The 56,865-nt window shown below is 69.6% G+C and carries 53 protein-coding genes (2 of these 53 only partly in view); 31 read left to right on the forward strand and 22 right to left on the reverse strand.

The annotated features are described in order from the left end of the window. On the reverse strand, positions 1-278 hold the beginning of the coding sequence (locus QSV35_RS07710; RefSeq protein WP_286288078.1) for a DUF2264 domain-containing protein. It extends 1,690 nt beyond the left edge of the window; only the first 278 of its 1,968 coding nucleotides appear in the window; the start codon lies at positions 276-278; its stop codon lies off the left edge, out of view. A gap of 171 nt (positions 279-449) precedes the next feature. Between QSV35_RS07710 and QSV35_RS07715 the strand changes: the two genes are divergently transcribed. The 4 genes from QSV35_RS07715 (at position 450) to QSV35_RS07730 (ending at position 6,851) form a co-directional block, all read left to right on the forward strand. Next, positions 450-2,387 carry a heparinase II/III domain-containing protein gene (locus QSV35_RS07715; RefSeq protein ID WP_286288079.1) on the forward strand — a complete coding sequence of 646 codons (1,938 nt, stop codon included), beginning with the start codon at positions 450-452 and terminating at the stop codon, positions 2,385-2,387. Further along, complete coding sequence (locus tag QSV35_RS07720) at positions 2,380-3,489, forward strand: substrate-binding domain-containing protein (RefSeq protein ID WP_286288080.1); 1,110 nt, start codon at positions 2,380-2,382, stop codon at positions 3,487-3,489. The genes QSV35_RS07715 and QSV35_RS07720 overlap by 8 nt, the downstream gene beginning before the upstream one ends. 36 nt (positions 3,490-3,525) lie before the next feature. Further along, the gene (locus QSV35_RS07725) at positions 3,526-4,134 is read left to right on the forward strand and encodes an HD domain-containing protein (RefSeq protein ID WP_286288081.1); all 609 of its coding nucleotides are present in this window, start codon (positions 3,526-3,528) and stop codon (positions 4,132-4,134) included. A gap of 125 nt (positions 4,135-4,259) precedes the next feature. After that, positions 4,260-6,851 carry a PEP/pyruvate-binding domain-containing protein gene (locus tag QSV35_RS07730; RefSeq protein ID WP_286288082.1) on the forward strand — a complete coding sequence of 864 codons (2,592 nt, stop codon included), beginning with the start codon at positions 4,260-4,262 and terminating at the stop codon, positions 6,849-6,851. On the opposite strand, the gene QSV35_RS07735 is transcribed toward QSV35_RS07730, so the two are convergent. Further along, positions 6,828-7,892: a GNAT family N-acetyltransferase gene (locus QSV35_RS07735; protein ID WP_286288083.1), complete on the reverse strand. Its 1,065-nt coding sequence runs from the start codon at positions 7,890-7,892 to the stop codon at positions 6,828-6,830. The genes QSV35_RS07730 and QSV35_RS07735 overlap by 24 nt on opposite strands. A 50-nt stretch (positions 7,893-7,942) precedes the next feature. Here QSV35_RS07735 and QSV35_RS07740 point away from each other — a divergent pair, with 50 nt between their 5' ends. Next, positions 7,943-8,392: a MarR family winged helix-turn-helix transcriptional regulator gene (locus tag QSV35_RS07740; RefSeq protein WP_286288084.1), complete on the forward strand. Its 450-nt coding sequence runs from the start codon at positions 7,943-7,945 to the stop codon at positions 8,390-8,392. Between the two features lie 42 nt (positions 8,393-8,434). Here QSV35_RS07740 and QSV35_RS07745 read toward each other — a convergent pair whose 3' ends face one another. The 4 genes from QSV35_RS07745 to QSV35_RS07760 form a co-directional block, all read right to left on the reverse strand. Next, positions 8,435-8,602 (reverse strand): hypothetical protein, encoded by a 168-nt coding sequence (locus QSV35_RS07745; protein WP_286288085.1) that lies wholly within the window; start codon positions 8,600-8,602, stop codon positions 8,435-8,437. 86 nt (positions 8,603-8,688) lie between these two features. Then, positions 8,689-9,171, reverse strand: a complete 483-nt coding sequence (locus tag QSV35_RS07750) for a sugar O-acetyltransferase (RefSeq protein ID WP_286288086.1) — start codon at positions 9,169-9,171, stop codon at positions 8,689-8,691. A 109-nt stretch (positions 9,172-9,280) separates the two neighbouring features. After that, on the reverse strand, positions 9,281-9,823 hold the full coding sequence (locus QSV35_RS07755) for an NUDIX hydrolase (protein WP_286288087.1): 543 nt from the start codon (positions 9,821-9,823) through the stop codon (positions 9,281-9,283). Further along, positions 9,820-10,434 carry a GNAT family N-acetyltransferase gene (locus QSV35_RS07760; RefSeq protein ID WP_286288088.1) on the reverse strand — a complete coding sequence of 205 codons (615 nt, stop codon included), beginning with the start codon at positions 10,432-10,434 and terminating at the stop codon, positions 9,820-9,822. Before QSV35_RS07760 ends, QSV35_RS07755 begins: the two co-directional genes overlap by 4 nt. A 183-nt stretch (positions 10,435-10,617) precedes the next feature. On the opposite strand from QSV35_RS07760, the gene QSV35_RS07765 reads away from it, so the two are divergent. The 3 genes from QSV35_RS07765 (at position 10,618) to QSV35_RS07775 (ending at position 12,883) form a co-directional block, all read left to right on the forward strand. Further along, a complete protein-coding gene (locus QSV35_RS07765; RefSeq protein WP_286288089.1) occupies positions 10,618-11,007 on the forward strand; it encodes an SHOCT domain-containing protein in 390 nt (129 codons plus the stop codon). 120 nt (positions 11,008-11,127) lie between these two features. Further along, the gene (gene galE, locus QSV35_RS07770; protein WP_286288090.1) at positions 11,128-12,102 is read left to right on the forward strand and encodes a UDP-glucose 4-epimerase GalE; all 975 of its coding nucleotides are present in this window, start codon (positions 11,128-11,130) and stop codon (positions 12,100-12,102) included. A 10-nt stretch (positions 12,103-12,112) separates the two neighbouring features. Next, positions 12,113-12,883, forward strand: a complete 771-nt coding sequence (locus tag QSV35_RS07775; RefSeq protein ID WP_286288091.1) for an alpha/beta fold hydrolase — start codon at positions 12,113-12,115, stop codon at positions 12,881-12,883. A gap of 121 nt (positions 12,884-13,004) precedes the next feature. Here QSV35_RS07775 and QSV35_RS07780 read toward each other — a convergent pair whose 3' ends face one another. Next, complete coding sequence (locus QSV35_RS07780; protein ID WP_286288465.1) at positions 13,005-13,985, reverse strand: LacI family DNA-binding transcriptional regulator; 981 nt, start codon at positions 13,983-13,985, stop codon at positions 13,005-13,007. Positions 13,986-14,059: 74 nt separating this feature from the next. Between QSV35_RS07780 and galT the strand changes: the two genes are divergently transcribed. From galT to QSV35_RS07795, 3 genes are all read left to right on the forward strand, one after another. After that, positions 14,060-15,235 carry a galactose-1-phosphate uridylyltransferase gene (gene galT, locus QSV35_RS07785; protein WP_286288092.1) on the forward strand — a complete coding sequence of 392 codons (1,176 nt, stop codon included), beginning with the start codon at positions 14,060-14,062 and terminating at the stop codon, positions 15,233-15,235. After that, a complete protein-coding gene (galK, locus tag QSV35_RS07790) occupies positions 15,232-16,437 on the forward strand; it encodes a galactokinase (RefSeq protein ID WP_419956823.1) in 1,206 nt (401 codons plus the stop codon). The genes galT and galK overlap by 4 nt, the downstream gene beginning before the upstream one ends. A 141-nt stretch (positions 16,438-16,578) precedes the next feature. Further along, complete coding sequence (locus QSV35_RS07795) at positions 16,579-17,415, forward strand: alpha/beta fold hydrolase (RefSeq protein ID WP_286288094.1); 837 nt, start codon at positions 16,579-16,581, stop codon at positions 17,413-17,415. A gap of 65 nt (positions 17,416-17,480) precedes the next feature. Here QSV35_RS07795 and QSV35_RS07800 read toward each other — a convergent pair whose 3' ends face one another. Beyond that, positions 17,481-19,787, reverse strand: coding sequence for a glycoside hydrolase family 3 C-terminal domain-containing protein (locus QSV35_RS07800; RefSeq protein WP_286288095.1), 2,307 nt, complete (start codon positions 19,785-19,787; stop codon positions 17,481-17,483). Between the two features lie 75 nt (positions 19,788-19,862). After that, positions 19,863-21,161, reverse strand: coding sequence for an MFS transporter (locus QSV35_RS07805; RefSeq protein ID WP_286288096.1), 1,299 nt, complete (start codon positions 21,159-21,161; stop codon positions 19,863-19,865). A 107-nt stretch (positions 21,162-21,268) separates the two neighbouring features. On the opposite strand from QSV35_RS07805, the gene QSV35_RS07810 reads away from it, so the two are divergent. The 5 genes from QSV35_RS07810 (at position 21,269) to QSV35_RS07830 (ending at position 27,005) form a co-directional block, all read left to right on the forward strand. Continuing rightward, positions 21,269-21,907, forward strand: coding sequence for a TetR/AcrR family transcriptional regulator (locus tag QSV35_RS07810; protein ID WP_286288097.1), 639 nt, complete (start codon positions 21,269-21,271; stop codon positions 21,905-21,907). Between the two features lie 76 nt (positions 21,908-21,983). Then, positions 21,984-22,796 carry a histidine phosphatase family protein gene (locus QSV35_RS07815; RefSeq protein WP_286288098.1) on the forward strand — a complete coding sequence of 271 codons (813 nt, stop codon included), beginning with the start codon at positions 21,984-21,986 and terminating at the stop codon, positions 22,794-22,796. A gap of 61 nt (positions 22,797-22,857) precedes the next feature. After that, the gene (locus QSV35_RS07820) at positions 22,858-24,033 is read left to right on the forward strand and encodes an ROK family transcriptional regulator (RefSeq protein WP_286288099.1); all 1,176 of its coding nucleotides are present in this window, start codon (positions 22,858-22,860) and stop codon (positions 24,031-24,033) included. Positions 24,034-24,197: 164 nt separating this feature from the next. Next, positions 24,198-25,511, forward strand: a complete 1,314-nt coding sequence (locus QSV35_RS07825) for an MFS transporter (RefSeq protein ID WP_286288100.1) — start codon at positions 24,198-24,200, stop codon at positions 25,509-25,511. 9 nt (positions 25,512-25,520) lie between these two features. Further along, a complete protein-coding gene (locus QSV35_RS07830; protein WP_286288101.1) occupies positions 25,521-27,005 on the forward strand; it encodes a carboxylesterase/lipase family protein in 1,485 nt (494 codons plus the stop codon). A gap of 158 nt (positions 27,006-27,163) precedes the next feature. Here the strand turns inward: QSV35_RS07830 and QSV35_RS07835 are convergent, their stop codons facing one another. From QSV35_RS07835 to QSV35_RS07855, 5 genes are all read right to left on the reverse strand, one after another. Then, entirely contained in the window at positions 27,164-28,150 is a 987-nt protein-coding gene (locus tag QSV35_RS07835; protein ID WP_286288102.1) for an LLM class F420-dependent oxidoreductase, read from the reverse strand. 4 nt (positions 28,151-28,154) lie between these two features. Beyond that, on the reverse strand, positions 28,155-29,138 hold the full coding sequence (locus QSV35_RS07840; RefSeq protein WP_419956824.1) for a DNA-methyltransferase: 984 nt from the start codon (positions 29,136-29,138) through the stop codon (positions 28,155-28,157). After that, a complete protein-coding gene (locus QSV35_RS07845) occupies positions 29,117-30,166 on the reverse strand; it encodes a lipoate-protein ligase LplAB (protein ID WP_286288103.1) in 1,050 nt (349 codons plus the stop codon). Before QSV35_RS07845 ends, QSV35_RS07840 begins: the two co-directional genes overlap by 22 nt. 16 nt (positions 30,167-30,182) lie before the next feature. Beyond that, positions 30,183-31,106 carry an alpha/beta fold hydrolase gene (locus tag QSV35_RS07850; protein WP_286288104.1) on the reverse strand — a complete coding sequence of 308 codons (924 nt, stop codon included), beginning with the start codon at positions 31,104-31,106 and terminating at the stop codon, positions 30,183-30,185. A gap of 72 nt (positions 31,107-31,178) precedes the next feature. Continuing rightward, on the reverse strand, positions 31,179-32,180 hold the full coding sequence (locus QSV35_RS07855; RefSeq protein ID WP_286288105.1) for a LacI family DNA-binding transcriptional regulator: 1,002 nt from the start codon (positions 32,178-32,180) through the stop codon (positions 31,179-31,181). Between the two features lie 194 nt (positions 32,181-32,374). Here QSV35_RS07855 and QSV35_RS07860 point away from each other — a divergent pair, with 194 nt between their 5' ends. The 8 genes from QSV35_RS07860 to QSV35_RS07895 all read left to right on the forward strand — a co-directional run bounded on the left by QSV35_RS07860 (position 32,375) and on the right by QSV35_RS07895 (position 42,195). Further along, positions 32,375-33,880 (forward strand): sugar ABC transporter ATP-binding protein, encoded by a 1,506-nt coding sequence (locus QSV35_RS07860; RefSeq protein WP_286288106.1) that lies wholly within the window; start codon positions 32,375-32,377, stop codon positions 33,878-33,880. Further along, positions 33,877-34,902, forward strand: coding sequence for an ABC transporter permease (locus QSV35_RS07865; RefSeq protein WP_286288107.1), 1,026 nt, complete (start codon positions 33,877-33,879; stop codon positions 34,900-34,902). The genes QSV35_RS07860 and QSV35_RS07865 overlap by 4 nt, the downstream gene beginning before the upstream one ends. Then, positions 34,899-35,948, forward strand: a complete 1,050-nt coding sequence (locus QSV35_RS07870; protein WP_286288108.1) for an ABC transporter permease — start codon at positions 34,899-34,901, stop codon at positions 35,946-35,948. The genes QSV35_RS07865 and QSV35_RS07870 overlap by 4 nt, the downstream gene beginning before the upstream one ends. Positions 35,949-36,009: 61 nt before the next feature. Beyond that, the gene (gene rhaS / locus QSV35_RS07875) at positions 36,010-37,047 is read left to right on the forward strand and encodes a rhamnose ABC transporter substrate-binding protein (RefSeq protein WP_286288109.1); all 1,038 of its coding nucleotides are present in this window, start codon (positions 36,010-36,012) and stop codon (positions 37,045-37,047) included. A gap of 64 nt (positions 37,048-37,111) precedes the next feature. After that, positions 37,112-37,477: an L-rhamnose mutarotase gene (locus QSV35_RS07880; RefSeq protein ID WP_286288110.1), complete on the forward strand. Its 366-nt coding sequence runs from the start codon at positions 37,112-37,114 to the stop codon at positions 37,475-37,477. After that, on the forward strand, positions 37,471-38,640 hold the full coding sequence (gene rhaI, locus QSV35_RS07885; RefSeq protein WP_419956828.1) for an L-rhamnose isomerase: 1,170 nt from the start codon (positions 37,471-37,473) through the stop codon (positions 38,638-38,640). The genes QSV35_RS07880 and rhaI overlap by 7 nt, the downstream gene beginning before the upstream one ends. Positions 38,641-38,651: 11 nt before the next feature. Next, on the forward strand, positions 38,652-40,682 hold the full coding sequence (locus QSV35_RS07890) for a bifunctional aldolase/short-chain dehydrogenase (RefSeq protein ID WP_286288112.1): 2,031 nt from the start codon (positions 38,652-38,654) through the stop codon (positions 40,680-40,682). Between the two features lie 127 nt (positions 40,683-40,809). Then, on the forward strand, positions 40,810-42,195 hold the full coding sequence (locus QSV35_RS07895; RefSeq protein WP_286288113.1) for a rhamnulokinase: 1,386 nt from the start codon (positions 40,810-40,812) through the stop codon (positions 42,193-42,195). 23 nt (positions 42,196-42,218) lie between these two features. On the opposite strand, the gene QSV35_RS07900 is transcribed toward QSV35_RS07895, so the two are convergent. Genes QSV35_RS07900 through QSV35_RS07915 form a run of 4 tightly spaced genes read right to left on the reverse strand, consistent with a single transcriptional unit; the run spans position 42,219 to position 46,032 of the window. Then, on the reverse strand, positions 42,219-42,872 hold the full coding sequence (locus QSV35_RS07900; protein WP_286288115.1) for an HAD family hydrolase: 654 nt from the start codon (positions 42,870-42,872) through the stop codon (positions 42,219-42,221). A gap of 1 nt (position 42,873) precedes the next feature. Then, positions 42,874-43,734, reverse strand: coding sequence for a carbohydrate ABC transporter permease (locus QSV35_RS07905; protein ID WP_286288116.1), 861 nt, complete (start codon positions 43,732-43,734; stop codon positions 42,874-42,876). Then, positions 43,728-44,699, reverse strand: a complete 972-nt coding sequence (locus QSV35_RS07910) for a carbohydrate ABC transporter permease (protein ID WP_286288117.1) — start codon at positions 44,697-44,699, stop codon at positions 43,728-43,730. Before QSV35_RS07910 ends, QSV35_RS07905 begins: the two co-directional genes overlap by 7 nt. A gap of 13 nt (positions 44,700-44,712) precedes the next feature. After that, a complete protein-coding gene (locus QSV35_RS07915; protein WP_286288119.1) occupies positions 44,713-46,032 on the reverse strand; it encodes an ABC transporter substrate-binding protein in 1,320 nt (439 codons plus the stop codon). 288 nt (positions 46,033-46,320) lie between these two features. Here QSV35_RS07915 and QSV35_RS07920 point away from each other — a divergent pair, with 288 nt between their 5' ends. The 3 genes from QSV35_RS07920 (at position 46,321) to QSV35_RS07930 (ending at position 48,969) form a co-directional block, all read left to right on the forward strand. Continuing rightward, entirely contained in the window at positions 46,321-47,334 is a 1,014-nt protein-coding gene (locus tag QSV35_RS07920) for an SIS domain-containing protein (RefSeq protein ID WP_286288120.1), read from the forward strand. A gap of 11 nt (positions 47,335-47,345) precedes the next feature. After that, entirely contained in the window at positions 47,346-48,131 is a 786-nt protein-coding gene (locus QSV35_RS07925; RefSeq protein ID WP_286288121.1) for a PfkB family carbohydrate kinase, read from the forward strand. Between the two features lie 94 nt (positions 48,132-48,225). Further along, entirely contained in the window at positions 48,226-48,969 is a 744-nt protein-coding gene (locus QSV35_RS07930) for a GntR family transcriptional regulator (RefSeq protein WP_286288122.1), read from the forward strand. Here the strand turns inward: QSV35_RS07930 and QSV35_RS07935 are convergent. The 4 genes from QSV35_RS07935 to QSV35_RS07950 form a co-directional block, all read right to left on the reverse strand. After that, positions 48,947-50,092, reverse strand: a complete 1,146-nt coding sequence (locus QSV35_RS07935; RefSeq protein WP_286288123.1) for a LacI family DNA-binding transcriptional regulator — start codon at positions 50,090-50,092, stop codon at positions 48,947-48,949. The two genes, QSV35_RS07930 and QSV35_RS07935, sit on opposite strands and share 23 nt — an antisense overlap. Before the next feature lie 9 nt (positions 50,093-50,101). Next, positions 50,102-51,031, reverse strand: coding sequence for a PfkB family carbohydrate kinase (locus QSV35_RS07940; RefSeq protein WP_286288124.1), 930 nt, complete (start codon positions 51,029-51,031; stop codon positions 50,102-50,104). After that, positions 51,031-52,023, reverse strand: coding sequence for an SIS domain-containing protein (locus QSV35_RS07945; protein WP_286288125.1), 993 nt, complete (start codon positions 52,021-52,023; stop codon positions 51,031-51,033). The genes QSV35_RS07940 and QSV35_RS07945 overlap by 1 nt, the downstream gene beginning before the upstream one ends. Positions 52,024-52,104: 81 nt before the next feature. After that, entirely contained in the window at positions 52,105-53,172 is a 1,068-nt protein-coding gene (locus tag QSV35_RS07950; RefSeq protein WP_286288126.1) for a LacI family DNA-binding transcriptional regulator, read from the reverse strand. A gap of 151 nt (positions 53,173-53,323) precedes the next feature. On the opposite strand from QSV35_RS07950, the gene QSV35_RS07955 reads away from it, so the two are divergent. The 4 genes in view from QSV35_RS07955 to QSV35_RS07970 are tightly spaced (at most 17 nt apart) and all read left to right on the forward strand, a layout consistent with a single transcriptional unit that may run on beyond the window. Beyond that, positions 53,324-54,376, forward strand: coding sequence for a Gfo/Idh/MocA family protein (locus QSV35_RS07955; RefSeq protein WP_286288127.1), 1,053 nt, complete (start codon positions 53,324-53,326; stop codon positions 54,374-54,376). A gap of 17 nt (positions 54,377-54,393) precedes the next feature. Beyond that, entirely contained in the window at positions 54,394-55,572 is a 1,179-nt protein-coding gene (locus QSV35_RS07960; protein ID WP_286288128.1) for an NAD(P)/FAD-dependent oxidoreductase, read from the forward strand. 8 nt (positions 55,573-55,580) lie between these two features. After that, entirely contained in the window at positions 55,581-56,039 is a 459-nt protein-coding gene (locus tag QSV35_RS07965) for a MarR family winged helix-turn-helix transcriptional regulator (RefSeq protein ID WP_286288130.1), read from the forward strand. A 5-nt stretch (positions 56,040-56,044) separates the two neighbouring features. Further along, positions 56,045-56,865, forward strand: the 5' portion of a protein-coding gene (locus QSV35_RS07970) for an MFS transporter (protein WP_286288467.1). 439 nt of this gene lie beyond the right edge of the window; only the first 821 of its 1,260 coding nucleotides appear in the window; it begins with the start codon at positions 56,045-56,047; its stop codon lies off the right edge, out of view.

Below are 56,865 nucleotides of genomic sequence, written 5' to 3' on the forward strand. Positions count from 1 at the left end.
GAGATGCCCTTCGCGTAGAAGTCGATGAGGTCGTCGAGGCCCTCGCCGCGCTCGCCCGCGATGCGGAAGCCCGCGAGGAGGAACGTGCGCGCGAAGCCCTCGAGACCGTCCACGGCATTGCCGTAGCCGCCTTCCGCGCCGGGCGGGGTGATCCGCGCGTTGCCCGGAGAGGCCCACCGGCGGGTGCCGGCCAGGAGGCGATCCGCGAACGCGATCCACTCGGCACGGCTCCAGTCCGCGCGTCCCGCAGGGTGTGCGGGGGTGGTCGTGGCGGTCACGGATTCTCCTTCGAATGGGGCCAGCTGATCACGATCGATGTGATCATGTTGGGAGATTAGCAAACAAAAACGTTCACTACAACGGAGAATCGAACCGTGATACGATCATTTTCGATCATCCCGTTCGATCTGATCGATCGTGCGGCCGGAGGTGCTCAGAGAGGAGTCGCCGTGTCAGCGTCCGTCGTCACCGTACGCGGCCCGCTCGCTGCCGCGTTTGCGGGAGCCGATCTGCGCGCGGCCGTTGTGCCGCCCGATCAGGCGCTTCCCATCGCCTCCGCGACCGACCGCGGCACGTGGTCGCGGATCGCGGCCGACGCCGCGACGGTCGACCCGATCCTCACCCGCGCACGCGCCGAACGCGGGGCGCTGTGGCCGCAGCCGCTGGCGAGCGCGGCGGCGCGCTTCCACCGCGACGGCGACCGCGAGACGTGGGAGTCCGCTGCGTTCGAGAGACAGCGCCGCCTGAGTCGCGCGGTCGTCGCCGCGGCCGTCTCCTCCGAAGACGCGTGGGTCGACTCCGTCGCCGACGGCATGACCCTGCTCTGCGAGCAGAGTTCGTGGTGCTGGCCGGCCCACGACGACTCGCTCACGGCCCACGGCTCGATCGTGCCGGTAGCCGACGACCCGTACCTGGACCTCGGCGCGGGCGAGGTCGTCGCCCAGCTCGCGTGGGCGGATCAGGTCCTCGGCGAGCACCTCGACGACCGCTTCCCCGGGCTGCGCGCGCGCATCCGGCATGAGGCATCCGTCCGCGTCTTCGAACCCTTCCTGCGCCGCCGGGACTGGCCGTGGCTCGGCCTCGACGGGCCTCCGTCGAACTGGAGTCCGTGGATCCACGGCAATGTCCTCGTCGCCGCGCTGCGTCTCCTCGACCGTCCGGGCGACGAGCCGACCCGCATCCGGGTCGTCGGACTCGCGATCGAGGGGCTCGACCGATATGTCGCCTCCCTGCCCGACGACGGCGCGATCGACGAGGGCTACGGCTACTGGTGGGAGGGTGCGTGCCGCGCGCTCGAAGCGCTCGATGTGCTCGCCCACGCCACAGGCGGACGCTGCGACGGGCCGGGCGCCCGCATCCCGGCTCTCGTGAACGCCGTCGCGTTCCCGCATCGGATGCAGCTCGGCGGGCCGTGGTTCGTCAGCGTCGCCGACGGACGGGCGAAGCCGCCGGCGGATCTCCCCCGGGCCGCACTGCACCGCGCGGCGCGCGCGACGGGGGATGCCGATGCCCTCGCCTTCGCGGCATCCCATCGCTTCCCGGGCGAGCCGTCCGCGACCGAGACGGCAGGGCTCGGGCGGCTTCTCCGCGCGATCTCGGATCCTGTGTGGGTCGCCGCCGCGACCGGCGAACCACCCCTCCCGCGCGACGTGTGGCTGCCCTCGACGCAGATGCTGCTCGCGCGCGGACAGCGCGGGACCGCCGAGGGGCTAACTCTCGTCGCCAAAGGCGGCCACAACGACGAGCACCACAACCACAACGACGCCGGCTCGTTCATCGTCGCGTCCGACGGAGTGCCCGTGATCGTGGATGCGGGCCGCCCGACGTACACGGCGCAGACCTTCGGCCCCGATCGCTACGGGATCTGGACCATGCAGAGCTCGTGGCACTCCGTTCCGGAGGTGCGCGGCATCCCCCAGTCGCCCGGCGCGTCCTTCCGGGCGCGTGACGTGCGCCACGGCGACGCCGAGCTCGCCCTCGACCTCGCCGGTGCGTACGACCTGCCCGCGCTGCGCAGGTGGCACCGCCGCATCCGTCTCGAACGCGGCGACCGTCCACGGGTCGTCGTCGAGGACGCGTGGGACCTCGACGCGTGGACGGGCGACGCACCGGAACCCGAGACCACCGTGCGGCTGCTGCTCGCCGGGGATGTCCGGCTCGAGGACGCCGGCGCGCGCGTCATCCCGCTCGACGGCGCGCCGCCCCTCGACATCCGCTGGCCGGACGACGTCGCGGCCCGCCTCATGACGCGGGAGCTCGACGATCCCGTCCTGAAGTCGTCGTGGGGCGTGCGGCTCACCCGTCTCGACCTCGTCGTCACCGCTCGTCGCGTGGTGTCGGTGACGATCCAACTGCAAGAATCGACCCCGGGGGACACCGATGACTGACAACGGCATGCACGCTCTGCTGGCCCCCGCTCGCCGCGCCCACGTTCTCGCCGAACTCGACCGCCACGGCGTCGTCCGCATCTCGCAGCTGATCGACGAACTCGGGGTCTCCCCCGTCACCCTGCGCCGCGACCTCGTGCAGATGGAGGACGAGGGACTCCTCGTCCGCATCCACGGCGGAGCGATCCCACCTGCTGTCGTTCCCGAGGAGGACGAGCCGCCCGCACCCGCAGAGCCCGGTCCCGAGCGCACGCTCGCCGTGCTGGTCCCCGCGCTCAACTACTACTGGCCCGGCATCGTCCGCGGGATGGAGCAGGAGTCGAGGCGTCGCGGGGTGAGGCTCATCGTGCGCGCGGCGTCGTACACGCTGCAGGACGAGCGGCCCATCCTCGAGCGATTCGTGACGATGGAAGGCGTCGACGGACTCATCGTCGCGCCGAACACCGACACCCCCCACGCGCAGGACGTCGTGCAGTGGCTCTCCGAGTGCCCCGTGCCGAGCGTGCTGGTCGAGCGCGAGGGCGTCGTCCTGCCCGGCAACGAGCCGGTCGAATCGGTCACGACCGACCACGCGCTGGGCGCGATCCTCGCCGCGCGGCACCTCGCGAGCCTCGGGCACCGTCGTGTCGGGCTCGTGATCTCGCGCGACTCCCCCACGTCGAGGAAGATCACCCAGGGCTGGGAGGCGGCGTGCGCCGAGCTCGGCCTGACGCCGCTGCAGCACTTCGAGTCGTTCCTCCCGGAGCGCACGCGGCCGGAGTTCTCGGCGGTCGTGGATGCGGCGCTGGACACGGCGGTGGAGCGCGGGACGACGGCGCTGCTCGTGCATCCCGATCCCGAGGCGATGGCCTTCGCCGATCTCGCCGTCGCGCGCGGCATCTCCGTTCCGGAGGATCTGTCGATCATCGCCTACGACGACGAGGTCGCGGCGATCTTCTCGCCCGCGCTCACCGCCGTGCGCCCGCCGCGGGAGGCGCTCGGAGCCGCGGCGGTCGATCTGCTGCTGCGGCGGATCGAGGATCCCGCCCGCCCGGTGCACCGTGTGACGGTCAGTCCCCGGCTGAACGTCCGCGAATCGACCGCACCGGTCCACGAGGACTGACAGACCCCGCGGAGCCCCCAAGCAGTGAGGACGATCATGCGCATCAGCGATTTCCCGGTGCCGGACACCGCCGCCGCACGCGGCGCCCGCACGCTGGCGGTGGAGTATCAATCGCCGGCGATCACCGCCCACGCGATCCGTTCGTGGCTGTGGGCGGAGGCGTTCGCGGTCGTCGAGGGGCTCGCCGACGCGGTCGATCACGAGCTCCTGTACGTCGCTGCGCTCCTCCACGACATCGGCACGGTCACGGAGTACGACAACCACACGATCGCCTACGAGGATGCAGGCGGCCACGTCGCCGTCGCCCTGACCGCGGGTGCAGGGTGGGATGCGGCGCGCCGCCGCCGCGTGCACGAGGTCGTCGTGCGGCACAACTGGCCGAGCGTCGATCCCGAGTTCGACGTCGAAGGCCACCTCCTCGAGATCGCCACAGGACTCGACATCTCGGGCGCACGGCCGGACGCGCTCCCCGCCGAGTTCCTCCGCGAGGTGCTCGACGCATACCCGCGCGGGACCCTCGCCGAGGAGTTCAGCGCGTGCGTCCTCGACCAGGCCGCACGGAAGCCGACGACGGCCGCCCGCCGTCTGGTCGACGGGGGCGTCGTCCGCAAGCTCCAGGAGAATCCGCTCGAACGCCTGCGCTGAGTCGGGCGCGCAGCGACCGGGCAGACCGACGCAGGAGCGACGGGCGGGGTCTTGCGTGGGCGCCGTGGACGTGCGATCCTGCACTTAATTCGTCATGTGATGAATTAATCGGGAAAGAGTGTCGGATGCCTGACAGCGCCCTCGTCCTGGACCTCGCCGACCTGACGGCCGACCGCATCGCGGAGGTCGGCGGCAAAGCCGCGAACCTCGGCGAACTGATCCGTGCGCGGTTCGATGTGCCGGAGGGCTTCTGCGTCACGACGGAGGCGTACCGGCTGGCGGTGCGGGGCACGCTGGTCGAGGACGGATCGGCGACGGATGCGGCGGCCGCGCGCGCCGCCGTCCTGGCGGCCCCCTTCCCGGATGAGGTGGCCGTCGCCGTGCGCGAGGCGTACTCGGCGCTCGGGGAAGGGCCGGTCGCCGTGAGGTCGTCGGCCACTGCCGAAGACCTCCCCGGCGCGAGCTTCGCCGGCCAGCAGGACACGTATCTCAACGTCTCCGGATCCGACGACGTGCTCGACGCCGTGCAGCGCTGCTGGGCGTCCCTGTGGACCGACCGCGCCGTCGCGTACCGCGCCGCGCAGGGCATCGACGGCGCCGGCGTCGCGCTCGCCGTGGTGGTCCAGCGCATGGTGGATGCCACCTCCGCCGGTGTGCTGTTCACCGCGGATCCCGTCACGGGACGGCGCCGGCAGGCCGTGCTGGACGCGGCGCTCGGACTCGGCGAGGCCGTCGTCTCAGGGAGCGTCGACCCCGACCACTTCGTCGTGGACACGGCGAGCGGCCGCATCCTCGACCGGCGGATCGCCGGAGCCGCGGTCAGCGTGACCGACGCCCAGGTGCGTGCGCTCGCCGCGCTCGGCGACCGCGTGGAGGGCGCGTTCGGCGCCCCTCAGGACATCGAGTGGGCGATCGACGCCGAAGGCGGGATGCGGCTGACCCAGTCGCGACCGATCACGACGCTGTTCCCGGTACCCGTGCGCGACGCGCCGAAACCTCCGGAGGAGATCCGCGCGTACTTCTGCATCAGCCTCGCGCAGGGTCTGCACCGGCCGATCACCCCGATGGGCGTCGCTGCGTTCCGGGTCATCGGCGCGGGCTTCCTCGACCTCATCGGCCGCAGACCTGAGCGGATCGTCGACGGACCGGGCGGACTCGCCGTCGGCGGCGACCGCCTGTTCGTCGACGCGACGCCGATCGCGCGATCCGCCGCAGGGCGCGCCATCTTCCCGCGGGCGCTGGACGTCATGGAGGCGCGGTCCGCGGTCGTGCTGCGCGGCCTTCTCGACGACCCGCGCTTCGCCGTCGTCCCGGGGTCGCGGCGGCGCTTCGCGCGCGCCTTCCTGCACATGGCCGGCCGCATCCGCGCGCCGTTCGTCGCGGTTCAGGCGCTCGCCGATCCCCGTGCGGCGCAGCGGCGGGTGCGGCGGATGGAGGCCGAGGTGCGTGCGCTCGACGTCCCGTCCGGCAGCATCCCGGACCGGGTCGACGGCGTGGTCGACCTGATCTTCCAGGCGATGCCGTACGCGCCGCGCAGCATCCCGGGGGCTGCCGTCGGCTTCGGCATGCTGGGGCTGGCGCGCAGGTTCCTCCGCGACGCCGCACGGCCGGGCGATCTGCAGACCGTGCTGCGCAGCGTGCCCGACAACGTCACGACCGAGATGGACCTCGACCTGTGGCGACTCGCCGTCCGGTCTCGCGCCGATGCGGCATCGGCGGAGGCCCTCCAGACGCGAACCGCGCGTGATCTCGCCGACGCGTGCCTCGGCGGGACCCTGCCGACGGTCCTGCAGAGCGGGATGGTGGAATTCCTCGATCGCTACGGACATCGCGCGGTCGCCGAGATCGATCTCGGGATGCCGCGCTGGGCGGACGACCCCGCACATCTGTTCGGCGTGCTGTCCGGCTATCTGCGCCTCGACGCGGATGCCGAGACCCCGGCGCAGCACTTCGCCGATGGCGCACGCGACGCGACCGCGATGATGCAGACGCTGTATCGCCGCGCTGACGGACCGCTGCGCGCCCGCGCCGCGCGGTTCTGCCTGCGGCGCGCGCGAGCGCTCGTGGGGATGCGGGAGATGCCGAAGTACCTCGTGATCATCGCGCTGCGCCGGGCGCGCTCGGTGATGCTCGAGATAGGACGCGAGCTGGCGGATGCGGGTCTCCTCGCCGATTCGGGCGACGTGTTCTTCCTCGACTTCGAGGAGACGAAGCGCGTCGCGGCGGGCGAGGACCTGCGCGCGCAGGTCGCGGAGCGCCGCTCCCGCTACGACGCGGAGCTGCAGCGCCGGCATGTGCCGCGCGTGCTGCTGTCCGACGGCACCGAGCCGGAGGCGGTCGGATCGGCCGTGGCACCCGAGGGCGCGCTGCGCGGGACGCCGGCGTCGGCGGGCACCGTCACTGCGCGGGCCCGCGTCATCCTCGATCCGGTGGGAGCGAAGCTCGAGCCGGGCGAGATCCTCGTCGCTCCGTCCACCGACCCGGGCTGGACCCCGCTGTTCCTCACCGCCGGCGGCCTCGTCATGGAGATGGGCGGCGCGAACAGCCACGGCGCAGTCGTCGCACGGGAGTACGGCATCCCCGCGGTCGTCGGCGTCCCGCGGGCGACCGAGTCGATCGCGACAGGCGACGAGGTGACCATCGACGGCGCGAGCGGTGTCGTCACGCTCGCGACGAACGAACGGACCCGGGTGCTAGGACGCGTTGCAGAGGTCTGATCGCTTGGCGAGTTCGATGACGTCATCGGCAGGCGCACGCACCTGCTCGAATCCCTCGGACTCGTAGAGCGCGATATTCGCCCGGCTGTGCGCGCCGGTGGCGAGGGTGATCCGTCGCGTGCCGGGCGGACGCTGCTCCTGGGCATACCGGAGGAGGACCCGCGCAAGGCCTCTGCGCCGTTCGTCGGGCGCGACCATCAGACGCCCGATCCGCCAATCCGCGCCATCCTGCCAGCACTGCACCGATGCGATGAGTCGTGCGCCGCGGCGCACGACCACGACACGGCGTGTGGCGATCGCGCTGGAGACCTCGTCCAGGTCCTCGTGAAGTGCCGCGATCGCGAGGGTGTTGTTGACGATGGCCTCGTCCACCCAGCAGCATCGCTGGAGCACCAGCAACTCGGCCGCATCCCCTGTCTGAGCTCTGTGGGCGACCAGGCCCGCCGCCAGTCCGCCGACATCGATCCGCGGTCCGCGGAGCGGCCGCAGGGCTTGCGCATACGCCACGAGGCGTTCCAGCTGCCGGACCGCGCGGCGACTCCGGGCTGCGTCTGCGGGCGGGGTGTCGCCCGTCCAGTCGGCGAGATGCAGTGAGATATCGCCTGGCACCGAGCTCAATCCCAGCGTGGTCGCGACTTGCTTGGCCGAGAGCAGCGCCCGCGTCCCCGCCGACGTGTTGCCGTAACTCAGCCAGGCGATCGGCTTGCCGGCCCACTCGGCGGCCAGGTGATCGAACGCGTTCTTCAATGACGCGGGCATCGAGTGATTGTGTTCGCTGGTCACCACGACGAAGGCGTCCGCGCCCGCGACCGTTCGGCTCCATCGCCGCGTGTGCTCGTGGATGTAGCGACCGGTGTCCGGTTCCTCCGGCTCGTCGTCGAAGGGCAGATGCACCTCACGCAGATCAGCGATCTCGACGTCTACACCCAGCGCCTCGGCGCACGGACCGGTCGCCGCACGCCACCACGCCAGCACCGCATCCGCCCGGCGCCTGGGGCGCACGCTCGCGACGATGACGAGCACTCGAATTTTCTTCGACATATCAACGACATTACTCGCGATCTTCGACATGTCAACGATATGCTCGGTCCATGAGCGCAACTCCTCAGCTCGTCGGCGATGAACTGGAAGACTGGAAGCAGGTCCGCAGGCTGCTCACCGTGCTGCCGGCCCGACTCGCACGCGACCTGTCGACCACGTCGCTCTCGGCTCCCGACTACGAAGTCCTCAGCACCCTTGTCGAGCGACCCGACCACGCGTGGGGACTCCGGGACTTCGCCCACAAGATGCAGTGGTCGCGCAGCCGCTTGTCGCACCACGCCGTGCGCATGGAGGCGCGCGGTCTCATCACCCGTGCAGCCGACCCCGCCGACGCGCGCGGATCCATCTACCACCTCACGGATGCCGGCCGGGCCGCCCTGCGAGACGCGACCCCGACCCACCTCACCTCGGTGCACGATCGGTTCCTCGACCACATCACCCGCGACGAACTGGCCACTCTCGCGCAGATCTCACGCCGGATCGCCGACCTCGACGATTAGGTCGAGCGCGCTGGAGCAGCACTCGACGACGGTGCCGCCGCGCTAGCCGCGTACGTCGGGATGGTGTTCCTCGACATCCGGCTCAGCGCGCAGGATGTCCGCGATCTCCTCCTCCGGCCGCGGCGCGATGTTCTCGTCCTCCTCGAGCTCGGGCACCGTCGGCTCACCCGGCTCGGGGACGTGGTCGTGGCTGTGCTCACCGGACGACATGGCGGCTCCTTCCGGAGGTGTGATCCACACCGTACTCGCGGTTCGTGGCGCTGCGGGTGGCCGCGTCCCTCGATTCGGCTCCGCGGCTAGCGGCCGGGGTCGAGATCCCGCCGAGTGACATACCCGCCGGCGCTGACGACGCAGTTCGGCGGGACGTCCTTCGCGATGACGGCGCCCGCTGCGACGACGGAGCCCGCGCCGATCCGCACCCCGGGCGTCACCGTGACGTTCGCACCGATCCACACATCCGACCCGATGACGATCGGTGCGACGGTGATGCCGTCGAAGCGCTCGGCGGGCTGGACCGGGTGGCCGGCAGTGGTCAGCGTGACGCCGGGTCCGATCATGGTGCGGTCGCCGATCGTGATTCCGCCGAGGTCGTAGAACGAGCAGTTCTGGTTCACGAAGACGTGGTCGCCGAACTCCAGGTTGAGCCCGAAGTCGCAGTAGAACGGCGGATAGATCGTGAGCGTGCCCGGCACGGGTCGACCGAGGATCTCTCCGAGCAGCGCCGTCCGCGCGTCGATGTCGCCGTGCCGCAGGACGTTCAGCCGAGAGGTCAGGTCCATGACGACCTGGATCCGCTCCGTGACCGCGCGCGACTCCGGTGTACGCCTCGGGATCAGTCGCTCGTTCCGCATCATCGCCCATGATGACAGGGCTGCCGCGCGCACGGCCCTAGCGACGCAGCGACGATGCCGCGCGGACTGCCTTCTCCAGCCGAGACTCGAACCCCGGAGGCACGTCGCCCGGCAGATCGTCGACGGGGAACCAGCGCACATCCTCGCTCTCGTCGCTGACGCTGATCCGGACGTCCGGGGAGGCGACGGCCACGAACCCGATGTCCCAGTGCGCGGCGCAGGAGAAGCCGCCGTGCAGATCATGACGGTCGAGGTCCACGATCGCGCGGGAGATCAGCGTGAGATCGGCGATCCCGGACTCCTCGCGCGCCTCCCGCTGCGCGGCATCGGCGACCGAGGCATCCTGCGGTTCGACATGCCCGCCGAACTGCACCCAGAACCGCCCCTTGCGATGGAAGCAGAGGAGGACGCGATCGACGTCCGGCGAGAGCACGAAGCACGAGCCCGTCACGTGCTCCGGACCGCCGTCGCGCCGGAGGGATGCATCCCCGGATGCGGTGACGAACCGGATGTAGGCATCCCGCTGTTCGGTGGGATGCAGTTCTTCCAGGGCGGCGAGCAGGTCGTCGACGAGCATCATCCTCGTCTCGACCCATCGGCTGCGCCGCTCCACTCCTCGGCGAGCAGGCCGTAGTTCAGCCCGTCCATCCACACACCCGAGCGATGCAGGCCGGTGCCGCGGCTGAATTCCTCGCGGCGCATACCGAGGCGCTCCATCACGCGCCACGACGGCTCGTTCGCGGCGAAGCAGCCGGCGTGGATGCGACGAAGCCCCAATGGTCCGAAGCACGCGCCGATCACGGCGCGAATCCCCTCGGTCGCATAGCCGCGGCCCTGGAGGGCCGGATCAAGGGTCCACCCGAGCTCGGCCTGTGTCCCCTGGGCCGCCTCCGCGACCTCCGCCTGCGCCCAGCCGTCCTCGATGCGCAGCATGACGTCACCGATCAGCCGGCCACGCCGTTCGGGCTCCGCCGGATCCTCGAGCGCGACGACGAGCATCGTGGGGAGCCGCGCCTCGTCCGTGAACTGTTGCGCGTAGGTCTCGATGTCGGCCGGCGCACGGGTGATCCACTCGCCGACCTCGGGCAGGCTCCGCCAGACCCAGGTCGCCTCGACATCGTCCGCAGTCGCACGACGGATGGCGAGACGTTCGGTGCGCAGCGGCCAGGGGACGGCGGTGAGGGGATCCATGGATCCACCGTAGTGACCGCCCCGAACCGGAACGGATGAACGGCTCTCAATGGGAGAAAGATCACCCGCGGCGCATCTGCACATCGTTGCGCGACACTGCTACTCTCCGAATCACGCGGCGCAGGCGTACCAGCCATTACCTTTGCACCGGCGTCAGGCACCCTCCGACCGAATGGAGACAACATGTTCAATGACAATGGCTCGTTCCTGCTCGCGCTGTTCGAGTTCTTCCTCTTCTTCGCATGGTTCATGTGCCTGTTCTGGATCTTCGGCGACATCTTCCGGAGCAAGGACATGGGCGGCGGCGCCAAGACGATCTGGGTGATCTTCGTCATCCTCATCCCCTGGCTGGGAATCCTCGTCTACCTCATCGCGCGTGGCGGTGGGATGCAGAAGCGCCAGCTGGAGCAGGCGCAGGAGATGCAGGCGGCCCAGGCCGAATACATCAAGTCCGTCAGCGCGTCGTCGTCGACGTCAGCGGCCGATCAGATCGCTTCCGCCAAGTCGCTGCTGGACTCCGGTGCCATCACGCAGGAGGAATTCGAGACGCTCAAGTCGAAGGCTCTCGCCTGACGTTCCGTCAATGAGGCCGCCGTTCTCCGAACGGCGGCCTCGTTTCTTTTCGCCCCGGAGCTCGCGCGGTCTTCCGCCGGGCCTGAGCGGACGCGCGAGCCGACCCGGCAGAATAGACGCATGACCTGGCTTGTCACCGGCGGCGCCGGCTACATCGGCGCGCACATCGTCCGCGCTCTCTCGGCAGCGGGCATCCAGCCCGTCGTGATCGACGATCTGTCGAGCGGCCACGCATCCTTCGTCCCCGAGGGCGTGCCGTTCGTCGAGGGCACGATCCTCGATCGCGACCTCGTCGAGCGCACCCTGCGCGAACACGCCGTCGAGGGCGTCATCCACGTCGCCGGATACAAGTACGCCGGCGTCTCCGTCCGGCGCCCGCTGCACACGTACGCGCAGAACGTCGAGGCGACGCGCATCGTGCTCGAGGCGATGGATGCCGCCGGCGTGAAGAACCTCGTGTTCTCGTCGTCGGCCGCGGTCTACGGCACGCCGGACGTACCGCTCGTCACCGAGGACCTGCCCAAGCGACCCGCCTCCCCCTACGGCGAGTCGAAGCTGATCGGCGAGTGGCTGATCCGCGACCAGGCGGTGGCGACCGACGGCGCGCTTCGCCACACGTCGCTGCGCTACTTCAACGTCGTCGGCTCGGGCGACCCGAGTGTGTACGACACGAGCCCGCACAACCTCTTCCCGATCGTGTTCGAGAAGCTGATCGCGGGCGAGACACCCCGCATCAACGGCGATGACTACGACACCGCGGACGGTACGAACGTCCGCGACTACGTGCACGTCGCCGACATCGCCGCCGCCCACGTCGTCGCGGCGCAGCGCCTCGCGTCGGGCCAGCCGATCGAACCGGCGTACAACTTGGGATCGCAGAACGGCCTGTCCGTGAAGCAGATCATGGACGCCATGGCGCGGGTCACGGGCATCGACTTCACGCCAGAGATCGGTCCGCGCCGCCCCGGCGACCCGGACCGCATCGTCGCGACCGGAGACCTCGCCGCACGCGACCTCGACTGGAGGAACCGGTACACGGTGGATGAGATGGTCCGCACGGGCTGGGAGGCCCGGCGCGCCGCATCCCTCGTCTGACATCCGTCCGATGCCCGTGGCACGGACGGCCGATGGCGCCGACATCGAGTGGGAGGAGCACGGCTCGGGCGAGCCGCTGCTCCTGATCGCGGGGCAGGGCGTCAGCCGTCGTACGTGGGACCTCCTCATCCCAGCGCTCTCCCCCGAGTTCCGCGTGATCACGTACGATCACCGCGGCATCGGCCCGAGCACGCTCGGCGACGCTCCGGAGTGGACCACCCGTGCGCTGGCCTCGGATGCGATCACGGTTCTCGACGCCGCGGACGTCGACCGCGCGCACGTCGTGGGCCACTCGATGGGCGGCCGAATCGGGCAATGGCTCGCGATCGACCATCCGGAGCGGATGGCGAGCCTCACCCTCATCTCGAGCACGGGCGGCGACGCGCGCGGGCACGCGCGGCCCACGCACGCGACGGCCGCTCTGGCCGGCGGCGACCTGGCCGTGCTCGGCCCGTACTTCTTCGGCGACGCGTTTCGGACGGAGCATCCCCACGTCCTCGGTATGCTCGCTCGTTCGGACGCGCCCATCCGTGCGCGGCGCGGGCATTTCCAGGCGAGCTCGACGCACGACGCGTGGGACGACCTCGGCGGCATCCCCGTCCCCACGCTCGTGATCCACGGCACCGACGACGAGATCACCCTCATCGCCAACGGCCGCGACCTCGCGGCGCGGATCCCCGGCGCGGTGTTCCTCGAGGTGCCGGGAGGCCACGGCATCCACCTCGAGTCCCCCGCCGTGCGCGACGCGATCCTCGCCTTCGCGCGAGCGCACCCGATCTGACCGCCGGTTCTCCTCTACACGCGTGGATGCCCGCCCCGACCGACTCGAATCCGAGATGGTCGAGGTCACGGTCGCGATCGCGCGTATCGAGGGCCCGCAGCCGCGCCTGCTGCGCCCTTGATCAGGGGCGGGCGGTGCTCGACCGCACGACGAGGGGCGCCGGGACGGTTTCGAAGGCGGGCTCGGCATCCGTCTCGATGGATGCCACGAGCAGCGCGAGCGCCCGCTCGCCGAGCGTGTCGAAGTCCTGTCGGACGGTCGTGAGCGGCGGGCGATAATCCGCAGCATCCGCGATGTCGTCGAAGCCCACCACGCTGATGTCGTCGGGGACGCGCCGGCCCGCCTCGGTGAGCGCGCGCAGCGCGCCGAGCGCCATCTGGTCGTTCGCGGCGAACACCGCGGTGGCGTCGACAGGAAGCGACGCGGAGGCGACGAATCCGGATGCCGACGACCAATCGCCGTGCACCACCTCGGGCGCCTCGACACCGGCCTCCGCGAGCGCATCGCGCCAGCCGCGCTCACGCTCGGCAGCGGCGAACGATCCTTCGGGGCCGGCGATGTGGTGCACGGTGGAGTGTCCGAGGGCGAAGAGATGCTCGACAGCCGCGCGGGCGCCGCCCGCATGGTCGGTCTCGACGACGCCGACCCGCGCCGCCCCGCCGAAGGCGGAACCCGGGGGCGCGTCGACGACGACGAGGGCGAGCTCGGCGGGGATGGCGGCATCTTGCACCAGACGCGTCGCCTCGTTGAGCACGATCGCACCGTCGACGCCCTGCTCGCGCAGCTGCACGAAGGCCTCGCCGATCGAACCCGCAGCTCCCAGGGTCACCACAACGAGCGCGTAGCCGCGGGATGCAGCGGCATCCGCCACCGCCTGGAGCATCCGCGAGTTCCCGACCGTCGCGAGCGTCGCGGCGACGAGGCCGATCGTCTGGCTGCGACCGGTGCGGAGGGCACGAGCCGCGCGGTGCGGACGATAATCGAGCTCCGCCATCGCCGCCTCGACACGGGCGCGGGTGGCAGGGTCGACGCGCGGGCTGCCGTTCACGACCCGCGAGACGGTCTGCCCGGACACCCCGGCCAGTGCGGCGACATCCGCCATCGATACGCGCTTCGGGTCCACCGCATGCCTCCCCCGTGTTGACGCTAACATAGCATCCCTGTTACCGTGTTGACGTGAACACACCTGAGGTCCTCGGCGCGGGAGTCGTCAAGCGCGCCACGGTGCTCGCAGACGGCCGCGACCTCGTCTACTACGACGACCCCGGCACGACGCTCGGCTCCGACCGCGCGGTCGACGCACGCGCGCTCGACCCGCGCCCCGAGACCGCGACGATGCGTCTCGATGTGCTGACCGGCGATTGGATCACGATCGCCGCCGCGCGCCAGAACCGCGTGATGCTGCCGAGCGCCGACGCCGACCCGCTCGCCCCGCAGTCCCCCACGAACCCCAGTGAAGTGCCCTCTCGCTACGACGTCGCGGTGTTCGAGAACCGCTCGCCCTCGTTCGGGCCCGCCCTCGCGGATGAGCGCGGCACCGCGCCCGCCGCCGACGACGCCCCCCGAGGTCTCGCCGACCTCGACGAGCTCGGCCTCGGCCGCACCCGCACGAGCGTCGGCCGCTGCGAGGTCGTGTGCTTCAGCCCCGAGCACAGCGGTTCGTTCGGAACGCAGACGGTGACACGCGCCCGCACCGTCATCGAGGCGTGGGCCGACCGCACTGCGGCGCTGTCGTCGCTGCCCGGCATCGAGCAGGTCTTCCCGTTCGAGAACCGCGGCGAGGCGATCGGCGTCACGCTGCCGCATCCGCACGGTCAGATCTACGCCTACCCCTACGTCACGCCGCGCACCCGGCGGGTCCTCGATGCGATCGAGCAGACCGGGCCCGACCTCTTCGATCGCATCCTCGCTTTCGAGCGCTCCTCGTCCCGCGTCATCCTCGAGGGCGAGCACTGGACCGCCTTCGTGCCGTTCGCCGCCCGCTGGCCCCTCGAGGTGCACCTCATGCCGCACCGGCACGTCCCCGACTTCACCGCCCTCGACGAGACCGAGCGCGACGAGCTCGCCCCCCTGTACCTGCGACTGCTGCGCGGCGTCGACGCCCTCTACGACTCCCCGACGCCGTACATCGCGGCCTGGCATCAGGCCCCGGTGCGCGTCGGACGGCATGCCGTGCGCCTGCACCTGCAGCTCACGTCGCCGCGGCGCGCCGCCGACAAGCTGAAGTTCCTCGCCGGATCCGAGGCGGCGATGTGGGCGTGGACCGCAGAGATCCCGCCGGAGACCTCCGCGGCGCGACTGCGCGAAGCCGTCGAGAGCGTCGCCGACCCGAGAAGCGAGGGACACGAATGAGCCGGAATGCTGCGCCCACAGGCTCCGCGACGCGAGCGGCGAGTGAGGCGGTCGTGGCGACGGCCCGCGCCCTGCTCTTCGCGCTGACCGGCGCCGAGCCCGACGGCGTCTGGTCGGCACCCGGCCGCGTCAACCTCATCGGCGAGCACACGGACTACAACGACGGCTACGCGATGCCGTTCGCGATCGACCACCGCACCGTCGCCGCCGTTCGTCGGCGGGAGGACGGTCGCATGCGCGTCGCCTCGACGTTCTCGCCCGAGCCCGTCGAGATCGACCTCGCCGACCTCTCCGGCGCGGAGTTCCCGCGCGACGCGATGCCGGAGTGGGCCGCGTATCCGCTCGGCGTCGCCTGGGCGCTCGGGACTGCCGGCCGTGAGGGCGTCGACATCGCCCTCGCCTCCGACGTGCCCGTCGGGGCGGGACTCTCGTCATCCGCCGCGATCGAGGGTGCGACCGCATCCGCCCTCCGCGACCTGTGGGGGCTCGACCTCGATGCGACCGCGCTCGCCCGCATCGGCCGCCGCGCCGAGAACGACGCCGTCGGCGCGCCGACCGGGATCATGGACCAGCTGGCGTCGATGCTCGGACGCCGGGATGCCGCGATCTTCATCGACTGCCGTTCGCTCGAAGGCACGCCCGTCGACCTCGGCTTCGCCGCCGCCGGCCTCGAGCTGCTCGTGATCGACACCCGCGTGCAGCACGCGCACTCGACGGGCGGCTACGGCGACCGTCGCGCCGCCTGTGAGCGCGGCGCCGCGGCGCTCGGCATGCCGGCGCTGCGGGACCTCTCCACCGCGGATCTCGACCGGGCCCGCAGCATCCTCGATGACGTCACGTTCCGCCGCGTGCGCCACGTCGTCACGGAGGACCAGCGCGTGCTCGACACGGTGCACGTCCTGCGCGCGGAAGGGCCGCTGGCGATCGGCGATCTGCTCGTCGCCTCTCACGTCTCGCTCCGCGACGACTTCGAGGTCTCGTGCCCCGAGCTCGACACCGCGGTCGACGCGGCGCTGGCCGCCGGCGCCCTCGGCGCCCGCATGACCGGCGGTGGATTCGGCGGCAGCGCCATCGCCCTCGTCGCACGGGAGAAGACGGATGCCGTGGCGGACGCCGTCACACGCGCGTTCGCCGACGCGGGCTTCACGGCTCCGGCCGTCTTCACGGTGCAGCCGTCGGAGGGCGCTCGCCGCGACGCCTGACCCGGCACACTCGGGGCGCCTGAACGGCCGGCCCGGGGGCGGCTGACCCTGGCGGAACGGGATGCCGCGGCCTAACGTCGAGAGCGGGGCCGCGGCATCCCGTCGCGCGCCCGTGAACCCGTCCCGCGAACAGGGAGCGTCATGGCATACCTCACCGTCGACCACGAGAACTCCGTCGACATCGACCTCTTCTACACCGACCAGGGCACCGGGCAGCCGGTGGTGCTGATCCACGGCTTTCCGCTCAACGGAGAGTCGTGGGGCGCGCAGGCGGGCGCGCTCCTGGACGCCGGATTCCGCGTGATCGCATACGACCGGCGCGGGTTCGGCGCATCCACGAAGGCGGCGTGGGGCTACAACTACGACACGTTCGCCGCCGATCTCAACGTGCTGATGGAGCGTCTCGACCTCCGCGACGCCGTGCTCGTGGGCTTCTCGATGGGCACCGGCGAGATCGCCCGCTATCTCGCCACCTACGGCAGTGCGCGTGTCGCGAAGGCCGTGTTCATCGGCTCGCTCGAGCCCTACTTGCTCGTCGGCGAGGACAACCCCGGAGGCGCTGCCCCGCAGGCGTACTTCGACGGGGTGTCGGCAACGATCCGGGCCGACCGCTACGCGTTCCTCACCGGCTTCTTCCACGACTTCTACAACCTCGACGAGAATCTCGGCTCGCGCATCTCGCCGGAGGCGCTGGCGGCGAGCGTGCAGGTCGGCAACCAGATGGGCAACGTCGCGATCGCGGCGGCTCCGCTGGCATGGCCGACCGACTTCCGCGCCGACATCCCCGCGATCGAGGTGCCCGCGCTGATCCTGCACGGCACGGCCGACAACATCCTGCCGATCGACGCGACCGCACGCCGATTCGCGCCGATGGTCCCGGGGGCGACGTTCGTCGAGATCGAGGGCGCTCCGCACGGGATGCTGCTGACCCATGCCGCCGAGGTGAACGAGGCGCTCCTCGCCTTCCTCGCCGGCTGACCCGTATCGAGAAGGCCCCCGCCTCCGAAGAGACGGGGGCCTTCCGTATCCGGCCGGCCGGTGGATCAGCCCTGCGCGGCGTTGGCCATCGCGATGAGACCGTCGATCATCTCCTCGCTGACGCCCTCGCCGCCTCCGGCGAGACCCGCCATCATGCCGACGCGGCCGATCGGGAACGACTCCATCATCTTGCTCATGTCGACGCCCTCCGGCATGATCGACGCCGTCTCGTCACCCAGACCGCCCATCATCTGAGCCATAGCGGCCTGTACGATCGGGCCCGCGATCGGGTGGCGCATGACCTCCCCGAGCGACGAGGAGCGCGACAGCGGCAGCGTGAACGCGTCGCCCACGATGGCGACTGTGGTGTTCGAGCGGATGTCGCGGCTGGAGGCGGCGACCTCGATCGTGTACTCGCCGCCCTCGACGATCCAGCGGTCGGCGCTGACGTTCCAGTACGCGAGGTCCTTGCGACGGACCGTGAGGGTCACCGTCTCGGTCTGGCCGGGCTCCAGGGCGACGGAGGCGAACGCCTTCAGCTCACGCGGCGCGCGCTGCACCGCGGAGCCGGACAGGGACGTGTAGACCTGAACGACCTCGCGGCCGGCGCGCTCGCCCGTGTTGGTCACCGCGACCGTCACCTCGACGTCGCCGTTCGCGTCGACGGCGGCGTTCGAGTCCCCGTACGCGAACGTAGTGTACGACAGGCCGTGCCCGAACGGGAACGTGACGCCCATGCGACGCACGTCGTACCACCGGTAGCCGACGTACAGGCCCTCGCCGTAGCGGACGTGCAGGAACTCGCCCGGGAAATCGAGGAACGCGGGGGTGTCCTCGAGGCGCTCCGGAATCGTCTCGGTCAGCTTGCCGGACGGGTTCACGTCGCCGAAGAGCACATCCGCGGTCGCGCCGCCGCCCGCCTGGCCGAGCAGCCACCCCTCGAGGATCGCCGGCACGCGGTCCGCGAACGGCAGCGCCACGACGCCTCCGTTGGAGAGCACCACGACCGTGTTCGGGTTCGCGGCGAGCACCGCGTCGAGCAGCGCGAGCTGCGCGGCGGGGATGTCGATGTCCTCGCGGTCGTAGCCCTCGGACTCGAGACGGGCGGGCAGGCCCAAGAACACGACGGCGACCTCGGCGGTGGATGCGGCGGCCACGGCCTCCGCACGCAGCGACGCGGTCTCCTCCTCCGACACCTGCAGCGCGTTGCTGAAGCCCGGCGCGTACGCGACCACGCCGGTCGCGGCAGCGCGGATCTCGTCGAGCGCGTTGTCCAGGCGCGTCGGGTTGATCATCGAGGACCCGGCGCCCTGGTAGCGGGGCTTCTGCGCGAACTCGCCGATGACAGCGATCTTCGCGTCCTTCGCCAACGGCAGCACGCCGCCCTCGTTCTTCAGGAGCACGATCGAACGCCCCGCCGCCTCACGCGCGAGCGCGTGATGGGCGTCGACGTCCAGCGGACCAGCGACCGCCCCGGCGCCGGCCTGCGCCTTGCGCACGAGGTCGAGGACGCGGTCCGCCGCGACATCCACCGCCTCCTCGCCGAGCGAGCCCTCGCGGACGGCCGCGACGATCTGCGCGTCGGTGACACCGTTCGACGACGGCATCTCCAGGTCCAGACCCGCCGGAAGCCCGACGACGCGGTCGTTCACGGCACCCCAGTCGGAGACGACGAGGCCCTCGAAGCCCCACTCGTCGCGCAGCACCTGCGTGAGCAGCCACGGGTCCTCCGACGCGTACACGCCGTTGATGCGGTTGTAGGAGCACATCACCGTCCACGGCTGCGCGTCCTCGACGACGCGCTGGAAGCCGCGCAGGTAGATCTCGCGCAGCGGACGCGGGTCGACGTCGCTCGACGCCCGCATCCGGTCGTTCTCCTGGTTGTTGGCGGCGAAATGCTTCAGCGACGTGCCGACGCCCTTCGACTGGATGCCGTTGACGATCGCCGCGCCCAGCACGCCGGAGACGATCGGGTCCTCGGAGAGGTACTCGAAGTTGCGGCCGCACAACGGCGAACGCTTGATGTTGATGCCGGGACCGAGCAGCACCGCGACATTCTCGATCGACGTCTCGATGCCGAGCGCCTCGCCCACGCGGTGGATCAGCTCGACATCCCACGACGACCCGAGGCCGACCGCCGGCGGGAAACACGTCGCCGGGACGCTGTCGCCGATGCCGAGGTGGTCGCCGGACTCGCGCTGCTTGCGCAGACCGTGCGGGCCGTCGGTGACCATGATCGCCGGCACGCCGACGCGTTCGATCGGCTTCGTGTACCAGAAGCTCGCGCCGCTCGTGAGCGACGCCTTCTCCTCGAGGGTGAGGTCGGATGCGGTGACCTCGAGTGCGGTGCCAGTTGCGGTGACATCGGTCATGCGGGCGTCCTTTCGGTTGGAGGGGTGTGGTGCCCGGGGCGGCACGAAGGATGCTTCGCACCGCCCCGGAGTCATTCAGCGGGTCGCCTTGATGAACCAGACGCAGAACGCGCCGAGGATCGAGAGGACGATGCCGACGGGGAAGAGCCCTGCGTAGCCGAAGGTCAGCGCGATCGCGCCGCCGACCGCCGGGGCGAGCGTCTGCGGCAAGGTCGCGGCGATGTTCACCACGCCGAGGTCCTTCGCGAACGACTTCGCCGACGGGAGGACCTGGCTCATCAGGGCCGTGTCGACCGCCTGGAACATGCCGAAGCCGAGACCCATGACGAAGGTCATGACCATCCAGGACGTGATGGTCGGCGAGATCCACGGCAGCAACAGTGCGAGTCCCATGACGACCGACGAGCCGAACACGAACGGCTTGCGGCGGCCGATCTTGTCGGAGAGCGGCCCGGAGATCGCCGTCGTGATCAAGACACCCGCAATGCTGATGAGCCCCAGGAGCGGGATGACCGTCTCGGGCTTCGAGACGTGGAGGTAGTCGGTCAGGATGTACAGCTGGTAGCCGGTGACCGCGAAGTAGCCGGTGTAGAGAAGCAGGCGGCCGGTGAATGCCCAGAAGAAGTCGGGGTGCTTGACCGGGTTGACCCAGAAGGTGCGGAGGAAGTCACCGAGGCTGAACGGCTCGCGTGCGAAGTTCGTGCTCGGGTGGTCCGGGTTGAACACGACGAACAGCGTGAGAACGACGAGCGCAGTGACGGCGAAGATGACGTAGCCGACGGAAATGCTGTGGAAGAACAGCGCTCCCAGGATCGAGCCACCGAGCGCACCGACCATGAGACCGATGCCCGAGAGCGTCGCGAACGTACCACGACGAGCGATCGGCACGCGGTCTGGCATGATCGCCGACAGCGGGCCCTGCGCGAAGTTGTACGCGATCTGGACGAGGACCCAGGCGACGACGAATCCGGGAAGAGTGTTCGCGAATGCCATCCCGATCAGCGCGAGCGCTCCGGCGAGCGCGCCGAGGATCATCCACGGAGCACGACGACCGAAGCGCGATCGGGTCCGGTCCGAGATCTGTCCGGCGATCGGCTGAGCGATCATGGCCGCGATCGCGCCGATGGTGCTGATGATCACCATGTTCGCGAGCTTGTCGTTGTCGCCGAGGGCCACGCGAACCTGCTCGGGCAGCAGGACGCCCGGCACCGAGCCCCAGATCGCGAAGATCACGAAGTTGGCGGGAAGGACCCACCACAGGAGGCGTCGGACGCCCTTGATGGGAGCGGGCGGGTCGTCCTCGCCGGAAGCGGTGGCGACGAACGTGGTCTCGGTGATCGGCGCGGCTGGCGCGGACTCGGACGGCAGTGTCATGGGATTCCTTCGGGTGTGGCAGGAAGCGCTCGCCTCTGAGCGCAACAAAACCTTACGACACTCGGTTTTCACGCACAAGAGCGAGTTTTCCGGTCTACGCTCGAAGCATGGCCAAGAGAGGTTCGTACGCCAAGGGCGTCGCCAAGCGCGAGGAGATCCTCACGAGCGCGCTGGACGTGATCGCCCGCGAGGGCTTCCGCAAGGCATCCGTCCGGGAGATCGCAGATGCCGTGGGCCTCAGCCAGGCGGGGCTCCTCCACTACTTCGGCTCGAAGGAGCAGCTGTTCGTCGAGATCATGCGCAAGCGCGACGAGGTCGACACCGAGCACTTCGACCTCGACTCCTCGCACTACAACCCGATGCGCGAGGGCTACCTCCGGGTCATCCGCCACAACAGCGAGGTCCCTGGAGTCGTCGAGCTCTTCTCGCGCCTCGCCGTCGAGGCGAGCGACGTCGAGCACCCCGCGCACGAGTACTTCCTCCAGCGCAGCGCGCTCATCCGCGAGCTGTTCACGAAGTCGATCGCCGAGGAGCAGGAAGCGGGCCGCGTGACCGACAAGGTCGATGCCGAGGTGCTCGCGCGCATCCTCCAGGCCGTGTCCGACGGGATGCAGCTGCAGTGGCTGCTCGACCGCGACGTCGACATGGCAGCCACGGTGGACGCCCTCTTCACCCTCCTCGGCGCCGCCCCGGCGAACACCGCCGCGAGCGCGCCGGCGGGCGAGACATCCACAGCAGACTCATAACGATTCGGGAACGAGCGCGGATTCCGAATACTTAACCTCGCTAGGTTTTCATCTCCGACACATCGAAGGAGATGACATGCGAAAGTTCCTCCCCCGCATCGCGATCGCGGCCGTGGTCGCCATCGGCGCCACGACCCTCACCGGCTGGGCGGTCTCGGCCGCGAACGCGGCACCCGCATCCGTGGGAACGGCCGCGGCGAGCCCAGCCACCTCGAACCGTGACGCCACCGTGCAGATCTACCTGACTCGGCACGGCAAGACGATCCTGAACTCGCTCGACCGCGTGCAGGGCTGGTCCGACTCGCCGCTGACGGCGGCAGGCCGCGACGTCGCGGAGACCGTCGGCAAGAACCTCAGCGCGCGCGAGGGGACCTTCGACGCCGCCTATTCGGCCGACATGGTCCGTCACTTCGAGACCGCGTCGATCATGCTCAAGGCGATGGGCTCGAAGCTCACGCCGACGCGACTGGAGGGCCTGCGCGAGATCGACTTCGGGAAGTTCGAGGGCGCCGAGAACGCGAAGATGTACGGCCCGATCATGGCGAAGCTCGGCATCACGAACCCGGCCGACCTGTTCACCCACAACCTCGACGAGCTCATGAGCGCCATGAAGACCGTGGCATCCACCCCCGACCTTCCGGCCGAGGACTGCGCCGACGTCGACGTGCGTATGATGGCGTCGCTGAACGAGATCGCCTCGGATGCGGCGAAGCATCGCGAGGGCAAGGTACTCGTCGTCTCGAGCGGCATCTCGATCTCGTGCGTGCTCGAATCGATGGGCGCCGAGACTCCGGCCACGGGCATCGCGAACGGTGCGGTGAACCTGCTCGAGTACAAGGGCGGTGCCTGGACCGTGAAGTCCGTCAACGACACGAGCTACGCGCAGTGACGTCCCGGCGAAGGGCGGTGCTCTCAGGAGTGCCGCCCTTCGCTGCGCCTACGATGCATCCATGCCCCTCGACACCGCGGACATCCGCCGCCGCAATCTGGGCCTCGTGCTCGGGTGCGTGCTCGAGGCGGACGCGGCTGCGCGCAGCGACATCGCGGACGCGACGGGCCTGTCCCGGGGTGCGGTGACGTCGCTCGTGGCGGATCTCGTGGAGGCCGGTCTCGTCCGCGAGTCGAGCGCGATCGCCGCAGCCAAGGGTCGGCCGCGCGTCCTCCTGGAGCCTGCGGGCGACGACGTCTGCCTCGTGACCGCGCTCCTCGACGCCGATCACGCGACGGCGGTCGTCTCCGATATCGCGGGAGACACGCTGGCGCGGGTCGAGCGGCGTCACGGCCGCCCGTTCGGGGATCCGGCGGCGGTCGCCTCCGTACTGGCGTCGGTCATCGACGAGGCGGTGGATGCGGTCCCCCGCCGCATCGCAGATCTCTCCGTTGTCGTGTGGGCGCCGGTCGGCGGGGATCCCGCGGTCGTCCTCGCGGACACCGATCTCGGATGGGGCGAAGTCGACGTCATCGCGCTGCTGCGCGACCGGTCGCGCAGCGTCGCCGTATTCGACCGATCGATCTCGCTGCGCGACGACGCGACGGTGGCCGCCCGCGCCGAACATGCCGCGCGCGGCGGCATCGGGTCGCTCCTGTACCTCAAGGGCGACTCCGGCATCGGCGGCGCCACGGTCTTCGACCAGACCCCGCCGCTCGTCATCGGCGGTGCTCTCGGACACGTGCCGATCGTGCCCGACGGCGAACTGTGCGCGTGCGGCCAGCGGGGGTGCCTCGTGACCGTCGCGGGTCCCGACATCCTGCTCGAGCGCGCCGGGCTGACCCCGTTCGCCGAGGAGAGCGGGCTCACCTCCGCCCTCGACGAGTTCATCGCACGCGTCCGCGCCGGGGAGCCGGCCGCGATCGCCGCCTGGTCGCACGGGCGGACGGAGATCGCCCGCGCGCTGCAGATCACCGCGATGACGCTGGCGCCGCAGCTGATCGTCTTGGGCGGCTTCCTCGCGGATCTCGCCGCCGACGTCGACGCGACCTTCGCATCGATCCAGCCGCACATCCTGGGCGCCGGCGACTACCCGACCGCACGCGTCGTCGCGAGCGCCTTCGGAAAGGACGCGGCGCTCGTCGGCGCGCAACGCGCTGCCCGCGAACGGCTCCTCGCCGATCCGCTCGCGTTCTGACCCCACGCGCCGAGGGGGTATCGGTTCAGAACGAATGCACCCTCGCGCGCGGAATCGTGATAATTCAGGACTTGAATTTTTACGGGAGATGGCGGACAATCTCATTACCGAACGCTGTTCGGCTTTCGCTCCGCACCCGACATCTTCAAGGAAGAGGGAGTCACGTGTCCGCAAACCCCGTCGGCGATCAGGCCGCCGCCGTCGCCCCCACCGGCGTCATCTCCGCCACCGCGCCCGCCGCAGGCGAGCCGGCCGCCAGCCCGCCCGCCACCAAGCGCCTGCTCCCGAGCATGCTGATCGCCGGCCTCACGCTGTTCGCGACGTACGCGGGCCTCATCGCGATCCTGCTGCCGACGCAGGTGCAGGTCCTCTTCGGCGAGAAGCACGCGGAGGCCAATCTCGCGATCGTCACGACGACGTCGTTCGTCTTCACGCTGTTCGCCCAGCCTCTCGCGGGCGCCTTCAGCGACCGCACCCGCTCGCGGTTCGGCCGCCGCGCCCCGTGGATGGTGATCGGCGCGCTCGTCGGCGGCATCCTGCTGCTCGGCATGGGCTCGCTCACGCAGCTCGTCTGGATCACGGTCTTCTGGGTCGTCATCCAGGTCGCCCTGAACTTCCTGCAGGCGCCCCTGACGACGATCACCGCCGACCGCTTCCCGCGCTCCAAGCGCGGCGGCGCGAGCGCCATGCTCGGCATCGGCATGCAGCTCGGCGGCATGATCGGCGTCATGATCGCGAGCGCCCTCGCCGCGCACTTCGGCGTCGCGTACTCGATCTTCGGCATCGGCGTGATCGTCGTGACGGCCCTCTTCGTCCTCGTCAACCGCGACTGGTCGTCGAAGGACGCGGCGCGCGACAAGTTCTCCTGGGCGGCCTTCTTCAAGGGCTTCTGGGTCAACCCGCGCAAGCACCCGGACTTCGCGTGGGCGTTCGCGGCACGGTTCCTCCTGATCCTCGGCTACTTCGTCGTCTCGAGCTACCAGCTGTACATGCTGCAGAAGTACATCGGCCTGTCGCTGTCCGCGGCGCAGGGCGCCGTCCTCACGCTGACGCTCGTCGCGTTCGTCCCGACACTGCTCGCGATCGGCCTCTCCGGCTGGTGGAGCGACAAGGTCGGCCGCCGCAAGGTGTTCATCTACGTCGCCTCGGTCATCATGGCCGTCGGGTTCGTGATGCCGCTCATCATGCCGAACATGACCGGCATGATCCTCATGAGCGTCATCAACGGCCTCGGGTTCGGCGTGTACATGGCCGTCGACGCCGCGCTCATGACCGAGGTGCTGCCGAACCCGGGAGGGGCCGCCGCGAAGGACCTCGGCATCCTCAACGTCGCCACCAACATCCCGCAGGCGCTCAGCCCCTCGATCGCCCTGCTCATCATCAGCGCCCTCGGCGGCTATGCGATGCTCTTCGTGTTCGCGATCATCTTCGTGATCCTCGCGGCCATCGCAACGGCCCCCATCAAGGGCGTCCGCTAAGGAGGACTCGTGACAGACACCCAGATCGACACGTTCGTCGAGGTCGACGCCCCCACCGGCCGTGTGCGCGGCGCGTGGCGCCCGACCGTCGGATCGGACGTGCGCAGCGCGGCGTTCCTCGGCATCCCGTTCGCCGAGGCCCCCGTCGGCGACCTGCGATTCGCCGCCCCCGTGCGCAAGACCCGCTGGGAGGGCGTGCGCGACGCGCTCGACTTCGCGGCCACTGCGCAGCGCGGCGACCCCGGCGTGACCCTCATCCCGGAGCCGTCGATCCCCGGCGAGTCGACCCTGAACGTCAACGTCTTCACGCCCAGACCGGGCGAAGAGGATGCGGAACTCCCCGTGCTCGTGTGGATCCACGGCGGCGGCTACTTCGCCGGCTCCCCCGCGAGCCCCTGGTACGACGGCCGCAGTTTCAACCGCGACGGCGTCGTGACGGTGTCGGTCGGCTACCGCCTCGGCTTCGTCGGCTTCGGGCACGTCGACGGCGCGCCCGACAACCGCGGCGTGCGCGACTGGATCGCCGCGCTGGAGTGGGTGCGGGAGAACATCCGCGCCTTCGGCGGCGACCCGTCCCGCGTCACGATCGCGGGACAGTCCGCGGGCGGCGGCGCCGTGCTGACCCTGCTCGGCATGGAGAAGGCGCAGCACCTGTTCCACGGCGTGTGGGCGCTGTCCGGTGCGACCGCCGACGTCACACCGGAGAACGCGCGCACTCTCACGGCGACGGTCGCGAACAAGCTCGGGATCGAGCCGACGCTCGCCGCCTTCACCGAGGTCGACGAGGAGAAGCTGATCGAGGCGCAGAAGGCCGCGACCGACATCAAGGACCTGAGCGTGCTGCTCGACGGCGGTCTCATGCTCGGGCCCGCGATCGACGGCGACCTCCTCGTGCGTCCGACGATCGACTCGCTCGTCGCCGGCGTCGGCGCGGACAAGCCGCTCGTCCTCGGTGCGACGGACGACGAGTTCTCCATGGCGCTCGCGGGTCAGGAGAAGAAGCTGCGCTGGATCCCGCTGTCGCTCCTCCTCGGCAAGATGGGCCTGAAGAGGGATGCGCGCAGGCGCTACCTCGCGGCGAACCCGGCGGTGGTCGCGAAGGGCCACGCGGCCGTGGTCGGGCGGTACATCTCGGACAAGATGTTCAAGACCGCGGTGATCCGGACCGCCGACGCGCGCGGCGCCGCCCCGACGTGGGTGTACCGCTACTCGTACGCGGGATCGCCGTTCGGATCGGCGGTGCACTGCATCGACGTGCCGTTCTGGTTCGACTGCCTCGACTCGCCGGTCGGAATCCCGGCTCTCGCAGGACCGAAGCCGCCGCAGGCGCTGGCGGATGCCACGCACGGCGCGGCAGTCGCGCTGATCCGCGAGAGCACGGCGGAATGGCCGTCGTGGTCGGGTCAGCCCGGCGCGACGCGCGTGTTCGGGGGGTCCGCATCCTCCCCCGACGTCCAGCGCGACGGCTACGCCGGGGTCCGGCCCCTGCTGTAACCGTCACTGCGTTTCGTCTCGCTGCGCTCGCTCAACGACCACGGGCAGATCACCCTGCGCGGGTCGTTGTGCGAGGGAGGGACGACCGAGACGAAACGCAGCTTCCAGACACGGGCGGCGTCCCTCCACGGGTGTGAGGGACGCCGCCCGTCCCATGTCTAGGCGAGGGCGGGGATGACCTCGCGTTCGAAGAGCTCGACCCCGGATGCGTCGTATGCGAGCTCCGGGAAGTAGTGGATGCTGTAGCCCAGCCCGTGCGCGGCGCGCACCGCGAGGCGCTCGGCGACCTGCTCCGGCGTGCCGAAGGCGTCCGAGGTCAGGTAGTCGTGCTCGATGCGGTCGGCGTGATGCTGCCCGACGAAGGGCAGGAGTCGCGCCTTGACCGCGGCGAGCCGGTCGCGCGCCTCCGCCTCGGTCGCCCCGACGATCGTGTTGAAGTTCGAGCTGCGGGTGATCGCACCGAAATCGCGGCCGAGCGCGTCGCAGTGCCCGCGCAGCACGCTGCTCTTGCGGTCGAAGTCCTCGAGCGAGCCGGCGAAGTTCGTGTAGCCCGCATACTGCGCCGCGATCTTCAGCGTCACCTTCTCGCCCCCGCCGGCGACCCACAGCGGGATGCCGCCCTCCTGGACGGGCTGCGGCTGCACGATCGCGCCGTCGACCTGGTAGTGCAGGCCGTCGAGGGTCGCCGTGCCGGTCGTCCACGCCTGGTGCATGATCTCGACGCCCTCGCGCAGCATCCGCAACCGCTCCGGGACCTCCGGGAATCCGTACCCGTACGCGCGCCACTCGTGCTCGTACCAGCCGCCGCCGATGCCCATCTCCAGGCGCCCGCCCGACACGTGGTCGACCGTCGCGGCGACCTTTGCGAGGTACGTCGGGTTGCGGTAGCCCATGCAGGTGCACATCTGGCCGAGCCGGATGCGGCGGGTGGATGCGGCGAACGCGGCCATGAGAGTCCACGCCTCGTGCGTGGCCTCCTCGCTCGGCACCGGAGTCGTGTGGAAATGGTCGTAGACCCACAGCGACTCCCACGGGCCGGCGTCGACGCGCTCGGCGAGCGCGCGCATCGTGGGCCAGTGGTCTGCGGGGTCGATGCCGACGAGGTCGAATCGCCAGCCCTGGGGGAGGAAGGTTCCGAAACGCATGACCTCAGGCTATGACGCGGGCGCGCGGCATCCGCGCGGTCATCACCTCGATCGCGTCCTGGTTCTCGTCGATCAGCACCGCGTCGCGGCCGAGCGCGGTCGCAACCGCTCCCGTCGTGCCGCTGCCCGCGAACGGATCGAGGACGGCATCGCCGGGCCTGCTGGATGCCTGCACGATCCGCCGCAGGATCCCCTCCGGCTTCTGCGTCGGGTATCCCGTCTTCTCGCGGCCGGTCGTCGGCACGATCGTGTGCCACCACACATCCGTCGGCAGCTTCCCGCGCGCCGCCTTCTCCGGCGTGACGAGACCGGGGGCCATGTACGGCTCGCGGTCGACGGCATCCGCGTCGAAGAAGTACGTCTTCGGGTTCTTGACGTACACCAGGATCGTGTCGTGCTTCGTCGGCCACCGGCGCCTGCTCTTCGCACCGTAGTCGTATGACCAGATGAGCTCGTTGAGGAACCGATCGCGCCCGAACAGGGCGTCCAGCAGCACCTTGGCGTAGTGCGCCTCGCGGTAGTCGAGGTGCAGGTAGAGGGTTCCGTCGTCGGCGAGAAGGCGCCACGCCTCGGTCAACCGGGGCTCGAGGAACCCCCAGTAGTCGTCGAACCGGTCGTCGTAGGCGCGCAGGTCGCCGCGCAGCCGCTCGTAGTCGCGCCCGTGGAACCCGGCGTGCACGCGTGTGGTCTCGCCGCCCGGTTCGGAACTCCTCAGTTCCGACCCCGGATCGGCTGACACCGGCTCCACCTGGCTGGATTCAGCACGATCTTGAGGAGTTCGGGTCGCACGTTCGACGGCCTTCGTGCGCGTGCGCCCGGTGTTGAAGGGCGGATCGAGGTACACGAGGGCGAACGAGCCGCCGGATAGCGCCTGCATGACGGACAGGTTGTCACCGTGATGGATGCGGATCTCGCCCGACACGGGCGCCGACCCCTGGGCGGGCTCGGGGACTGGAGCCTCCACGGTCACGGGACGCGGTTCAGCCATGCATCCGTCGCGAACTTCGACGCGACGAGCGCCTCCGCCTCGGCGTACTCCTCGGCGGTGATGGATCCGGGCACGGCTCCGTACAGGTTCGAGAACGTGTCGATGAACCGCTCGATGATGGCCTCGCGGGAGAGGCCGGTCTGGCTGCGGAGCGGGTCGACGCGCTTGGCTGCGGACACCGTGCCCTTGTCGCTGAGCTTCTCGCGGCCGATGCGGAGGACCTCCGTCATCACCTGGCCGTCCATGTCATAGCTGAGGGTCGCGTGGTGCAGCACCCCGCCGTTGGCGAGCCGCTTCTGCGCGGCGCCGCCGATCTTGCCGTGCGGGCCGGCGATGTCGTTGAGCGGCTGGTAGACGGCGTCGATCCCGAGCGACCGCAGCGCCTGCAGCACCCAATCGTCGAGGAAGGCGTACGAGTCGGCGAACGTCATGCCCGCGACGAGGGATGCCGGCACGTACAGCGAGTACGTGACGATCGAGTTCGCACCCATCATCATCGCGCCGCCGCCGGAGATCCGGCGGACGACGTCGAATCCATGGCGCGCGGCGCCTTCCGGATCGACCTCGTTGCGCAGCGACTGGAACGACCCGATGACGACGGCGGACTCGTTCCACTCCCACAGCCGGAGCGTCGGGTTGCGGCGCCCGTCGCCGACGCGCATGGTGAGCACTTCGTCGAGCGCGAGGTTCATGCGCGGCGAGACCGGCTTCTCGTGCACGACCTCCCAGGAGAAGTCCTTCCAGCCGGGAGCCGTCACCAGTGCTCTGCGCACCGCGGTGCCGACCGAGTCCGGCGTGAAGCCGAGCAGCTGCGCGCCCTCGGGAAGCGCACCGCGCACGGCCGCTGCGATGCCCGCCGCATCCGTCTCCACCGGCAGTCCGTTCACCGCCGCGTCGATATCGGCCAGGGCGTCGTCCGGCTCGAGGAAGAAGTCGCCCGCGAGGCGGAAGTCCGCGATGCGCCCGTCCCGGACCTCGAGGTCCACGACGACGAGCTTTCCGCCGGGGACCTTGTATTCGCCGTGCATCATCCCAGCGTACGGGTCAGTCGCGGGCCGGGAAACGCGTGTCGAGCCAGGCCAGGAGGTCGGCGCGCACCTCGACCTGGTCCTTCTCGTTGAAGATCTCGTGCCTGTCGCGCGGGTACACGAGGGTCGTCACGTCGGTGAAGCCCGAGCGGGTGCGATACGCATCCGCGAGCATGTGGACGCTGCGCGGTCCGCCGACGGTGTCCTCGCCGCCGACCATGAGGAGGCTCGGGATGTCGCGGCCGAGGTTCTTGCGCGGCTTGCCGAACTGGCGCGCGGAATCGAGGAGGCCGAACAGCTTGAGCATCGGCGTGTCGTTCGTCAGCGGATCGGCGGCGAAGTCGGCCCACACCGCGGGATCCGAGGAGAGCCACTCGAGGCCGGTGGCATCCTTCGCCCGCCACGGCTTGTTGAGGTCTCCCCCGTTGAGCGCACCGGGCCACAGGAGAGCCGATCCGGAGAGGATCAGTCCGTCGTACGCGTCGGGGTGCTGGTTGACGAGCTTCTGCGCAAGGAACGAGCCCCACGAGTGCCCGAGCATCACGAGCGGCAGGTCGGGGTTCTCCGCCCGGATCATCTGCGTGTGCAGCCAGATCGCCTCGACCGCAGCGGGATGCCCGCCCGGACCGAGGCGGCCGAGCTTGGCGGCATCGCCGTACTGCCCCATCCCGGTGCGTCCGTGGCCCCGGTGGTCGTCCGCGTAGACCGTGTACCCGGCCGCCGTGAGCGCGGCGACGAGCGCCGGGTAGCGCCCGGCGTGCTCGCCGACGCCGTGCAGCAGCTGCACGATCGCGCGCGTGGTCGTCTGCGCGGGGTGCACGTCGTAGACGATCCGGATGCCACGGGCATCCGTGAACGATCGCTCCTCGGTGGCGGGTGTGGCGAGCGGCGCGGGGGTGCCGTCGGGTGCGGCGGGGCCGTCTTCTTCGAGCGGAGCCATGCGCAGGATTCTACGTGGGGGTGGCGTTCTCGTCGCGCGGCCCGGAGAAGCCGACTCTCGGCGTGGGGCGAGTCAACCGACCGTCGAGGCCCGCACGACCAGTTCCGGCTGGAACACCACGTGGCGCTGGGCTTCTCCGCCCGCATCCTGCATCGCGAGCAGCAGATCGACCGCCGTGGATCCGATGAGTGCCGCCGGCTGCCGCATCGAGCTCAGCGGGATCACGGCGGCGGACGCGAAGTCGATGTCGTCGTAGCCGATGAGGGCGATGTCGGCCGGGACATGAACATCGCCCGTCATCACCAGGCTCTGCAGAATCCCCAGCGCAAGGAGATCGTTCGCCGCGAAGATCGCATCGGGCCGGGAGACGGGATCGCGAGACAGCAGCTGCTCCCCCACTCGGCGCCCTTCGTCGACGGTGAGCGCTGCCGTTCCGATGAACTCCAGGGCAGCGCCCGCCGCCGCGACGGCTGCCTGTGCGCCCTCGAGGCGGTCGGAGACCTGCCTGATCGAGACCGGGCCTCCGACGAAGGCAAGCCTGCGACGCCCGACGGAGAGAAGATGTTCGGCCGCGACGCGGCCGCCTTCCACATCGTCGACGGCGACGGAGGCGAACCGCACGTCTCGCGACTCGCGATCGACGAGGACCGTCGGGATGCCGCGATCCCGCATGAGCGCGAGGCGCGGGATGTTCTCCGCGACCGGTGTCACGAGCACGCCGAGCGCCCGCTGCTCCTCGAACAGGTCGAGGTGGACCGCCTCCCGGTCGGCGTTCTCGTCGCTGTTGGCCACGAGAACAGTGAGACCGTGCGCGTTCGCACGTTCCTCGGCTCCACGGGCGACCTCGGTGAAGAAGGGGTTGCGCAGGTCGAGGACCACGAGCCCGATCGTGCGGCTCCGCCCTGCGCGCAGCTGACGTGCGGCGTCGTTGCGCACGAACCCGAGTCGCGCGATCGCGGACTGCACGCGCGCCACCGTTTCAGCGGAGACCTTCTCGGGTCGATTGAGCACATTGGACACGGTGCCGACGGACACGCCCGCGTCCTCGGCGACATCTCGCACGCTGACCGCCATCACGCACCTCCTCGTGAGACTGTACCGGTCTCGTACGGCGCGGCACCCCGCCCCGCCGATCCGATTGAAACGAATCAGTCACAGTTTGACGTATTTCGACAAGGACCACTTGACATCCGCCATCGCGCTCGGTCAGACTGCAGTCACAGTCTTGAAACGATTCATTTCTCAACGCAGAGGACGTGACAACGCGCATGAACGAATCCCCCGTCCTGCAGCTCGAAGGCGTTGCCAAATCGTTCGGCCCGGTCATCGCGCTGCGGTCGGGCAGCCTCACGCTCGAGCCGGGGTCCATCCACGCTCTGATCGGCGAGAACGGTGCCGGAAAGTCGACGCTCGTCAAGATCATGGCCGGACTGTACCGGCGCGACTCGGGTGACTTCCGCCTGCACGGCGAGCCCGTCGACTTCTCCACGACCGCGCAGTCCAAGGCCGCCGGTATCGCCGTCATCTACCAGGAGCCGACGCTGTTCCCCGATCTGTCGGTCACCGAGAACATCTTCATGGGAAGGCAGCCGACGGGCAGGCTCGGACGGATCGATCGCAGGTCGATGCGGCAGGAGACGGCGCAGATCTTCGGCCGGCTCGGCGTCACGATGGACCCCGACCGCATCACCGAGGGCTTGTCGATCGCCGATCAGCAGATCATCGAGATCGCGAAGGCGATCTCACTCGACGCCAGCGTGCTCATCATGGACGAGCCGACCGCGGCGCTCAGCGGCGTGGAGGTCGAGCGCCTCTTCGCCGTCGCACGCAGTCTGCGCGACGAAGGTCGCGCGGTTCTGTTCATCTCGCACCGGTTCGACGAGGTCTTCGCGCTCTGCGACACCGTGACGGTGATGCGCGACGGCGCGTACATCGCGACGACGCCGATCTCGGAGACCACGGTCGATCAGCTCGTGCGCCAGATGGTCGGCCGCGACGTGACGGAGCTCTTCCCGAAGCAGACCGTGCCGATCGGCGAACCCCTTCTGGAGGTCTCGGGCCTCACGAGCGCAGGTGTGTTCCACGACATCTCGTTCGACGTGCGCGCCGGTGAGATCGTCGCACTCGCCGGTCTCGTGGGCGCCGGCCGGAGCGAGGTCGCGCGCGCTGTCTTCGGCATCGACCCATACAGCGCCGGCGAGGTACGGCTGCTCGGCCGCACGGTCCCGCGCAGCAGTCCGACGGACGCGATGCGCGCAGGCCTCGCGCTCGTGCCCGAGGACCGTCGCAAGCAGGGCCTCGTGATCGAGTCCGGCGTCGGCCAGAACATCACACTGTCGATCCGCCGTCAGCTCTCGAAGTTCGGAATCCTGACGACCGGCATGGAGAACCGCGCGGCGAAGGTCTGGGCGAGCCGCCTCGAGGTGAAGACGCACGCGCTCGACACGGTCGCGGGCACCCTGTCCGGAGGCAACCAGCAGAAGGTCGTGCTCGCGAAGTGGCTCGCCACGAACCCTCGCGTCCTCATCGTCGACGAGCCGACCCGAGGCATCGACGTCGGCACGAAGGCGGAGGTGCACCGTCTCCTCTCCGAGCTCGCGGGCCAGGGCATCGGCATCCTCATGATCTCGTCCGAGCTTCCCGAAGTGCTCGGCATGGCCGACCGCGTCCTCGTCATGCACGAAGGCCGCATCACGGCCGAACTCCCCCGCGCCGAGGCCACGTCCGAGAACGTCATGTTCGCAGCCACCCACTCCACGGAGCAGCACCGATGACCACGACCACCGCGCTCCGCACCTCCAGCGTGACCACGACGCTCGCCGCCATAGGGCGCGCCCGAGAGGTCGGCATCCTCATCGCCCTCGCCGCGGTGATCGCCGCTGCGACGATCAAGAACCCGGCGTTCCTGTTCAGCCCGGACGGATGGCGCGACCTGCTGCTGACGCCCTCGATCCTGGTCCTCGTGGCCATCGGCGAATCGATCGTCATCATGACCAGGAACGTCGACCTCTCCGTCGGGTCGATCGTCGGTCTCACCGCCTACCTGACCGGCCGGCTGTTCAGCGACGTCCCCGGGATCCCGATCCCGGTGGTGGTCCTGCTGGCGGTCCTGCTGGGCGCCGTGCTCGGGATCATCAACGGAGCGCTCGTCGCGTTGGCCCGGGTTCCGGCAATGGTCATCACGCTCGGCACGCTGTACGCGTACCGCGGCATCGCCGTGGTGTGGGCGGGGAGCAATCGCGTCAACGCGTCCGACCTCCCGCCCGCCTTCCTCGGACTCGGGACCGGACAGATCCTCACCATCCCGATCCTCACGATCGTGGCCGCGGTGGTGCTGATCGCCGCCGCGTGGTACCTCCGCAACACGAGGGGAGGTCGCGAGTACTACGCGATCGGATCCGACCCCGCGGCGGCCCGGCTGTACGGCCTGCGGGTGACACGACGGCTGCTCACCGCCTTCGTCCTCTCGGGCGCGCTCGCCGGGCTCGCCGGCGTCTTCTATGCCGCGCGGTACGGGACGGTGGACTCGCAGGCCGGAACCGGATGGGAGCTGCAGGCGGTCGGCGCAGCCGTGATCGGCGGCGTCGCCATCACCGGTGGTGTCGGAACCGTGTGGGGTGCGGCCATCGGAGCCTTCCTCCTTCTCACCATCAACCGCGCACTTCCCGTGCTCGGCATCCCGGACTTCTGGCAGGGAGCGGTCGTCGGCGTGCTGATCCTCGGCGCCATCGTGCTCGACCGGTTCCTGGCGATCCGCCAGAGACAACGACTCATCGAAGCGAGGGACGACGCATGAGCAGCCCCACAGCACCCGCCCGGCGCATCCCGGACCACGGCCGACCGCTCTGGCGCCGCGTCCTCCTCACCCGAGAGATGGCGATCGTCGCGCTGCTCGTCATCGTGGCCGTCGTCGCGATGTCGACCATCCGCGGGTTCGGACAGCCGATCACCCTCACCTTCCTCCTCCTCGACGTGACCCCGATCCTGCTCATCGCGCTGCCGATGACGCTGGTCATGGTCACCGGCGAGATCGATCTGTCCGTCGGCAGCATGGTGGGCCTGTCGAGCGTCGTCACCGGCGCGCTCGTCCAGATGCACGTTCCCTTCGGACTGGCCGCGCTCGCCGCCCTCATCGTCGGCCTCGTGGGCGGGGCGTTCAACGGACTGCTCGTGACCGCCGTCGGCCTCCCGTCGCTCGCGGTGACGATCGGCACACTCGCCCTGTTCCGTGGGATCGCCGTCGGCATCCTCGGCACGACCGCGGTCACGGACTTCCCGAGCGAGTGGAGGGCCCTCGCCCAGGCCAACATCCACGGCACGACGATCCCGTACATCATGTTCCCGTTCGCCATCCTGCTCGCGATCTTCGCGGTGCTGCTCCACCTCACCCCGTTCGGTCGCGGGATCTACGCCATCGGACTGTCGAAGGATGCGGCCCGCTTCTCCGGCGTGCATGTCGACAGGACGAAGCTCATCCTGTTCGTCCTCTCCGGCCTCGTCGCCGCGTTCGCGGGCATCTTCTACACGCTTCGCTTCGGCAGCGCGCGCGGCGACAACGCGACGGGCCTGGAGCTCCAGGTCATCGCGGCCGTCGTGCTCGGCGGCGTGTCGGTGTTCGGCGGCCGCGGGCGGCTCTACGGGGTCGTGGCCGCAGTGCTGCTCATCGGCACGCTGTCGAGTGCGCTGCGCCTCGCGAACGTCACCTCCGACGTCATCAACATCATCACGGGCGTTCTGCTCATCGTCTCGGTCGTCGCCGCCAGCGTCCTCAACTGGCTGCAGAACCGGCGACGCCGCCCGAAGCAGTCCCCACCAGCTGTCGCGGTCACCACAGCCGGATGACGAGACCGCAGACCCGCCGCGACGCTCCGCCCGCGGCAGAACCCAGGAAAGGAACAGAACAATGACGTTTGCACGCAAGCGTGTCGCCGCCATCGCCGCCATCGCGGTCGCGGCCGCACTCGCGCTCACCGGGTGCGCCGACACGGGCTCCAGCGGAGGCTCGACCAGCGGATCCGGGAAGTCGGACAACTTCGCGATCACCTTCCTGCCGAAGAACCTCGGCAATCCCTACTTCGACACGTCCGCCAAGGGCGGCAAGGCGGCCGTCGCAGAGTTCAAGGGCACGTTCAATCAGGTGGGACCCGCCCAGGCCTCCCCGGATGCCCAGGTCAGCTACATCAACACCGCGACCCAGCAGGGCGTCGGCGGCCTCGTCGTCTCGGCGAACGATCCGAAGGCGATCTGCGACGCGCTCGACCAGGCGCGCAAAGCGGGCGTGAAGGTGGTCACCTTCGACTCCGACACCAACCCCGACTGCCGCGACCTGTTCGTCAACCAGGCCACGGCGGAGGGCATCGCGAAGGTCCAGGTGGATCTCATCACCAAGCAGATCGGCGATGCGGGTGAGATCGCGATCCTGTCCGCGGCCGCCAACGCGACGAACCAGAACGCCTGGATCGACCTCATGAAGAAGGATCTCGCCGCGAATCACCCGAATGTGAAGCTCGTCGATGTCGTGTACGGCAATGACGACGACCAGACGTCCTTCGACAAGACGGCAGCGCTCCTGCAGTCGCACCCGAACCTCAAGGGCATCATCTCGCCGACGACCGTCGGCGTGGCGGCAGCCGCTCGGTACCTGTCCACCTCGGCCTACAAGGGCAAGGTCGCGCTCACGGGCCTCGGAACGCCCAACCAGATGCGCGAGTACGTCAAGGACGGCACCGTGACCTCGTTCGCCCTGTGGAACCCCGAGGACCTCGGCTACCTCGCCGCGTACGCGGCGCAGGCGCTCATCAAGGGCGAGATCACGGGCAAGGAAGGCGACACGTTCACGGCCGGCAAGCTCGGTGAGTTCAAGGTCGGCGCCGACAAGACGGTCCTCCTCGGCGACCCGTACGTCTTCAACAAGGACAACATCGACAAGTTCAACTTCTGATCTGACGACGTCGGTCCGGCCGGCGGCGCAGACCGCCGGCCGGACCGATCGGAAGGTGCCATCCATGACCCGCGTGTGCTTCGAACTGCGCATCAAGCCGGAGCTGCTCGACGAATACGTCGCCCGCCACTCCCCGGTGTGGCCGGAGATGCTCGCGGAGATCGCCGCCGCCGGCCGACGCAACTATTCACTGTTCGTCGCCGAGGGAGGCCGACTCATCGGCTACTACGAGACCGACGACGACACCGCGGCGCAGGCGTATCTCACCGCATCCCCCATCGCCGCACGCTGGGAAGCCGAGATGAGCCGATTCTTCGTCGGCCTCGAGGCGCGTCCCGACGAGGCCGCCACACCGCTCACCGAGATCTTCCACCTCGCGGACCAGCTGGCCGCGGCATCCACGACGTCCGCCGAAGGAGACGCATTGTGACGACGTTCACCCCAGACATCGAGGCCTCCCTCGCACAGCAGTCCATCGAGCTGCCCAGCTGGGCGTTCGGCAACTCGGGCACGCGGTTCAAGGTGTTCGCGACGCCGGGCACGCCGCGCGACCCGTACGAGAAGATCGCGGATGCAGGGCAGGTGCACAAGCACACAGGGCTCGCCCCGTCGGTGGCGCTGCACATCCCGTGGGACCTGGTCGATTCGTTCGCCGACCTGCGCAAGCACGCGGAAGACCACGGGGTGCGCCTCGGCACGATCAACTCGAACACGTTCCAGGACGACGACTACAAGTTCGGCGCGCTCACGCATGAGGACGACCGCATCCGCCGGAAGGCGGTCGACCACCACCTCGCGTGCATCGACGTCATGGATGCCACGGGCTCGCGCGATCTGAAGATCTGGCTCGCGGAGGGCTCGAACTACCCCGGTCAGAACGACCTTCGCGCCCGTCAGGACCGCCTCGCGGACTCGCTGCGCACGATCTACGACCGGCTCGGCGACGACCAGCGGCTCGTGCTCGAGTACAAGTTCTTCGAGCCTGCGTTCTACCACACGGACGTCCCGGACTGGGGGACGTCGTACGTGCAGGTGGCTGCCCTCGGCGACAAGGCGATGGTGTGCTTGGACACCGGTCACCACGCGCCCGGGACGAACATCGAGTTCATCGTCATGCAGCTGCTGCGGCTGGGGAAGCTCGGCTCGTTCGACTTCAACTCGCGGTTCTACGCGGACGACGACCTCATCGTGGGCGCGGCCGATCCGTTCCAGCTGTTCCGCATCCTCGACCAGGTGATCCGCGGCGGAGGCCTGAACAACCCGGATGTGGCGTTCATGCTCGACCAGTGCCACAACCTCGAGGCGAAGATCCCTGGGCAGATCCGCTCGGTGCTGAACGTGCAGGAGATGACCGCGCGAGCGCTGCTCGTCGACCGTCCCGCTCTCGCGGCGGCGCAGTCCGCGAACGATGTGCTCGGCGCGAACGCTGTGCTGATGGATGCGTTCTACACCGATGTCCGGCCCGCCCTCGCCGCGTGGCGCGAGAGCCGCGGTCTGCCCGCGGACCCGATGGCCGCGTACGCCGCCTCCGGCTACCAGCAGCAGATCGAAGCCGACCGCGTCGGCGGCACCCAGGCCGGCTGGGGCGCGTGAAAGGACAGATGATGACCACTGTTGACGATCTGATCGCCCGCTCGAACCGCCTCGGCGCGGATCCGCGCAACACCAACTACGCCGGTGGCAACACGTCGGCGAAGGGCATGGAGACCGACCCGGTGACCGGGGAGCCGGTGGAGCTGCTGTGGGTGAAGGGGTCGGGCGGCGACCTGGGCACGCTGAGGCCGGAGGGGCTCGCGGTGCTGCGCCTGGACCGGCTGCGGGCGCTGCGGGCCGTGTATCCCGGCGTCGACCGGGAGGACGAGATGGTGGCCGCGTTCGACTACTGCCTGCACGGCAGGGGCGGGGCGGCGCCGTCGATCGACACCGCGATGCACGGGCTGGTGGATGCCGCGCATGTCGACCACTTGCATCCGGATGCCGGGATCGCGGTCGCGACGGCGGCCGACGGCGAGGCGCTGACCGCGCAGATCTTCGGGGGGAAGGTCGTGTGGGTGCCGTGGCGCCGCCCAGGGTTCCAGCTCGGTCTGGACATCGCGGCGATCAAGGACGCGAATCCGCAGGCTGTCGGCTGCATCCTGGGCGGGCATGGGATCACCGCGTGGGGAGACACGTCGGAGGAGGCCGAGCAGAACTCCACCTGGATCATCGCCACGGCCGCCGATCACATCCGGGCGCACGGCAAGACCGACCCGTTCGGTGGAGTTCGTGCCGGGTTCGCCGCTCTGCCGGAGGCGGAGCGCCGGGCGAAGGCCGCGGCCCTCGCTCCGACGATCCGCGGGCTCGCGTCGACGGACAAGCCGATGGTCGGGCACTTCACCGACAGCGACGTCGTCCTCGACTTCCTCGCCACCTCGAAAGCACCCGCGTTGGCGGCGCTGGGCACGAGCTGCCCCGACCACTTCCTCCGCACGAAGGTCAAGCCGATGCTGCTCGACCTGCCCGCGGACGCCTCGGTCGAAGCATCCCTCGCCCGGCTGAAGGAACTGCACGCCGAATACCGCGCCGACTACACCGCCTATTACGAGGCGCACGCGGATGCCGACTCGCCTGCGATGCGCGGCGCGGATCCGCTGATCGTGCTGGTGCCGGGGGTGGGCATGTTCTCGTTCGGCGCGAACAAGCAGACCGCCCGGGTGGCCGGCGAGTTCTACGTCAACGCGATCAACGTCATGCGCGGCGCGGAGGCCCTGTCGACCTACGCGCCGATCTCGGACGCGGAGAAGTTCCGCATCGAGTACTGGGCGCTCGAAGAGGCGAAGCTGCAGCGGATGCCGAAGCCGAAGACGCACCAGGGCCGCATCGCGTTCGTCACCGGCGCGGCATCCGGCATCGGCAAGGCCATCGCGACGCGTCTGGCCGCCGAGGGCGCGTGCGTGGTCGTCGCCGACCTCGACCTCGAGAAGGCGCAGGCTGCGGCCGCGGAGCTCGGCAACAGCGACGTCGCGATCGGCGTGGCCGCGAACGTGGCGGAAGCCGCCGGGGTGCAGGCCGCGATCGACGCGACCGTGCTCGCGTTCGGCGGCATCGACCTCGTCGTCAACAATGCGGGGCTCTCGCTGTCGAAGCCGCTGCTGGAGACCACGGAGAAGGACTGGGACCTCCAGCACGACGTCATGGCGAAGGGCTCGTTCCTCGTCGCGAAGGCCGCCGCACGTGCCCTGATCGAGCAGGGGATGGGCGGGGATGTCGTCTACATCTCGTCGAAGAACTCCGTCTTCGCCGGCCCGAACAACATCGCGTACTCCGCGACGAAGGCAGACCAGGCCCACCAGGTGCGGCTGCTCGCGGTCGAGCTCGGCGAACACGGCGTCCGGGTCAACGGCATCAACCCCGACGGCGTCGTGCGTGGATCCGGGATCTTCGCCTCCGGGTGGGGCGCGAACCGCGCCGCGACCTACGGGGTGAAGGAAGAGGACCTCGGCCAGTTCTACGCGAACCGCACGATCCTCAAGCGGGAAGTCGTCCCCGAGAACGTCGCCGACGCCGTCTACGTCCTCACCGGCCCAGAACTCAGCCGCACGACGGGCCTCCACATCCCCGTCGACTCCGGCGTCGCCGCCGCCTTCCTCCGATGATGAGCGGGGACCCACTGCGTTTCGTCTCGGTCGCTGACGCTCCCTCGGTCAACGACCGGCCGGCGGCTATCCTTCCGCAGGTCGTTGAGCGAGCGAGCCGAGTCGGAACGCAGATCGGAGCGTGCGCATGACATCGGGCACGGTCGCGGCGGTCGACCTGGGCGCGACCAGCGGACGGGTCATCGTCGGACACGTCGGCCGCGGTCTGCTGCAGACCGAGCAGGTCGCGCGCTTCCCCAACATCCCGGTCGCCACGGTCGATGGGTTGCACTGGGACCTGCTCGGGCTCTTCGGCGCTGCCACCGCGGGGCTCCGCGACGCATTCCGTGCCCACCCCGGCATCGCGAGCATCGGCATCGACGCCTGGGCCGTCGACTACGGGCTGCTGCGCAACGGGCGCCTCCTCGGCGAACCCTTCCACTACCGCGACGCGCGCACGACAACAGGGGTCGAACGCGTGCACGAGCGGATGCCGCATCCCGCCCTCTTCTCCCGGAACGGCCTGCAGTTCCTGCCGTTCAACACGCTCTACCAGTTCGCGGCGGAGGACCCCGACATCCTCGCGTTCGCCGACACCGCTCTTCTCGTCCCCGACCTCATCGGATACTGGCTGACAGGCGTCGCACGAGCCGAGCGCACGAACGCGTCCACGACGGGTCTGCTCCGGGACGGCGAGTGGGACGACGAGCTGATCGACGAACTCGACATCCCGCGCCGTCTGCTTCCAGCGCTCATCTCCCCCGGTGAGACGCTCGGGGCGCTGCGCCCCGAGCTCGGCAACGCGCAGGTCGTCGCCGTCGGCTCGCACGACACGGCGTCGGCTGTGGTCGCCGTGCCGATGGAGGCGGACGCGGCGGCCTACATCTCGTGCGGCACGTGGGGTCTCGTCGGGGTCGAGGTGGAGCGCCCAGTCCTCACGGATGCGGCCCGCGAGGCCGGGTTCACGAACGAAGGCGGCGTCGACGGCCGGGTGCGGCTGCTGCGCAACGTGATGGGCCTGTGGGTGCTGAGCGAGACCGTGCGTGCATGGGAGCGCGACGGCGCGACCGTCGACCTGCCGGCGCTCCTCGCCGAGGCGGCGACGGCGCATGCTCCGATCTTCGACGTCGACGACCCGCGGTTCCTCCCGCCGGGCGACATGGTCGCGCGCATCGACGCGTGGTTCGCGGAGCACGATCAGGCCGGCCCCCGTACCCGCGCCGAATACGCGCGCAGCATCGTCGAGTCGCTCGCCCAGGCCTTCGCGTACGCCGTGGCGGACGCCGCCCGCGTCGGAGGCGTCGACGTCCGCACCATCCATATCGTCGGCGGAGGCGCGCTCAACGAGCTGCTCTGCCGGCGCACCGCCGACCGCGCAGGGCTCCCCGTCGCCGCGGGCCCCGTCGAAGCGACCGCGCTCGGCAATGTACTCGTCCAAGCCCGCGCGGCCGGCTTCGTCAACGGGTCCCTCGAGGCGCTGCGCGACCTGGTGGCGCGCACGCACGAGCCGAAGGTCTACCTGCCGCACCTCTGAGTCAGGGGGCGAAGCCGGGCTGTCTACAGCGCGGCGATGAGGTTCGGAAGATCCGTCATGCTCTCGAAGATCACGGTGCGCTCGCCCGCCAGCCGTTCGGCCGAGGTCACGCCGGCGTAGGCGAACACGCGCATCCCCGCTGCGCGTGCCGCGCGTACGCCGAACACGCTGTCCTCGACGACCACGCAATGGGCGGGCGCCACCCCCATGCTCTTGGCCGCCCACAGGTAGACGTCCGGCTCCGGCTTGCCGCGCTCGACGTCCTCGGCGCTGAAGATGCGCCCGTCGAAGTGCGTGAGGAGATCGGTCGTGCGCAGAGATTCTCGGATGCGCGCATGACCGCTGTTCGAGGCCACGCAGGTCGGAAGCGACAGCTGCAACAGGCTCTCCGCGATCCCGGGCACCGCGCGCAGCTCCGTGCGGAACGCCTCGGTGTACCAGGCGCTGTACGGACGCTCCCACCCCGGAGCCAGAGGGCGCCCGAGCATCTCGGAGACACCTGCTCGGTAGGCCTCCGACGAAGCCCCCACGAACCGTTCGAGGATCTCGTCGAGCGACACCTCGCAGCCCAGATCGGCCAGCACGCGCTGGCCGACCCGGGCCGCCAGGATCTCGCTGTCCACGAGCACGCCGTCGCAGTCGAAGATGACGAGCTGGGGTGCTCCGCCGGCCGCCACGCTACTTCCCGATGCCCTCGGCGAGGCCCCGGACGAAGAAGCGCTGCGCCGCGAAGAAGAACACGATCATCGGGATCGACGCGAGCGTCATCCCCGCGAAGATCATCGGGTAGTTCGTCGACAGCCGCGATGCGAGGTTCGCGAGACCGACCGGAAGCGTCATCGTGTCGGTGCTGCTGACGAAGATGAACGCGAACAGGTACTCGTTCCAGGCGAACAGGCACTGCAGGATGACGGCGGACACGACGATCGGCATCGACATCGGAAGAGTGAGCCGCCAGAACTGCTGAGCCCGGGAGCATCCGTCCAGCCTCGCGGCCTCATCGACCTCGTAGGGCAGGTCCACCATGTACGACCGGATGAGGAACGTCGTGAAGGGGATGCGGAAGGCCGTGTAGAGGATCGTGAGTCCGAGGAGCGAGTCGTAGATGCCCAGCCCCTGCAGGATGCGCAGCAGCGGGATGAGCGCGACCGTCGGCGCGAGCATCATCCCGCCCACGATGAGGAACAGCACCGTGCGCGAGAACGGGATCGTGAGCTTCGTCAGTCCGAACGCCGCCCACGCGCTGATCAGGGTCGTGGCGATGATCGACGCGACCGTGACGATGACGCTGTTCCACATGTACTGGCCGACGCCGAGGTTCCATGCGTCCACGTAGTTCTTCCAGAAGAGCGTCGTGGGCAGGCCGAACGGATCCGCGAGGAACTGCTGGTTGATCTTGAGGCTGCTCAGCAGCATCCAGAACAGGGGGACGATGACGATCAGCGCCATCACGAGGAGAAGACCCCAGATGATCAGACGCAGGAGGATGCCGGCGAAGCCGAGCCTCGACACCGGCCGGTTGTCGGTCGCGGTCACCATTCGACTCTCCTCCGACGCGAGATCCCCAGCTGCACGACGGCAAGGACTGTCGTGATCACGAACACGACCGTGGCGATGGCCGCTGCATAGCCGAACTCGTTGTTGATGAAGCCGGCGTGGTACAGCCACGTGCCGAGCACCTGACTGCTGTTGTTCGGACCGCCGGCGGTCATGACCATCACCTCGTTGAACACCTGGAAGGCACCGGTCACCGTGACGATGATCAGCAGCGTGCTCATCTCGCGCACCAGCGGAGTGGTGATGTGCCAGATGCGGCTGAGCGAACCCACCCCGTCGAGGTCCGCGGCGTCGTAGAGCTCGCGTGGGATGCGCTGGATCGCGACCGAGTACAGGAGCGTCGTGTACCCGAAGCTCTGCCACTGGCTCATCACGATGATCGCCCAGATCGCCGTCGACTCCTGCCCGAGCCATGCCTGTGCGTACTGCCCGAGCCCCACCACGCGCAGGAACTCGTTGAGCAGCCCGGTCTGCGGCTGGTAGATGAAGTAGAACAGCAGGCCGGCGACGGTGAGCGAGATCGCCGACGGGATGAAGTAGATCGCGCGGAGGATGCCGCCGTGCTTGCGCACGTACGTCTCGACGAGTGCGGCGAGAACGAGGGCGCCGGCCACCTGGAAGATCAGCGAGACGACGGCGTACGCGGTGTTGTTGAACAGTGATCGCCAGAAGATCGGGTCGTTGGCGGCCTGGACGTAGTTCGCGGCGCCGACGAACTCCGGGATGGGCTTGAAGACCGACCACTGGAAGAAGCTCAGGTAGATGTTCTCGAGCAGCGGGTAGTAGACGAAGACGGCGATCAGCGCGAGCCCCGGGATGACCCAGAGGAATGACCGCCAGCCTCCGATCGCCCGGAGGGGCGATCGGCGGCCGACGGGGCGCTGTCGCCGCCCGGCGGGGCCACTCTTCGGAGTGATCAGCGCCTCGGTGACGGTGACGTTGCTCACAGGCGGACTCCGCTCACTTCGATCCGGCAGCCGCCTGCTGCACGGACTTCATGACGCTCTCCGGAGTCCCGGTGCCGCCCACGAGGGCCTCCCCTCCGGCGAGGTACGCCTGCGCGACCTGCGGCGCCGTGACGGTGTCGAGCCAGATCGCGAGGCTCGACGCCTTGCCGAGCTTGTCCATGGCATCGACGATCTGCGGCTGCGTGGTCGCTGTGTCGAGCGAGTCCTTCACGGGGCTCGGGTAGCCGCTCATGAGGTCGGGCATCTTCGCCGCGCCCGTCTTGGACACGATGAACTTGAGGAATGCGACGGCCAGCGCCGGGTGCTGGGACTTCGGGTTGACCATGAAGAGGTCGGGGGCGCCCACGAGGGAGCCGGTCTCGCCGTTGGCGTCACCGGGGGCGGGCAGCTGGAACAGTCCGAAGCCGTCCTTGTCGAGCGGGGTGTCCTTGAGGAGCCCGATCTCGAGGGATTCGAGGTACATCATCGCCGCCTTGTCGGAGCCGAAGGCGACCTGGGCGTCGGTGTGATCGATGCCGTTGCCCGTCGTGCCCGTGGTCGTGCACTGGTCGATCAGCTGCTTGAACTGCTCGAGGGCCTTGACGTAGCCCGGGTCGGTGAACGAGCTCTTGTCCGACGAGTAGTCCTTGGCGAGCGTGTCCGCCGGCACGTTGTAGGCGTTCAGCTGCGTGACGTAGTGGAGGGCGGGCCAGCCGTCCTTGTTGCCGAAGTTGACCGGCGTGATCCCCTTGGCCTTCAGGGTCTTGCACGTGCTCAGAAGCTCGTCGAACGTCGTGGGGACCGTCAGTCCGTTATCGGCGAAGATCTTCTTGTTGTACATCATGAACTTCGCGTCGAGGTCGATCGGGACGCCGTAGTTCTTGCCGTTGTACTCGCCGGCGCCGACAGCCGAGGGCACGAGCGACTCGTTCCACGCGGTGCCCTTGCCGATGGCAGAGGTCAGGTCGAGCGCGAGACCGGCGTCGACGAACTGCTTCGCGTACGAGCCGGGCCACGAGAAGTAGATGTCCGGGATGCTGTTCGAGGATGCGAGCACCTTGATCTTGTCCTTGTAGCCCTGATCGGACTCCTGCTGGACGTTGACGGTGACGCCCGGGTGCGCCTTCTCGAACTCCTTGGCCAGCTCCGGGAAGTACTTCGACACGCTCGGGTCGGAGAACTTGTTGACCATCGAGATCGTCCCGTTGTAGTCGACCTTGTTCAGGTCCGCATTGCTGGTGCCACCTCCCGAGGACTGCGCCGCGCAGCCGCTGAGAAGAAGCACTGCACCGACGACCCCCGCAAGGACCTTCGTCTGCCGTGATGCCCTCATGTTCGCACTCACCTCTCTGTGTAATGTGCTCCGCTCGCCGCGGTCAGAGGCAGTCTAAGCACTCGTTGAGACCGGTGTCAATCAAGTGAAAGTAACGATCGAGATTTGAGGAAGGTGCATCGAGATGCGGGGCTGCGCCGCCTCCGCGCAGCGCTCAGGACAGGCCCTCCGCGACGCGAACCGCGGAATCACGCGCGATCCGGCCGGGTTGACGAATACTCATCCGACCACACATACTGTTGTCCGACAACTTGCCCGCGCGCTGACGCAGACGGAAGGACCCGAAACATGCTCAACTTCGACGCCGAGAGATTCATCCGCATCCAGAACGGAGCTCTCGACCTCGCCGGCCCGCTCCAGGAGCGCGTCGAGGCGCTCATGGCCGAGGGCGCGCGGAACGTCTTCTTCCTCGGCGCGGGCGGGGCGGGAAAGCTCATGGAGCCCGCCGCCCAGCTCATCTCGCGGAGCTCCGACTTCCCCGTGCACCTCGAGAACGCCGCCGAACTGGTCGCCATGGGGTCCTCGAACCTCGGACCGGGATCGATCGTCGTCATCCCGTCGCTGTCCGGCACCACCCGCGAGGCCGTCGCCGTCCTCGACTACGCGCAGCAGCGCGGTGCGAAGGTCATCGGCCTCACGGCCCATGAGGACTCGCCCGTCGCGCAGAAGGCTGACTTCGCCTTCACGACGTTCGCCCAGGACGACACATCCTCGGAGTCGTTCTATCTCCAGTCGCTCGTCATCGCGCTGTCGATCCTGAACCGGCTCGGCCGGTGCGACGCATTCGAGTCCACGCTGGCGCAGCTGCGCACGCTGCCGAGTCTCCTCGCCGGCGTCAAGGAGGCGTTCGAGGAGACCGCCGCGAAGATCGCCGGCGACATCCAGCACGACGAGTATCACATCGTGACGGCGGCGGGACCGACGTGGACGGAGGCGTGGTACTACGGAACCTGCATCCTGGAGGAGATGCAGTGGATCCGCACCCGCCCCGTGCATTCCTCGGACTTCTTCCACGGAACGCTCGAGCTCGTGGAGGCCGGAGTGAGCGTGCTGGTCTTCAAGGGCGAGGATGCGTCCCGCCCTCTCGTCGAGCGGGTCGAGCGCTGGCTCCCCTCGGTGACGGAACGGATGACGGTCATCGACACGGCGGAGTTCGCCCTTCCGGGCATCTCCCCCGAAGTCCGCGCGCTGATCCCCCACGTGCTCGTCGCGACGGTCCTCGAGCGCGTGAGCGCCCATCTCGAGGTGCTGCGGGACCATCCTCTGACGACGCGCCGCTACTACCGCCGTATCGATTACTGACGGCGCCCGCGATGACGAGCAGCGCGCGCGTGGCCGTTGTCGGCGACAACACCGTCGACCGCTACCTCGGCGGTCCCGAGTACGTCGGCGGAAACGCCCTCAACGTCGCGGTGCAGCTGCGTCTCCTCGACGGCGCCGTCACCTATTTCGGGGCCGTCGGCGACGACGATGACGGCCGGAAGATCGCCGGGGCCCTCCGCAGCCGCGGGGTGGGGACGGAGGGTCTCGTCAACCGGGACGGCCCGACCGCGGTCACCGAGATCCGGTTGACGCCGGAGGGCGACCGCGTGTTCGTCCGCGAGGAGTTCGGCGTCACCGCCGGCTATCGTCCGTCGGACGCCGAGCTCGCCCGCATCGCCGAGCACGACTGGGTGCATATCGGAATGCTCCCCCACGCGGCCGACTTCGTCGCGCGGCTCCGCAGACTCGCCCCTGATATCAGCATCAGCCAGGACTGCGCGGTGTCGTCCGGGTTCGCCGGGCTCGACGTCGCCTTCTGCTCGACCGGAGAGGACGAGCAGAAGGCGCTGCGCGCCGCGGGCGACGCCCTGTCCGGGGGCGCAGGACTGGCGGTGGTCACGCGCGGCGCGGAGGGCGCCCTGGCCTCGGACGGGCGCGACGACTGGCGGTGCACCGCCGTGCCGGTGGACGTGGTCGACACGACCGGAGCCGGAGACAGCTTCATCGCGGGTTTCATCGCCGCGCGGCGCAGCGGAACCCCGGTGCTCGGCGCCCTCGAGGCCGGCGCCCGCGTCGCCGCGCGCACGTGCGGGCACGTCGGGGGCTTCCCGCAGTGACGGCGAGCGGCGACGCTCCGCCAGGAGGCGCTCGTCCGAGATGCGAGGATGAGGGGATGAGGACGCTCCCCGGTCGCACCGCGCGGGAGAATCGATGACGGCGGCGCACAGCGCGACGACGGGCGGCCGCGCATCCACCCCCTCCCTGCGCGACGAGCTCGCGCAGCTCATCGCAGACGACGGGCTCGTGCCTGGCGACCGGCTGCCGACGGAGGCACGCCTGGCAGAGCGCTTCGGCGTCGCGCGGTCCACCATTCGCGAGGCTCTCAAGAGGCTCGAGGAGGAGGGGCTCGTCGACGCGGTCCAGGGCAAGGGCCGCTTCGTCTCGGCGATCGCCGCGGCGATCGTGGAACGCCCCATCACGCGATACGAGGGCGTCTCCGAGATGCTCTCGCGACTCGGCTATGCCGTCACGACGTCCGTGTTCTCGGTCGGCGAAGTCGAGGCGGACGCGGCGCAGGCGGAGAGCCTGCAAGTCGAACCGGGGACACCGCTGATCCGCCTCGCGCGCCTGCGCTACGGCGACGACGAACCGCTCGTGTTCAGCGTCGACCACGTGCTGCGCGACGCACTGCCCGGGCCGATCGCCCACCGCGACTGGTCGGCACCGCTGACCGAGTCGCTCGAAGCGTACGGGCAGCAGGTGACGTCATCCGTCGCGCGCATCAGCGCGGTCGAGCTCCCTTTCGAGATCGCGCGCAGGCACCGGCTCACCGGCCTCGGACCCTGGCTGCTCGTGACGGAGACCTGTCTCACGCGGACAGGCCGCCGCGTTCTCCTCGCGGAGGACTACCACCGCGGCGCGGCCATCGGATTCAACGTCCGTCGGCAGCGCTGATCCGCGTCCGCGGGGAGGCGACCGATTCGCGCGGGATGAAGGTCGTCGGGATGGCCTCCACGACCGCATCCCCGTCGTCGCCGGCGATCCGGGCGAACGCGTGCTGCGCCGCCGCGCGACCGAGCTCCAGCATCGGCTGCGCGATCATCGTCAGGGGTGGCTCCATGACGCTCGCCCACGAGCTGTCGTCGAAGCCGATCACCGAGACGTCACGGGGGTGGACGAGGCCGGCCGCGCGGATGGCGCGCAACGTCCCCACCATCGCATCGGTCTCGGTGGTGAGGATCGCGGTGGCGGGATCCGGGAGCGCGAGCATCTCGCCGACGGCCCCGACCGTCACCTCTTCGTTGTACTCGCAGTGAGTCACGAGTTCCGGATCGAAGGGGATGCCCGCCTCGTCGAGGGCGTCGAGGTAGCCGCGGAGGCGCTCGGCATCGCTCCACAGCCAGCTCTCGGCCAACGCCAGCAGACGACGGCGGTCGGCGGCGCGCTCGCGGGCGGTCGGCCCCCACACGAACGCGATCCTGCGGTGCCCGAGCTCGACGAAGCGCCGGACGGCGTCGTGCGCCGACTCCCGGTTGTTGATGACGACGGCGTCGAGATCCAGGCCGCGCACCTTGCGGTCGATCAGGACGATCGGGATGCGTCGGCTCATCGCCTCCAGGATGTGTGCGGTCTCGTTGGGCTGGAGCGCCGCGGACGCGATGATGATCGCATCCACCTGCTTGTCGATGAGCACCCCGATCGCGGATCGCTCCTTCGCGAGCTTCTCGTCCGTGCTCAGAACGATGGCCGTGTAGTCCGTCGTGTCGCATGCATCGGCGATGCCCCGCATCACCCCGGCGAAGAACGGGTTGCTGATGTCGGCGACCACGACGCCGATCGTCTGGGTGATACCGGTCGTCATGCTGCGTGCGAGGCTGTTCGGCCGGTAGTGCAGCTTCTCGGCCGCCGCGAGCACCCGCGCCCGGGCCTCCGGGCTCACCGCGCCGTAGTTCCCGAGGGTGCGGGCTGCGGTCGCCTTGCCGACGCCCGCCTCGGCGGCGACCTCGGCGACGGTCGGCGACGAGACGGATCGGGACCTGTGCGCGGGCTTCGCATCCCCGTCGTGGCGAGCTGGCATTTCGCCAATTTACCCGACGGAGGGGGAGTCGACCCGTGCTTCGACGCGCCGCCGCGCGCTGTCCGGAGTGGGTCGACCGTGGCCGAAGGCCCCGTCGATGAAGCACTGCTCGGCAGCGAAGGACGATCCCGCGGACAGCGCCGCATCGATCGCGCCCGCGGACGGCGCGACGCCCTTCCGCCAGCCCGAGGCCAGGAGCGAGGAGACCACGGCCGCCAGCAAGGCGTCGCCGCATCCCATCGTGTCGGCGATCGGACGATCGCCGACGAGCGGAACCGCACCCACCCGATGCAGCTCGGAGCCGTCGAACAGCAGCGAGCCGTCGGCGCCGCGGGTGCCCAGCGCCAGGCCGGCCCCCTTCGCCACGACGGAGCGCAGCAGCTCCCCCGTCTCGGCCTCACCGAGGTGCGAGCACGAGAGGAGCGCGAGATCCAGGTGGGGGGCGAGCGGGTCCAGGTACTCCGGGGATCGGAAGTGATCCTCGCTGGAGAAGTCGTAGGTCACGAGCACGTCGGCGGCGGAGAGCAGAGGGATCTGGGCCTCCGACGCCGAATACACGCTGGAGTGGACGAGATCGAAGCCGTCGACATAGCGGAGGTCCTCACGGGTCAGGAGGATCGGCTCGCGGACGCTGACGCCGCCTTCGTTCCCCCCGCGGAAGACCCGGTCGCCGTCGACGACCTCGACCATCGCGATGCCGGTCTCGCCGTCGCGCACGACCGCGTGCGAGACATCCAGCCCGATGGCGGCGAGTTCGGATCGGAGGAAGTCGCCTGACCCGTCCGATCCGAACGCGCCCATGTATGCCGCGTCGATCCCGAGCTCGTGGGCGAAGACCGCGAAGTTGACGCAGTTCCCACCCGGGTAGTCGATCCGTCTGTCGATGAATCGATCGATGACGTTGTCACCGAATCCGAGAACCTTCACGGCAGCGGCCATCAGTATTCGACGACGCGGTAGTAGCGGCGGACGTCCAGTCGGTGGTTCCGGACGAGCTCGAGGTGGGCGCTGAGGCGGCTCGCAGCCGTGCCGATGACGAGCGGCGAGACCAGCGCGCGATACGCGGAGTCGAAGCCCTCGAGGGCATAGTCCGCCGTGTCGAAGACCGTCACGTCGTCGGAATAGAGGTCGACGAAGTTGCGGACGCGGTCCATGAGCGGACGGGTCTCGTCCTCGCCGTAGAACAGGAGGGTCGTGGTGTCCTTCTCGATCAGTTCGAGCGAGCCATGGAAGAACTCGGCCGCGTGCACGCGCGTGGTGTGCAGCCACTGGCACTCCTCCAGCACGCACATCGAGTACAGGTACGCGTAGCCCCACACGTTGCCGGAGCCGACGACGAAGAGGTACTCGACATCCTTGTGCTTGTTCGCGAAGACCGAGGCCTTGGAGTCGGCCTTCTTGGCCACGTCGACCATGAGCGTCGGCATCAGCGCGAGCTGGTCCGCGAACCGCTCGTAGTCGGCGAACTCGCCGCGGGCGTTCAGGAGACCGGTCACGAGCAGCAGCAGCTGGATGTCGTACGAGTGCGCGCTCGACAGGAAGACGTGGTCGAGGGAGGTCGCGAACGGGCTCTCGGCCTCGCCCGTGAAGCCGACCGTGGTGGCGCCCTGCGCCTTGGCCCATTCGATGGCCGTGTTGACGTCGGGCGTGGAACCGGTGGCCGACACGAACACCGCGAGAGAGCCCTCACCGAACGCGGTGTCGGGGGCCAGGACGAACTCCTGCGCGATGGCCGCCGTGCCCGGGAGGGTCGACTTCGTCTGCAGGAGCAGGGCGTAGGGCATCATCTCGGCGTACGAGCCGCCGGCGCCGAGGAAGTAGACGTTCTTCACGCCGTCTCCCAGCTGGGCGACGAGCGCCTCGATCTCCGGCCGGAGCGCCACCGCGCTCGACAGCTGGGACGTGAATTCTTCCTCGTTGAACTTCAGCACGACTGCGGTCTCCTTCTGGGTCCGTGGCGGTCGGTGATACCGGTATCACCGCGATCATGCTTGCACACGACGCTGCAGTGGTCAAGGCCGCCCGGAAGGCTCGGGCGGTGGAGCGACGGATCCACGGAGGATGAGCTCCTGGTCGAAGACGCGGACCCGGGCGCGACCGCCCGCGCCCCCGATGCGGCTCAGCAGGATGCCGGCAGCTTCTGCGCCGATCGCGTGCATCGGCTGGGACATGACGGTGATCCCGGGCTCCACGAGTCCCGCCCAATCGGCGTCGTCGAAGGCGACGAGCGAGACGTCGCGCGGGATCCGCAAGCCCAGGTCGCGGCAGGCCCGGTACACGTCGAGGGCGATCAGGCTGTCGGAGGCCACGACCGCGGTCACGGCGCCCTCACCCGTGAGCAGCTCGACGGCCACCTGCTCGACGTCGTCGCGCGGAGCACCGAGTCGCACGACCGCGTCCGCGCCCGCATCCCGCATCGCGTGCTCGAACCCCGCGACACGATCGGCCACCGACGAGATCGAGATGATGTCCCCCCGCCGATAGCCGCCGGGATGCTCGATCGTCGACAGGAACGCGATCCGCCGGTGCCCCGCATCCGTCAGAAGGCGGGTCAGCTCGATCGCACCGCGCCTGTTGTCCGCGACCACGGCGTCTGCCTCGAGCCCGGGCACCGTCCGGTCGAACAGCACGAGCGGGCGGCCGGCGTCGGTGACCGCGCGGAGGGCGTCGGCGCGCGAGGAAGATGCGGGCGCGATGAGCAGCCCGTCGACGCGCTTGTCGAGCTGCACGCCGATCGCCTTCGTCTCGGTCGCGCCGGCTTCGTCGGAGTTCGACAGGATCAGCTCGTACCCCGCGGCATCGGCCGCGTCCGAGGCACCTCGCGCCGCCTGCGCGAAGAACGGGTTCTGGATGTCGCCGACCACCATTCCGATCGTCTGCGAGCGGCCCGTGGACATCGTCCGCGCGACCGCGTTCGGACGGTAGCCGAGCTGCGCCGCTGCGCGACGGACCCGCTCGCGGACCTCGCCGCGCACCGCGCCGTAGTCGCCGAGCGCGCGGGCCGCGGTGGCCTTCGAGACCTGTGCGGCCGCAGCCACGTCGCGGATGGTGACCTCACGGCGTCCGACAGCTCTGTCCACGTCATCCCCTCTCGTTCGCACGGCGCGGTCCCGGTTGACGACGGTTCCCCTCGGCGATTACGCTCCCAGTGTAGTGAGACCGGTACCACTTGGAGTGGCCGGGCCTGCAGCCCACGACATCAGCCAGCGATCCGTCCCAGAGGTGCTCCGCATGAACGACGCCGCCATCGCCCGCCCGATCCGCACGGCGATCGTCGGCTTCGGCGTCTCCGGCCGGGTCTTCCATGCACCGCTGCTGGCCGCGTCCCCCGACTACTCGCTCGACGCGATAGTCACCGCCGACCCGGCGCGCACCGCCGAAGCCGGACGCCTCCACCCTCGAACGGCGAGGGTCACGACCATTGACGACCTACTGCGGCGGGCGGACGACTTCGACCTCGTCGTGCTCGGTTCGCCACCAGCGACGCATGCGGAGCTGGCCACGGCCGCAATCGACGCGGGCCTGGACGTCGTGGTCGACAAGCCTTTCACCGTCACCTCCGCCGAAGGGCGCGCCCTCGCCGCGCGCGCCGCGAACGCAGGCCGTCGCCTCACGGTCTTCCAGAATCGGCGATGGGACGGCGACTACCTCACCGTTCGACGCCTGATCGGCGACGGAGCCCTCGGCGACGTCGCGCGATTCGAATCGCGATTCGAGACGTTCAAGCCGCGGCCCCGCGAATCGTGGAAGTCCCGGGCGGGAGTCGCCGCGGGCGGCGGCATCCTCTACGATCTGGGCGCCCATCTGATCGATCAGGCGCTGCGCCTGTTCGGCCCCGTCGACGAGGTCTACGCCGAGCTGGCCATCCGCAGACCCGGCGCTCCCGCCGAGGACGACGCGTTCCTGGCCCTGCGGCACGGATCCGGCCCGATCTCGCATCTGTGGATGAGCTCGATGGCCCCGCAGCCCGGCCCGCGCTTCCGCGTGCTCGGCGCGGTCGCCGGATATACGACGTGGGGGCTCGACGGACAGGAGGCCGCGCTCGCCGCGGGGATCTCGCCGCGCGACCCCGCCTACGGGGTGACGCCCCACGACCGTTGGGGACTGCTCGGCGCCGAAGGCGCGGCGGCGCCCGTCCCGACCGAGCGCGGCGACTACGGCGGGTTCTATCGCGAGCTCGCCGCCGCGATCCGCGACGGCGGGCCGGTGCCCGTCGACCCCATCGACGCCGTGGACGCACTCGAACTGATCGAGCGCGCGCACGGGGTCGCTCAAGACCGATGAAGCGAGAAGGACGACCGATGACCGACCAGCAGCCCGACCACGTCGTGGTCCTCGGCGGGGGGATCTTCGGATCCTCCTCCGCTGCGCAGCTCGCCCGCCGCGGCGTGCGCGTGACGCTCGTGACCGAGGGAGCGCTTGCCAGTGGCGCGTCCGGCCGCTCCCTCGCGTGGCTCAACGCTGCGTGGAAGTGGCCGCAGCCGTACTACGCGATCCGGGTGGCGGGCATCGATCGCTGGCGCACCTGGGCTGCCCGGCATCCGGGATCCTTCCGCTACCTGCGCTTCACGGGCGGACTCATGTGGGCGGACGAGGACGACGGCGAATCGCTGCGCGACCTGTACGCCTTGCAGCGCGACCGCGGCTACGACGCCCAGTGGGTCGACCGCGACCGCATCTCGCGCGTCGCTCCGGGCGTCGACCCCTCCGCTGTGGCCGCCGAGGGCGCGATCTTCAACCCCGGCGAGGGCTGGGTCAACCTGCCCTCGGTGATCCGGCTCCTCGCCGACGAGGTCGTAGAGCTCGGCGGCACGATCGTCGAGGACGCCGGTCCGTCGCAGCCTGTCGTGCTGGACGGGCGAGCGACAGGAGTGCGCACGGCCGCCGGTCATGAGATCACTGCAGATGCCGTGCTCCTCGCGACGGGACCGTCCGTCCCGCACCAGCTCACCGAGCTCGGAGTCCGGATCGGCACGTCGAGCCCGCCTGCCTTCGTGGCCTTCACCGCGCCGATCGACATCCCGCTGGAGGTCACGCTGAACACCCCCCACGTCGCCATCCGCCGTACGGTGGACGGCGGCATCGCGATGGACTCGGGGTGGTCGGAGAGATCGATCCAGGTAGCCGAGGACGGGTCGCTGCAGATCGCCGACGAGGTCGTCGACCGTCTCATGGACGAGGCCGCCCGTGTGCTCGAGGGGCACCCGAAGCTGGAGCTCGTGCGCATCGGATCGGGCTACAAGCCGGTCCCCGCCGACGGCGAACCGGTCTACGGACGCATCGCGCAGGTCCCCGGCCTGTATGTCGCGTTCAGTCACAGCGGGGCGACGCAGGGACTCATCGCGGGTGAGCTGATCGCCGACGAGATCGCCACGGGATACGTCTCGCCGCTCATGGCGCCGTTCCGCCCGGAGCGCTTCGGCCAGTGGGCGTCCGGCATGGCGGGGGATTTACTTAGCAAGACTAATAAGCTAAGCTAAACAACTGTATGAGCCAGACCACGCGCACCAGCACCGCCGATCCCGCCGATCTCCTCTCCGGCACGACAGCGCAGCTGCGCATGGCGACCTTCCGCCTCGCCCGCCGTCTCCGCGCCCAGCGCGCCGTCGACACGATGAGCGACGGTCAGTTCGCGGTCCTCGCGGCACTGAAGGTCCATGGCAGCCACACGCTGGGCGAGCTGGCCGAGCGCGAGCGCGTCACTGCGCCGAGCATGAACCGCACCGTCAACTGCCTCGAAGAGCTCGGCTACCTCACCCGCACCACCGACGAGGACGACCGTCGCAAGGTCAACATCGACCTGACGCCGGAGGGCCTCGCGGTCGTCGAGGAGACGGTGCGCCGGCGGGACGCCTGGCTCGAGCAGGCACTCGCCGAGCTCACCGACGAGGAGCGCGCGACCCTCGCCGAAGCCGCGGCCATCATGCGGAAGGTGGTGGAGCTGTGAAGACGATGTTCCGCTCCCTCAGCATCTTCAACTTCCGCGTCTGGATCATCGGCGCGCTGATCTCCAACATCGGCGGATGGATGCAGTCCACCGCCCAGGACTGGGTCGTCCTCACGGAGCTCACCCACAACGACGCGACCGCGATGGGCATCACCATGGCCCTGCAGTTCGGCCCCGCGCTCGTGCTCGTGGGCGTGACGGGGTGGGTCGCCGACCGGTTCGACCGCCGGAAGCTCCTCATGGTGACGCAGTCGGCGCTCATGCTGCTGGCGGTGACCGTCGGCGTGCTGCTGCTCACCCACGTCATGACGCTCCCCCTCATGTGGACGTTCGCGCTGTGCTTCGGCATCGCCAACGCGTTCGACGGTCCCGCACGTCAGGCGTTCGTGTCCGACGTCGTCTCGCGGGAGAACGCGTCGAACGCCGTCGCGCTCAACGCGGCGACCTTCAACACCGCGCGCCTCATCGGCCCGGCGATCGGCGGCATCGCGATCGTCCTCGTCGGCACCGGCTGGATGTTCATCGTCAACGCGTGCACGTTCCTCGCGATGCTCATCGCGCTGTTCGTGATGCGCGCCGACGAGCTCGTCCCCCGCGTCCGCTCGACCGGGACCGCGCGTCTCGCCGACGGCTTCCGCTACGTCCGGAGCCGTCGCGACCTCATCGTCATCTTCGTGATGGTGTTCCTCATCGCGGCATTCGGCATGAACTTCCCGATCTTCGCGTCGACGATGGCACTCGAGTTCGGGCAGAACGCGGACGGCTACGGGCTTCTGAGCTCCGTCCTCGCGATCGGCTCTCTCGCGGGCGCCCTCATGGCCGCCCG

The organism is Microbacterium candidum (assembly GCF_030315975.1).
In the GTDB taxonomy this organism is placed as follows: Bacteria; Actinomycetota; Actinomycetes; order Actinomycetales; family Microbacteriaceae; genus Microbacterium; species Microbacterium candidum.

Coding starts and splice junctions, on each gene's coding strand:
- QSV35_RS07720 (WP_286288080.1), top strand. CDS start 2,380: ATGACTGACAACGGCATGCACGCTCTGCTGGCCCCCGCTCGCCGCGCC.
- QSV35_RS07725 (WP_286288081.1), top strand. CDS start 3,526: ATGCGCATCAGCGATTTCCCGGTGCCGGACACCGCCGCCGCACGCGGC.
- QSV35_RS07730 (WP_286288082.1), top strand. CDS start 4,260: ATGCCTGACAGCGCCCTCGTCCTGGACCTCGCCGACCTGACGGCCGAC.
- QSV35_RS07735 (WP_286288083.1), bottom strand. CDS start 7,892: ATGTCGAAGAAAATTCGAGTGCTCGTCATCGTCGCGAGCGTGCGCCCC.
- QSV35_RS07740 (WP_286288084.1), top strand. CDS start 7,943: ATGAGCGCAACTCCTCAGCTCGTCGGCGATGAACTGGAAGACTGGAAG.
- QSV35_RS07745 (WP_286288085.1), bottom strand. CDS start 8,602: ATGTCGTCCGGTGAGCACAGCCACGACCACGTCCCCGAGCCGGGTGAG.
- QSV35_RS07750 (WP_286288086.1), bottom strand. CDS start 9,171: ATGGACCTGACCTCTCGGCTGAACGTCCTGCGGCACGGCGACATCGAC.
- QSV35_RS07755 (WP_286288087.1), bottom strand. CDS start 9,823: ATGATGCTCGTCGACGACCTGCTCGCCGCCCTGGAAGAACTGCATCCC.
- QSV35_RS07760 (WP_286288088.1), bottom strand. CDS start 10,434: ATGGATCCCCTCACCGCCGTCCCCTGGCCGCTGCGCACCGAACGTCTC.
- QSV35_RS07765 (WP_286288089.1), top strand. CDS start 10,618: ATGTTCAATGACAATGGCTCGTTCCTGCTCGCGCTGTTCGAGTTCTTC.
- galE (WP_286288090.1), top strand. CDS start 11,128: ATGACCTGGCTTGTCACCGGCGGCGCCGGCTACATCGGCGCGCACATC.
- QSV35_RS07775 (WP_286288091.1), top strand. CDS start 12,113: ATGCCCGTGGCACGGACGGCCGATGGCGCCGACATCGAGTGGGAGGAG.
- QSV35_RS07780 (WP_286288465.1), bottom strand. CDS start 13,985: ATGGCGGATGTCGCCGCACTGGCCGGGGTGTCCGGGCAGACCGTCTCG.
- galK (WP_419956823.1), top strand. CDS start 15,232: ATGAGCCGGAATGCTGCGCCCACAGGCTCCGCGACGCGAGCGGCGAGT.
- QSV35_RS07795 (WP_286288094.1), top strand. CDS start 16,579: ATGGCATACCTCACCGTCGACCACGAGAACTCCGTCGACATCGACCTC.
- QSV35_RS07800 (WP_286288095.1), bottom strand. CDS start 19,787: ATGACCGATGTCACCGCAACTGGCACCGCACTCGAGGTCACCGCATCC.
- QSV35_RS07805 (WP_286288096.1), bottom strand. CDS start 21,161: ATGACACTGCCGTCCGAGTCCGCGCCAGCCGCGCCGATCACCGAGACC.
- QSV35_RS07810 (WP_286288097.1), top strand. CDS start 21,269: ATGGCCAAGAGAGGTTCGTACGCCAAGGGCGTCGCCAAGCGCGAGGAG.
- QSV35_RS07815 (WP_286288098.1), top strand. CDS start 21,984: ATGCGAAAGTTCCTCCCCCGCATCGCGATCGCGGCCGTGGTCGCCATC.
- QSV35_RS07820 (WP_286288099.1), top strand. CDS start 22,858: ATGCCCCTCGACACCGCGGACATCCGCCGCCGCAATCTGGGCCTCGTG.
- QSV35_RS07835 (WP_286288102.1), bottom strand. CDS start 28,150: ATGCGTTTCGGAACCTTCCTCCCCCAGGGCTGGCGATTCGACCTCGTC.
- QSV35_RS07840 (WP_419956824.1), bottom strand. CDS start 29,138: ATGGCTGAACCGCGTCCCGTGACCGTGGAGGCTCCAGTCCCCGAGCCC.
- QSV35_RS07845 (WP_286288103.1), bottom strand. CDS start 30,166: ATGCACGGCGAATACAAGGTCCCCGGCGGAAAGCTCGTCGTCGTGGAC.
- QSV35_RS07850 (WP_286288104.1), bottom strand. CDS start 31,106: ATGGCTCCGCTCGAAGAAGACGGCCCCGCCGCACCCGACGGCACCCCC.
- QSV35_RS07855 (WP_286288105.1), bottom strand. CDS start 32,180: ATGGCGGTCAGCGTGCGAGATGTCGCCGAGGACGCGGGCGTGTCCGTC.
- QSV35_RS07860 (WP_286288106.1), top strand. CDS start 32,375: ATGAACGAATCCCCCGTCCTGCAGCTCGAAGGCGTTGCCAAATCGTTC.
- QSV35_RS07865 (WP_286288107.1), top strand. CDS start 33,877: ATGACCACGACCACCGCGCTCCGCACCTCCAGCGTGACCACGACGCTC.
- QSV35_RS07870 (WP_286288108.1), top strand. CDS start 34,899: ATGAGCAGCCCCACAGCACCCGCCCGGCGCATCCCGGACCACGGCCGA.
- rhaS (WP_286288109.1), top strand. CDS start 36,010: ATGACGTTTGCACGCAAGCGTGTCGCCGCCATCGCCGCCATCGCGGTC.
- QSV35_RS07880 (WP_286288110.1), top strand. CDS start 37,112: ATGACCCGCGTGTGCTTCGAACTGCGCATCAAGCCGGAGCTGCTCGAC.
- QSV35_RS07890 (WP_286288112.1), top strand. CDS start 38,652: ATGACCACTGTTGACGATCTGATCGCCCGCTCGAACCGCCTCGGCGCG.
- QSV35_RS07895 (WP_286288113.1), top strand. CDS start 40,810: ATGACATCGGGCACGGTCGCGGCGGTCGACCTGGGCGCGACCAGCGGA.
- QSV35_RS07905 (WP_286288116.1), bottom strand. CDS start 43,734: ATGGTGACCGCGACCGACAACCGGCCGGTGTCGAGGCTCGGCTTCGCC.
- QSV35_RS07915 (WP_286288119.1), bottom strand. CDS start 46,032: ATGAGGGCATCACGGCAGACGAAGGTCCTTGCGGGGGTCGTCGGTGCA.
- QSV35_RS07920 (WP_286288120.1), top strand. CDS start 46,321: ATGCTCAACTTCGACGCCGAGAGATTCATCCGCATCCAGAACGGAGCT.
- QSV35_RS07925 (WP_286288121.1), top strand. CDS start 47,346: ATGACGAGCAGCGCGCGCGTGGCCGTTGTCGGCGACAACACCGTCGAC.
- QSV35_RS07930 (WP_286288122.1), top strand. CDS start 48,226: ATGACGGCGGCGCACAGCGCGACGACGGGCGGCCGCGCATCCACCCCC.
- QSV35_RS07935 (WP_286288123.1), bottom strand. CDS start 50,092: ATGCCAGCTCGCCACGACGGGGATGCGAAGCCCGCGCACAGGTCCCGA.
- QSV35_RS07940 (WP_286288124.1), bottom strand. CDS start 51,031: ATGGCCGCTGCCGTGAAGGTTCTCGGATTCGGTGACAACGTCATCGAT.
- QSV35_RS07955 (WP_286288127.1), top strand. CDS start 53,324: ATGAACGACGCCGCCATCGCCCGCCCGATCCGCACGGCGATCGTCGGC.
- QSV35_RS07960 (WP_286288128.1), top strand. CDS start 54,394: ATGACCGACCAGCAGCCCGACCACGTCGTGGTCCTCGGCGGGGGGATC.
- QSV35_RS07965 (WP_286288130.1), top strand. CDS start 55,581: ATGAGCCAGACCACGCGCACCAGCACCGCCGATCCCGCCGATCTCCTC.